Below are 57,671 nucleotides of genomic sequence, written 5' to 3'. Positions count from 1 at the left end.
TGAGGGAGCTACGCGATACCCTGCGTGGCGAGGGTATTGCCCTAGCCAGTCTCCAAGCTTACAACGAAACTGGAGGAGAGGATCCTGCTTCATGGAATCGAATGGAGATAAGCCTGCTCCGTCATATTGAGCTTGCGAACAAGCTGGGAGCAGCCTCTATGCGAATCGGTTTAGGTAAGAAACCGAAAGATGGCGTTGCAGCACTTAGGTATGTAGAGCGGCTGACTGAAGTGATCCGTAAAGTTTTAAGTGAAACTTCGAATCCGTTAACACTGTTGATTCAGAATCACTACAATAATTTAAATATCCAGGAATGCGCTCATGTCATTCAGCAATGCGGGAGTACCCAGCTAGGGCTCATCGTATCCTCCGATCATTGCTGGCTTCAAGGCGAAGATGCGAATAGCGTTCGGCACGCAGCACTAGGAATTACGAAGCAGTTCTATGTCGCTGATATCCAAATTCACGAGAATGGCTATGAAGATGTATTGCCAGGGACGGGGGAAATTCCCATGCGTGACTACGTAAGCGCCATTGGAGACACGGATTTCCAAGGTTGGGTAACATTTAAGTGGGAGAAACTGTGGCGACCTTATCTTGCTGACCCCGAGGTAGCACTTCCTGCCTTCATCTCCTATATAAGAGAGGAACTATACCTATGAATATCCTATTATCTCTACACACGGGGGAGCTGAAGAAGCAATTCTTCCCTTCTCCAATTCTCAGCCAACTGAGAGCTCTCGGCAACCTGAGAGAAAATGTACATAGCACAGTCTGTACGCCCGATGAACTTAAAGTGATGCTATACCAAATGGAGGTTTGCATTGTCATGGCATGGCAAGGTGCCCCGCGCTTTACGGAAGACGTTCTGGACCATGCGAAGCACCTCAAGCTCATCGTAACACCTGGCGGCAGCGTCGCTACCTTTCTAACTGAGGCCGTTTACGAGAGAGGCATCGAGGTCTGCAGTGCCAACCGGGTGATGGCCAAATATGTTGCCGAAGGAACACTAGCCTACATGCAAACTGGCATGCGGCAGATCGTACAGCGCCAAGCAGTAACGAAGCGCGGCATTTGGAATACCGCTCCATGTCGCAGTCTGCTGGATGCTCGAATAGGTCTGATTGGCCTCGGAACAGTAGGGCGATTTCTACTGGAGCTGTTGCAACCTTTTAACGTTAAGGTCAAGCTCTATGATCCTTATATTACCCAGGACATGCTGGAAGCCTATCCCAATGTCACTCTCTGCAGCTTAGAGGAAGCCCTGTCCGATCAAGATATCGTCTCCCTCCATGCTTCCAAAACAGATGAAACTTGGCATCTATTAAATAAAGAAAGCCTTGCGCTGTTGAAAGATGGCACTTTGCTTGTTAATACAGCAAGAGGCGCTATTATCGATGAGAAAGCGCTGATTGCAGAACTACAGACAGGTCGTATCCATGCGGTGTTGGATGTGTATGAACAAGAGCCGCTCCCCCTATCCAGCGAATTAATGGCACTAGAGAATGCCGTCCTAATGCCGCATGTTGCAGGTATGGTCGAATTGCAGCGACTAAGCCTTACTATGGTGGAAGAAATCGCCCGCTTCGGGAGGGGGGAAGAGCTGCTGTATCGCATACCTTACGAACAGTTTAGGCATATGACTAGGTAAGTACTGACAAACGAATAAGCTGTCATCGCAATCAGCAATGTCAGCTTATTCGCAGTACTTCTTTTATTGCAGGCTCATCGTCGTCATACGTCCATACTCTTCCAATGAGACGACACCTGGGAGCTCTTTTTCCCCACGTGCAAAGTGTTGTAAGTTGTCCACAACAAACTCACCCATGGATCTTTTGAATGTTCTAGCAAACCCACCGATGTGCGGCACACATAGGACATTCTCCAAACGGTGAAGGGGGTGATCCGCAGGTACAGGCTCTTCGTGAAACACATCTAAAGCTGCGAAAATACGACCGGACTGCAACTCGTCCATCATGGCGGCTTCATCTACGATTTTGGCACGTGCGGTATTGACGAACAGTGCACCGTCTTGAATGAGGGCGAGTTCTCGTTTTCCAATGAAACCTACTGTGGATGGTGTTAGTGTGCTGTGTAATGAGACAATTTGGCTCGTTTGCAACAGTTCGTCTAATGAGCACAGCTCTACGCCTAGCGCTTTTGCTTGTTCTTCCGAACAATAACGAGAGGCCAACTTAATGCGAACAGGGAATCCGCTTAGCATGCGGATGACATTTTTGGATATTTCACCCAATCCAATCAAGCCAATGACTTGGTTCGATACCCCCATAACGGTGTCTCTGCTGTTATTTCCCCACTGACCGCGCTTCAGTCTCGTACTATATCCGTATAAGTCCCAAGCCCCTGCCATCATCAAGGCAAATGCAGCTTCAGCGGTTGATTTGGCCAAAACGGTATTCGCTGTAGCCACGGTAATGCCTTGTTGAAATGCACGTTCATCGACGACAGACGTAGGCGAGCCGGCCACATGACCGATAAATTTCAGTTTACTTGCCTTCGCAAGTACTTCCTCTGTGAAAAATGGCGTCCCCCATGAAGTCAGACATGCATCATATTCGCCGATTAGGCGAGCTAATCCAGCCGTACCCCACTCTTCTCCCGTAGATTCATACCAAGTCACATCGGAGAATGCCTGTAATTTTTCGATAACCGCGTCATGGAAAAAAAGTTCTTTCAAATAGGGATCCTTAATGGCAAGTAGTGTTTTCATCCTGTAATTCTCCTCTTCAAGCGTTTATTGGTAGACTGCAAGTTGCTTCATATAAGTAACATAGTCAGCAAGAACCGATGGTACTTCTAATTCGAGTTCTTTTAATTCTGGACGCCACTTCGGTTCCCACTCGAACGAGAAGTAACCTTTATATCCACTCTCTTGTAAAAGGGTCACGATCGAGCGCAGCGGCAGCTGCCCTTCCCCCATAGGCGTGTACTTCCATTCGTGGATATTCGCATCCTCAAAGGGTACGCCATCTTTCATGTGCACATGTGCACAGCGATCCCCTAGAAGTCGAATCGTATCTTCAGGCTTTTCTCCGAATTCATAAGGATGAATGATGTCATAGATCACTTTGCAATTCGTTCGATCAACGCGTTGCAGGAATTGATTCAGAACTGCCCCCGTTGAATATTCATTATGCGTTTCGATCCATATCTCCACACCATACGCCAAGGCATAATCGCATGCTTCCTGTACGTACGCAATAATTTGCACTTCATCCTTGGGCTGTACGCGTTGCTCTACAAAGCGGAGGTACGAGCCTAAGAAAATACGCACGCCTTTGGCCCCAAGTATAGAAGCGATCTCGATAATTTGTTTAAGTTCTGTGAGCGCTTTCTCTTCATCTGCTCGAATACCGTTAAAAATAACTTTGCTTCCAATATTCGTAATTGTTATGCCTGCCTGGCGAAACTTCGCAGCAATCTGGACTAATTCATCCTTTGGCGTAGCTAAACTAACGGCATAAGAATGGTCCTCCTTCAGCTCAATTCCGTTATATCCAAAGGTTTGACAGCTATCAATGAGTAAATCGACACTCCACCCTTCACAAGGCAACGTGCTAAAGGATAAGTTCATATAAAAAAACCTCCAAGTGTAGTTGACATACGTCTACTATACCTCGAGGTTATGGGCATTACATGCAGTATCTTACGAAAAAACAGACCTTTTTTAGGATTGTACGTCCGACTGCTGACGGTATTTCAGCGGTGTCATTCCCGTCACTTTTTTAAACATTCGGTTAAAATGACTTGCATGATTAAAGCCTGTTTCAAAGCAAATTTGCAACACACTCAGTTCGGTCATTCGCAGTAAATCAATCGCTTTGCGAATGCGCACGTCATTCACGTATTGAACGAAGGGTTGACCCTTCAGCACTTTGAACATATAGCTGAAATAGGTCGGAGACATAGCCGCTCGCTGCGCGATATCTTCCAGCAGGAGATTCTCTGCGTAGTGCTCTTCAATATAACTAACAGCCTCATGGAACAACCGTCTTCCTGTTGTATCCTTCGCTTTCGCGGAAGGACCTTCCTTCGTTCCTTCTCTAAAAATGGTCACTAGCAACCGAATTAAATCGGCTTTAATTAAATAGTGGTAACCGGATTGCTTCTGCTCATTCTCCCGTCTCATGCTGGAGATCAGCCCCTCAACAACGTCTTGCGTGTGGGCAGATATTTGGATTTTCGGAAAAAACTGATTCGAGAGTGCCGATTCTGAACCTGTTTCCGTTTCATCAATAACGAGCGGCATGAAATCAATCTGTACAAGCTCGACTTTCTCATCTTTGTAAGGTTCAAAATAATGAGGTACGTACGGCGGAATCGCCAGCATGTCCCCTTTGGTCATCAAAAAGGTCTGATTATCCGTATAATGGAAACAAGTCCCACGCATGACGTAACAAATTTGGACATGCTCATGGGCATGAGCTTCCCGGTTTAAATTCGTCTCGAGACGGAAATCCACTTTGAATGGGAAGTCCTTCTCCATGAAATCACGATAATAATAGATGTGGTGAGTGCTCATTCCAGTTCCCGTCTCTCCCTCTCTAAGTTAGGCGTATCGTATAGAAATTATAACATTTCGCTTCATTTGAAAAAAGCCCGACATCCTAAAAACGGATGCCGAGCTTAAGTTAAATCAATGTGTTTAATCCTTAGGTATTACCTTGATATAATCAATGCCAAGCTGATAACCCGTTCCACTTGTTCCCGTTACATAGAATTTAAACCTACGATCACCAGCCGATAGCTGGACATCATTAGCGATAGACAATTCCGTGTACTGAGCAGTAGCCGCGTACAGATCCTGTACAGATCCTTGATTTACCCCATCAATTGAAAACTGAAATTTACCTCGGGTATTTATTTTTTTGACCCCTACTTTAATATCATATTTGCCATCATGCGGTATATTGGCATAATAGTTAATATAGTCTCCGACCCCATTGCTGTCAAAAACCACACACACACCCCCGCTACAATTGGTATCACTAGAATTCGTTACTATTTCACCTGAAGTGGTTCCGAGCGTCATCGATTCTGCTTGATAAACAGCTTGCGGCCAGCCATTCCATAGCTCGAAATTATCCCAATATAGCTGCATGATGCCGCCATTGTTACGAACATGGTCAATCAACCAATCCCCTGTATACAGTTTAAAAGGATTAAAATTAGCCAGTCCCACTGCCGAGGGGTTATTGGGATGATACGTCCAATTCTTCACATCAAAGAGCACTTGCCTGCTGCCGCCATCCGGCGTTGCCGCTACGTAGAAACGGCCATTCGTGGCATTGCCTTTTTTATAATAAAACTCCAGGGTAATCCATTGATTATACGAAATCGGAAAAGACTTGGCCTCCGCTTGCCATAATTCCACTCGGGGATTTGTATCCATTTTTTCTGCGTTTACCTCGAAGTACAACGGTTTGTTCGAACCCGCATTCGCCTCCTTATTCAACCCAAATGTCACCCGGAATGGATAACTGCTCCCATACCAAGTCCCGTCATTCCAGAATTCAGCCAATGTCAGCCATGGAATTGCATTGGCGTAGCTTTCAAGCTTCTGCATATCAGGATGGAGCTTCAAGCGAACTTTATAGTACACTTCGTTCAATGACTGTTGAGGATTGCCACTTTCATCATAGATATTGGCTTGAATGCGTCCTTTGTTAAAGCTACCGTCTGGGATTACGCCATTCTTCATCCAATAGTGGAGCACTTTATTACTTGAATAAGCTGGGTCTGCAATAATTTTGGCATAGCGATCCGTAATGGTACCGCCTTCATATTGAATTTCAAAATTGCCGATCTGAGCATTGCCTTCCAAATCTGTAACCCAATTATTTTTCGTAGAATATGAGGTATCTGTTCCTGTAATATCATCTTTCTGCGCATTAAGCTGAGAAATTGTTGAACCGCTTTCAAAACCAGTTTGGAAAATGACTGATCCCGGGGTTGCCGCAAACGCCGTTGTAACACTAATGACCAAACTTAGCATACCCAGGGCACTACATAACTTGACGACTCGTTTTCCTAGTTTTCTCATTCTTTATTCACTCCTTTTTTTTGCACTGCTTCCCAAAACGACAATGCTTCTGTGTGACTAGACGACATACGATTGGGTTATTGCCCATTTCCACCATCACCTCCTTTATAGTTTCCATCCTTTTACATAAATTGTAAGCGCATTCAAAATGTAAGATAATAACAGGGGACCGAAGTCCCCTGCAATTCCCTTAAGATTTGTTATACACTCTGTACATTAATACAGCTGCTTCCGCGCGTGTCGTTTGACCTGACGGATTAAGTAGATGACCAGCTCCTTCTACAAATCCGTTAGTAATCAATGCCATCAAACTTGCTTTGGCATAGTCGGCTACTTGCTCAGCATCTTGGAAGGAAGATAAGTCAACAACCGCTCCGCCGCTTAATTCCTTGCCCGATATGCGCAAAGCACGTTCTACCATCACCATCATATCTTGTCTTGAAATGGCTGCTGTCGGATTCAACTTATTTGCCCCTACTCCATTGCTAATCCCTAATTTCAGAGCAATACCTGCTGCTTCATAGTAGTAATCGTTCTTGGATACATCAACGAAATTCGCTTCAACTTCTGACGTGATGCCAAGTGCGCCAACTAACAATTGAAGGAAATCCGCTCTAGAAATATTGGCACTCGGACTATAGGTTGTGTCTGAGGTTCCATTCACAATCCCCTTGGAGGCTAACACTTGAATCGCTCCCACAGCCCATTGCACCTGAGTAAGATCGGTGAAAGATTTCACCTCATAACCCACAGCATACATACTGAAATGCGTCGTTTTAAATGTAATTTTACCCGTGGACACATCATACTTTGCCGGTACTTTCGTAATTTTCCCTGCACCGTCGACATACCAAATGGCAATATGCTCATGATGTTTCAGTTCATCTTCCGTTGGTGTATAAGCGATACTTACAGTAACAGGCGCATTGTTATTAGTCCAAGGCACAACTTTCCCATCCACCGTGGCATTCAACTCAATAACCGGCTTATTACCAATTTTCTCTCTAGTTTCGGCCTTTATGAGTGAAGTATCTGCCCAACCTATGGACACGCCTACTTTAGTAGACTGTTTGACATCATTTTCTGTAAACATGTTATCAGGGATGGTCACTGTTCCGATTGGCGTCTGCAAACGAATTGCCTTATCGGATTTAGCGTTACCTGGTTTTCCATCTAGGAAACCTGCCTTAGGAAGATCTAAGCTGTACGTCTTCGCACCCGTTTGTTCACTTAGTGTAACACTAATCACTTTATTCCCCTTTTTATCAGGTGTTGCTTGCTCAAATGCTTTGGAAAGCGTAGCTGTTTCAATGCCAGCTTGAGCTGTACCGTTCGTAAGAACTGGCGTTATCTCCACTTTGCCATCAACTGGCGTTGGCGGCGTTGAAGACACTGGACCTGAGCCTGAGCCTGAACCTGGATTAGGGTTAGGATCTGGAACTACAGTAGTCGGCACTTTGTAACTAAATTCCGCTGCGTTCAGACTTTCCAATAAACTGTTCGTTGCACTAGCAGTAAAGTAATAGGTCGTACCTGCTGTAAGGCCCGGAATTTCTGTACCTGCATAAGCATCTTGCGAAACAGTTAGTTGATTCGTATAAGCATGAGACTGTGTTCCATACTTAATCTTGTAGCCTTCTGCTCCCTCAACTTGATCAAATAAGGCTATCGTCTTCCCGTTGGTTGTGGAAAGAGAGAGATTCGCAGGTTGACTTAAACTGTTCAATAATTCAACCTTGAAGTCATCAAAATATACAGGCGTAATGACTGAGAAGATACCCACAGTTCCTTGTGTTAGCGTCGTATCAACAAGGTCATAAGCTAGCAAATCATCGATGTACAGTTTGATACGGTCACCTTCAAATGTTGCTTTCATTGTGTGTTCAAGCAATGACTTATTTAAAGTAAAATCATAGGTGATATCTGGTAAGAATGCTCCGTTCAATTTCCTTCTCAGCATGACTTTCTCAGTATTTGCCGTTTTATCATACTTGTAATCCGCCACATAGTACGTAGAGGACGTATTGGTTCTTCCAAGTAAGCCAATTTCCTTCGTTATGTCATCTGTAGGTAGTGTGAATTTAGCAGAAACTGCATAATTACGCCAATTCGCACCTTGCGTCAGCCACAGTCGTTCTGGATTGCCGATACCCAACTTAATTTTACCGTTTTCCATGACCGGGGAACCTGCTGACAACACCCAATCACTGACATACTCACCGTCGTTAAAATCGTCGTTGAACAACGTCGTGCTGTTCGCAATAGCCATCTTCTCCGCGGAAAGGGTGCTCGCACCATTGGCATTGCGACCTTCAAGAGCGAAATAATAAGGCGCTTGCGATACAGGTACTGTTACGACATAACCTGAAGCTGTGATGTTATCAATGGAATTTGTGTATTTACCTGAACTAATGCCATATTTCAGTGTATACGATGTGTTCTTCGGATCTGTAACAAAATTAATACGTAATTGATTGCCATCAGCAATGACGTCTGTAATTGTTGGAACAACAGCGTCTGGTACTTTCGGAGACATGGACAACTCCCTGGAGTTCACACTTTCCCCTGACGGATCAATGGATGTAACAACCATGTAATAGGTCGTATCATTCGTTAAACCCGTAATAACTGGGGCCGTGCTCGTTGTAAGGTAAGAGTTCGTATACTGGCCTGATACGGTGCCGTATTTGACTTTATAAGCACTCGCGCCCGCGATCCCCGTAAAGGTTAGAGACAGCTTACCATTACCGACACCAATGGATTGAAAATCTGGCGGTTGAACGCTGGCATTCTGCACAAGCACACCATCGAACTTTGCACTTGTTAAATCCGAGTAGAGACCGACTGCACCATTGGTAAATGTCGAATCCGTTGTCGTTAACTGTTCTACACCATCAACATGAAGCGTTAATTGATTTCCATCGAGAATAGCGCGTAGACGGTGCGCCGCTTCTGCTGATAAACTTACATCTTTCTGCACAAGTGTTGTCAGCGTACCTGCTACTTTTTTCTTAATAGCGAGCTTGCCATTCTTGTAGGAGAATAGATAGAAATTGTTCTCGTCTTGGACTCTTCCAAGCAGTCCGGTTTCGCCACCTGTCATATCTTTAATCCAAGCGAAATAACTGACATTACCGAAATTCTTCTTAGAATACATAACCCCGCTCACAGAGGCATTGCTCTGAGTTACTAGCTTTTCATTCTCGTCAACAGGTTTCGCTCCTGTCATGTGTGAAACAGGTTCCTTCGTATTATACGGAACAATACTGTCATTAACCGCCTGCCAGCTGCCGCTTTTCACTATCCAGTTGTCTGTCACATTGCTTGTAGCGCCGTCATAATTGAAGGTGTCGTTGAACAATGCCAACTTCAAATATCCCATCGAGTTCATACTGTTAATATAGAAGCTCTCTGGCAAGTAGCTCATTGCGATCTCATAGGAAGATTGCGTGAAATAGCCATTAACCACTTTGGCATAGTAGTCCGATACGCCAACTCGTTGCAGCTTCGTAATATTAGCTGCCATCGCTTCATTTCCAGGAGCATTCAAATAACCGTAATACCCCATAAGTCTCGTATTCTGCAAGCTAGGATCAATACCAAGCACCGTGTAACTTGCGCTTTGTCTGGAGCCCTTCGAATCGACAGCATCAAATTCGTGCCCCATGCCGAGCTGACCCAAGTAATCTCCTTCTTGTGCTGGATGCGTCCAAGATTTACTTTGCGTAGCATCATGAAGTTTCAATGGATTTTGGAGGAATTGCTCCAAAGACACCCCTTTGAAATACCAATTAGCAGGTTTAATCGTGCGTTGTATTTTATCTGCTTTTTCAGCCAATTTGGCTGCTTCTGTAGATGCTGTGGAGAAATTCGTTGTTTTCTCGAATGATTCCTTGATTTTGGTTAATCCCTGAGTATTCAACTCATTGATAAAGGAAATATGATCATAATTCTGTAGAATATCCTTCACATTTTCCAATCCCAAAATAAAGGAAGATGTATAGAAGATCGTGAGATTGGGCTCCCAGTAGTTAACCCCAGTGCCAATCCAGTTATTCGGATCTCCGTTCATACTAATGCGATCTCCCGCACGAAGATTCCCGGACTCATTGTATTCGTTAATTGTATAAGCAGTACTAATCAATCCAGCTTTAAACAACGTTAATAGCTTGGATTTCTCTGCCTCTGTGAACATGCTCATCACTTCTTGGTCATTCCACAAGAGTGCGATCGTGTAGAGCAAAGGTGATTGCCCTCTGCTGTCCAGTCCCCCTTGGAGATTAGGCATGTTCGCGGGCGTAGTAAGCATCTTCTTCACAGTCGACACATACCGATTGATGTAGATGGGATCCCGATCACCCGTTATAATCTCTTCTGCAATAAAACTGAGTCCCTTCGTATTTTTCAGTTCCACAGCAGAACCTACCGCTGCATCCATATTGCCAAATGTAATATTCTCCGTGTCAACCATGGCTTTCTCCAAATCCACTTTTCTTGGCGGCAGATAAGGATAGACCGTATTGGCTGCATCAAATGCTGCCGTTGTTAGATCGGTTGTCGCGACATTCCCAATGACATCCTTTATTGCGTTTGCGTTAATACGAATCTTATGGTTGCTGCCTGTCAATGCTTGAGCAAGAATAATTGTAATCGTGCTTCCACTCATGATAACCCGATCGGATTCGCCAAGCGCGTTATAGCTTGTTCCGCCATTTGAAGAAAGCATGATGGCTTGTTTGAGCTGGGCCTCATCCGCACCGTTATTGACGACATTTTCACTGAAGACAACTACAAGCTTCTTGTTAAAATTGGATGTAGACGCTGACTGAATGACCGGTGCGATTGTATCTGCAACCACTGGCTCTGACGTGTATAGGGTTGAAACCACATTACCCGCAGCATCTTTCAGCGTGTTCGCTGCTACGCGAAGTTGATTGGTACTGCCTGTTAGCTGCGCAGTGCGCGTAACTTTAAGTGTACCAGCTGTAACCGCAACAGTGTCTCCGCTTGCCAATGGCAAGAAATTCGTACCATCTGTAGAGAAGGTCACCGCTGCTTTCAAATCCGTATTATTAGCCATATTAGAAAGCAAGTTTTCGTTCGCTGACAATGTAAATTGCTTGCTTGTTGCATCGGTTTGTAACACCGAATTAAGATTTGGTGCTGTGTCATCAATGGACAGAGCATTCGTTGTGACACTGGTTGTAAGTACATTTTGCCCGTCATCTTGCAATGTATTCGCATTCATCTTGACCTTCGCACCCGTTTGACTCAACCGGTTCGCGAGTGTAATCGTTAACTTCGTTCCATTAAGTGCCACTTGATCATTGCTATCTAAAGCAACGAAAGTATTCCCGTCTCTAGCTAACGTAACAGCAGCCTTCAACGCATTGTTATTGGCTGTCGCATTATTCAGACGTTCAGTGAAATTCAGTTCAATGGTTTTATTCTCATTACTAACCGTGCTATCGGAATAAGCAGGTGGAACTGTATCATAGTTCAACAGCATTTGTGGGGCATTCGCTCCACTTTCTTTGGCATTCACCGTTCGGTTAGGAGACATATTTCCTAAGAGTACGAAAGATGCTGTGCCATCGGCTAGTTTCTGTTGCTGCACATAGGAAGTTACATCCCATTCATACCAACCGTTAGCTCCCCCTACGCTCGTTGAGCTAATTGCATTTCCATAGATAGGCTGGTTCGAATAGGTAATTCCTGATTCCGTCCAACTATCACCAACTTCATAGAGCGTTAATGTCTCCGCAGCTGTTCCCGCATCGCTAAAGTTCAAGCGTACTTTGGCCGAGTTGAAAATCCCTACAGTTCCAACCGCATATTTCAAGAAAATGCGGCGATTAAAGGTAGAACCGCCTTCTTTCAGTACCATCGTCGATTCTGTTCCGTAGTTGATTCCAACATTGGTCGCACCACTGTCTACTCTCGCATCTGCCGAAACAGTAATGGTTCTGGCATTCTCCAAACCACCCATAGTCGCTGTGACCGTGTCCACAGCAGTCAAGGTTCCACTGCTTGTTGATTTCAGTGCACTAGACGCTACTTTCACTTTATTCTGCAAACCAGTCAGAGCCTGATTAAGCGTAATAGTCAATTGGTTACCGTTAATCGCAACTTGATCTCCCGCTTGCAGTGCACCATATGTCGTTCCCCCATTGAGAGATATGGTTACGCTGTCTTTAAGTTGCGTTGCAGTACCTGACATGCTAATCGGCTTATCATAAGTCAGCGTAATGCTCTTGGCATCATTACCGACAACAGCCGTTGTATATGCAGGAGCGCTTGCATCTTGCCCTCCGATAAGCGCTTCTGTGATGACGGGAGTTCCAAGAATATTGCCAGCGGCATCCTTCAACGTTGCTCCAGCCACTTTAACTTTATTGGCTGATCCGTTCAGCGCTTGTTGCAGTTGGATCTGAATCCCGCTGCCGCTAATTGTTGCTGAATCGTTCGCTCCAAGCGGAGAGAAATCAACGCCATTTGTGGACACATACACATTATCCTTAACGGAGTTCGCAGTGTTAAGTACAAGATCTTCATTGAAATTCAGTTGAATGTCTTTGAAGTTCGCGCTGACTGCCGATGATTGGTACGCTGGTGGCGTATCATCTGTCGTAAAAACTAGCTCAGGCTTATTCGATGCATTATCTTTACTATTAATCGTTCTTTGTTCACCATTCGGCGGGTTGATGAGTACAAATGATGCCTTTCCTTCAATCACTTTACTTTTGATATAGCTGGTAAGATCTACTTCGTAATAGCCCGAAGCCGTACCTAGATTTAAACTCCCCACTAAAGCTCCAGGTGCAGGTCTATTGTTCCAATTCAGCGTCGTCTCGCTCCAAGGCGTTGCTTCGGAAACGGCATAGACTTGTGTAGTAACAGCATTACCCGATGTTGCATATATCCTCAATTTAGCAGTGGATATGGCATTGACGTTTGTAATTCCAGACAAATTAAATCGCATATACACCCTTCTTGTAAAAGGCGTTGCTGTCGTTAAATTACTGTCATCTTTGATATTCATCGTCGTGCCATTATATGTAGTAGATTGATTTGTAGTCGCGCCGCTTCCACCATCCACTTGGGCATCATCCACGGGATTCAGGGTAGGTAAAGCTGCAGCAATGGCAGGCTGAGGATAGAACATGAAAGTGCCATTTAATGCGCCTAAGATCAGGCTTATAACTAAGAATTCACTTAGCATCTTCCTCGTTTTTAGAAATAACAATGATCTTCATTCCTTCCAAATGGGAATTGATCATTTCACAATGAAATGATTGCGCTTACATTCAACCTCGTAAATAAATTCAATGGTTTTTGAGAAGGGGCAAGTGAGAAGAAATCTCCCACTTGCTACAAACATCCCTACGACTGAACTAAAACTTACTTCTTACCATTTGCATTATACCAATCTGTTGCTTGCTTAATCAGGTCGTTACCGCCACGCGTTCTCCAGTTTTTCACGAATTCATCGAAATAATCAACAGGTTGGTTCCCCAAAACAATTTTAGCTGCTGTTTCAACGAACATTGTACCTGGCTGTATGAATTCTCCGATTTCTGGTTGTGTAGATTTAAATGGTGGAGCACCTAATAAAATGTTCGGTTGACCTTCTTTTTTACCCACTGTAAAGAATTCTTCCATTTTCGCTACAGCTTCTGCACCAACTTGCACTTTCTTCAACTCTGGATTCCAACCTGCAAGATTGAACGTTAAGCTTCTCCAAAGGATGGTTTTATCGTCAGTATCTTTTTGTTTATTGTACGTAATCTGGCCAGCTGTGTCTTTGGTAAACGTATTGCCAGGTACACCGAAGTTAATAAATTCTTGACCTTCTTGTGTTACTAACCAATCAAAGAATTTAACAATCGCTGCTGGATCTTTTGCTTTTTTGGTAATAGAGAACGATTTGTTGAACGCGGAAATCCCGAATCCAGCATATTCTACACCAGGTGCTTTAGGCGATAGAAGTGGAGCAACGATTGCGCCTTTGCCTGGCAGCGCTTTATTTAATTTGTCTTGCCAATCCCACGCAAGGTTCGGATCGTGGACCCATACGCCGACTTGGTCATTTTGAATTTTTTGTTCCCACGTATTCCGTTTATTCGTCATAAATTCGCTGTCGAGCAATTTTTCATCATTTAATTGTCTCAAATAGGCAAGTGCTTGTTTCATTTGCGGGCTTGTATTGGATGGTACGACTTCCCCATTCACTAATTTCCCACCGAATGCGTTGGCTCCAAACATACCCAATACCGTGTCTAACCATGTGAAGTTTTCTCTTCCTGTTAATGGGATTTCATCCTTTTTCCCGTTACCATTCGGATCCTTATCACGGAATGCTCTCAGCATATTCAAGAACTCTTCCGGTGTTTTTGGTGCTTCTTTAATGCCGACTTTATCCATCCAATCCTTACGCACGAAGAACATCCGATTAACTGGTGAATCCCCACTAGCTGATTCAGGAATGGCATAGATTTTCCCTCCACGTGATACACCATCCCAAGCAGCTTTTGGTATGACCTTTTTCAAGTTCTGTCCGTATTTATCAATATATTCATCCAATGGAATCAACTGATTATTCGCGAATAAGTCCCCGTTAACACCATAGTCCTGAATGGCATCCGGTAATTCACCACTAGCGAATTTAACTTTCTTAAGCTGATCGGCCTGTGCATGAGGTAAGAATGTGATATCCAGGATCGTGTTGGTTTTCTCAGCCATATATTTAATCGTTGGATCATCCATTGGATTACCGCCCGGAACAGGCTGATTATTATCGGTCGTAAGCAAGCTAAATTTAACTGGTGCTTTAGGTGCCTCTGTCGCTTTCTCGCTAGCAGCTGGACTTGCTGTGGAACTGCCCTCTGATGATTTCGTGCTACATGCGCCAAGTACGCTCACCATGGAGACTGCAACAGCTAAGCTTAGCCATTTCTTTGAAGAATTCATTCGAAATTTCCTCCCTTTTTATATACATCGTTGTGTTCATTATATATGAAGACTTGCCGGAAAATGTCGAATGCGTACATAATGAAACATTTTCCAGGTGTCGACATAACGTCTTATTCTTTGACAGAGCCAAGTGTGGCTCCTTTAACGAAGTGCTTCTGTAGAAACGGATAGAGAATGACGATGGGTGCCGTAGCTAGGACAATTGTTGCCATTTCAAGTGCTTTTGGTAAAAGCTTACCACCTGCATCGCCGGATACAGCTGAAGCAATATCATTAGAGCTGCCAGCAGCAATCAAGAAGTATAGATACATTTGCAACGTCTGAAGATGCCTGTCATTGATGTACAGGAGTGGAGCAAAATAGCTATTCCAATGACCAACCGCATAGAACAAGAGCAGCGTTACCATAATAGGTTTCGACAATGGAACGACAATTTGCCAAACGATGCGATAATCACTCATGCCATCCACTTTTGCAGCATCGAAGAGCTCCTCAGGTAAATTGCGGAAGAACGTAATGCATAGAATCATGTTAAATGCGCTGATCGCACCTGGCACAATTAAAGCCCACATGGTATTAATCATATGAAGCTCCTTAACAACCAAGTAAGTTGGAATGAGCGGAGCCTGGAAAATCAAAGTGAAAATGATGAAAAGCATAATGGCCCTGCGGCCTCGCAGATACGATTTGGACAGGGGGTACGATCCGACGATGGTCAAAACCATATTGAGAATCGTCGCGATGATGACGACTTTCACCGTCATCCAGCCTGCTTTCCAGAATGCATCTGTCGCAATCACATATTTGAATTGCTGCAGTGTTGGCTCAACCGGCCAGAAGGAAACTCTGGATTGGATAAGCGCATTATTGGAGGAAAATGATCCCGCAATAACGTGTAAGAGCGGCAGTAGTGCAACAAGACTCATCACGACAAGCAAAATCAGATTGAAGGCATCGAATGCTTTCTCGCCCATGGATTGTTTGATCTTCATAAGATGCCTCCTAATATAAGCTTTCACCTGTGGTAGATTTACTAATTTGATTCGCACTCACGAGAAGCACGAAGCCAATAACAGATTTGAATAGTCCGATCGCTGTTGTTACGGAGAATTGACCATTCATGATACCTAAACGATAAGCATAAGTATCCAGGATTTCCCCAACCTCATACGTAATCGGGCTTAAGAAGATGTACACCTGTTCAAAACCGACATCCATGACATTTCCTATTTTCAAAAGCAGAAGAATGGTAATCGCAGGCAATAACCCTGGGAACGTCACATATTGGAATTGCTTCCAGCGGCCTGCTCCATCGATCTTGGCTGCCTCGTATAAGGAAGGGCTAATCCCGGATAGTGCGGCCAAGAATATGATGGTACTCCACCCCATCTCCTTCCATATGCCAGCCGATACAACAACTGAGCGGAAGGCTGAAGGCGATTGTAAGAAATCAAAGGGGGATAGTCCTAATCCTTTAAACATCTCATTCACGAGACCACTTTGCTGCGATAGCATCATGTAAGCCAATCCGTACACTAGCGCCCAAGATAAAAAGTGAGGCAAGTACAGAACCGTCTGGACAGAACGCTTGAACGCCATATTTCTGACCTCGTTCAAGAGACAGGCTAGAACAATCGGTGCCGGAAATGAAAATACGATCTGGTAAAGACTGATTAATAACGTATTCTTAATAAGTCGAGCATATTGCGGATTCGTGTACATCAGCTCAAACCATTGGAATCCAACCCATTTACTTTTGAAGAAACCGTCGAAAATATTGTAGTCCTTGAAAGCGATAATACTGCCTAACAAAGGCACATACTTGAAGGTTATGAAGTAAATGAATACTGGAATCAACATGATGTACAGCGCATTGTTTTTCTTAACAAATTGGAAAAAACTAAGTTCCCCAGATCTGTTTCTCTTCGCTGCAGCAGGTTTCGTCACTTGGACCGATGCTACATCTATGGTCTCGTTATTCATGGTCCCACTCCTTATTTCTTTGTATCTCTATTATATAAATTCATGTTTAGAGGTCCTAGTAGGGAATCTTTCGAAGTTCATGGTAATCTTCTGTTCTTATCAGAATTCGACAATATAGGTGATACGACCGTCTTCCATACGTGAAATCACCCTAGGAACAGTACCTTGTACCCAATCTGCGAATAAGAGAAGAGGAACTTGGAGGGAGCCACGGACTGGTGCAAAAGTCTTCGACCCACGAACGGCATCATAGGCAAAACCAGCTGCTGCGTCCAAATATCCGAACACTGCCACACCTCTAGGGTAGAAGCTTAAGCTGTTGCCATAGAACGTTTCGAAGAACATCGAGATGCCCTGCGTATTCGTCGTACTCTGCCAGCTCCAATAGTTCTCTGCAAGATGAAACAAATCGAGTCCCCGATAAGCTGCAGCAATGTCTCTCAGCATGTTCATTGAAATCCATCCTACCTTGCGCGAATGACTGGCAAGACCAGGAATGAAAATACTCTTATCTTGCATATCGATATAGCTCGTATGACGGCAACCGTACCGACCCAAGGTTTGGGCAGTCGCTGATGCCATATCAAGACGGAGTCTGTCATCGCCAAGACCTGTTTGATGCCCGACCATATCGAGTAAGGAAAGTCCATTTACTGTGAAAATATGATAGGCATCCCAACCTAGCAATTCACCTGTCTGCGGTTCCCCCGTCCAAGGATCCACGGTGCCATCCATCGTTCTGGATAACGTGACGGCATAATGATCCTCCAGCCAACCCTGTTCCTCAATTGTTGCGTGTGCGGCCTGCGCGAAATGCTCGTATTCCTGCAGCTCCACTTCGCCTACATACTGCAGGATTTGAATACCCGCTTGACATGCTGCCAAAGCTTTCACACCGAGATAAACCTGTTCAGAGCCATATTGAATCGCTGGAGAGGCATCATCCACCGTGTTGGCGCAACCCTTGTCAGGAATACCATTCCCCGTTGTGTCACAACGAACGATGAAATCCAATAGTTTACGAATAAACCCACTATGCTGCACGATCGTTGCGTCTCTTCCCGTTCGTCTCCAATGCGTATAGGCAAGCAAGATGTAATTCGTGCTCTCTTCGACTTCCATTTCGTGATGGTAATACTGTTTCGTACTATCCCCGAACACACCCATATCATGTGATAAAAACAGTGTCCCCTCGCCGCTTTCTCCCAAAACTCGCTTGCCGTCTTTACCAAACATCGGCCACTCGTTGAGCTCAAACTCTAACAGTTCGGGCCAAAACGCTAAGTAGAACGGACCTTGTGTGTATTCCACATCCACCGTGGAATGAAAATAACAATTGCCTTCCCACACGGTAAACCAGTCTTGACCGTTTTCGCGAACCACCCACCACGTATTCATTAACCAAGCGTGTAGTGTTTGAGCGAGTAATTTCGAGGTGGAATCACCTAACGAATGATTCGAAATGATGCGATCTACTGTGATCGTGTTTTCTTTCACCGCCTCGGCATTCTCGATCGCCCAATCGACAACCCCCTCAAGATTGGCAAACTTTTGCGTGTATTTGAAAGGACTGCGAGTTCCTAGCACATTCAGCAATGGGGCATCGTATGTACACCAAGCAAGTGAAAGTTTCGTCCCTTCCATCCCTTTATGTAAAGAGAAAGGCGAAGTTAAGCACGTGCCATCCCATGTACCTGAAAGAATAGCGAGTTGATCCGTGCATGCAATAACTTCTTCATGGGATCGAATCGCTTGGCGGTGATCATCTTCTTCATAGGGGCGTAAGATAACCGAATTGTACGCAGCCTCGATACGCCCTGATTGTGCATGTTGCTGGAAACTGAAACCTTCACCCGTGAAACCTAGGAACAACTTGCCTTCTACAATTTCATCGTACTGCGCAGTCCATCGGAATGAGGATGGCAAGCGGTCCACCTCTAAATCCAAGTACACCACAGGGACTGTACTGAATTCATTGTCCCTTGGACGGAACGGAATGCGAGCTGTTAGCTTTATATGAATTCCCGTGGACGGATCAATTCCGCTTAAAGTCATCGTGGTTGCTGTCATTTCTTGATCCATGAATTCAAATGATTGTTGATCGCCACGCAAGGGCAGTGTGAGTCTGCGATCACCGATTTCGATTCCTGCATGCAGATGAATCGGCAATCCTGGATGATTGCCATGACGAACTAAATAAGCTTGGTGCCCAGCTGGATCCCACCCGATCCCCAGCCTTGACCCTAATACGGTTAATGCATCTCCCATTAATTGCAACGTACATTCCTCCTGAATTTGCTTGCTCTTTGTTTGATATCTCTAATTATAGGACTGGGGACAGAAGGCAAACAGTGGAGGGGCTTTCGATTTACTACGACAATCTTCGGGAATTTAGAAGAATAACGCATAAACCATTGGGGGGACTACGGGGATTACTGAATGGGGATCATTCGGCAGAATAGCTATAATGGACAACATTAACTGTAGGTTATCCATCTGTTCTTCATTTGAATGGATAATCCAGAAAAATAACTGTACAAAATCCAGCTATTCGCTTGGAGTACCTTTCCATAGGGCAAAAAAAAAGACCGTACCCCGAAAGCCGCATGGTACAGTCCTTTTCCTATGTATTAAGATTTCATTCGCTTCTTATAATCGAGCGGGCTTAATCCGTAGTGCTTCTTAAACAATTGAGAGAAGTAAGTGACGTCTTCATAACCGACCTGATTAGCAATCGTATAGATTTTCTCCGACGATTCCATCAGAATATTACGCGCTTCCCGCATTCGAATGGATACCGTATAGGTACCTATGGTCATTTCTGTTTCTTGCTTAAATAAGGTGCACATGTACGTTTTGTTCATGGCAACATGATCGGCAAGCTCCTGCAAATTAATTTGCTCACCGAAGTGGAGATCAATGTATTGTTTCACTTTATCGATGACTTTCACCGATTGTTGATCACGAATTCCACGCATCGTTTCCACTAGCAGATGAGAGCCTTCTTCCAGCCTTCTCACCGCACATAGTCGATAGTAGCTTCGAACCGCTTGCAAGGACAATGTTGTATCGCCTAATCCCACATCATTCCCTTCGTCAAGCTCCAACTTGAAGCGTTCGGATGAAAGCTCTTCAATAATCGTTCGCAGCCACAAATTGCTTAATGGATTCAGTAAGTTAAAATTGCCTTCAACCCAACCTTCCAGTAATTCCAACGTTTCTACAATGAGTAGCGGCAGTGTCTCTACATGCAAGGTACGTATGTGTTCGAGCCACTTATCTACCCATTGCTTATGATGGGGAAGCTTTCTCAGCATCAATTGCGCTGCATCACGGTTACGATCTTCTTCCAATCGTTCCTTGGCCAGATCAAGGGCACTGAACAGAAGATCCTCGTCAACTGGCTTCATGATGTAATCCAAGGCGTGCAGTTGAATACTCATTTTGGCGTACTGAAAATCATCATAACTCGAGACAACCACACATCGCATCCAAGGGAAGCGCTTATTAATTTCGCCAATTAACGTTAACCCATCCATCATGGGCATCCGGATATCCGTAATGCATAAATCAGCATAATGTTCCTCCAGCCATTCCAAAGCCTTAACCCCATTAGCGGCGGTTCCTGCTACGACGGTCGTTTGCTGGTAAGCATCAATAGAAACAGAGAGACTATCTCGAATCAAGGAAGAGTCGTCCACAAGAAGTACGCGTATCATCACATCTTCACTCCTTTACCCGATTTGGAAAAATAACACTGACCCGTGTGCCGCCTTGAGCGGAAACGCGTTCAACCATAATTCCCGCATGTGCATGATGCAGATAAAAAGTTTTGAGACGATAATGCACATTTAACATACCGATTCTTAACAGCTGCAGGAATTCCTGCTGAGGTATTACCTGACTAAGCGCCTCACGAATTTCGCTTAACTTCCCTAACGATATACCAGACCCATCATCTTCAATATCGACACGAACATAATCCTTTTCCCACAAATAAGCAGAAATGCGAACTTGAAGCTTCTCGCCTGTCATTTCATATCCATGTTTAATACAGTTCTCAACAAATGGTTGAATACATGCTTTTAGACAAGCACTTTGTGCGACCTCAGGAGCGATGTCAAATTGAAACGCCAACTCGTTCGGATATAGGTTATCCATAATTTGAATGTAATCGCGAATATGACGAATTTCTTCCTCTACGGTAACTAAGGATTCCTTGTAATTCGATGTATAGCGCAGCATATTCGATAGGGCGATCGTTGACTTCCTGATCTGTTGATGCCCAGCCAGATTGGCCATCGCATTAATCGATTCTAATGCGTTATATAAGAAATGCGAATTGATTTGCGATTGCAGTGCTGATAACACGGCTTGCTGCTGAACCATTTTGGACTCGGCTAACAAATGAATGGAAGCATCGATCCGATCCAGCAACAGATTATACGACTCGGCTAAATCGGCAACTTCGTCCGTCCCTTTCACATCTGGGCGAATATCGAATCGCCCCAGTTTCGTCGTACTGATTGTTCTGCGAAGCAGCTTAATTCGCTTCGTGATGGAGTGAGAGACAAAGTACACTAACACAATGGCAACTAGCAGACTAAGCGAAGCAATCGCTACCGTCCAATTGCGAATTTCAATAATGCGTTGTGCCAAGTCCTCATAGGGGACGAATACGATAACTCGCCAATCCACTTTCGGAATCGATTGATACACAATCATCTGGGTACGATCCTGATTATACATGTAACCTGATGGCTTGCTTTTCATAGCTTCCATCATGGGATGAGCCAATTTCGTATTGATCATATGTAAATCTGGTGCAGAGATGACGTTGCCTTCGGCAGTCGTAATTAAAGCTTGTCCATTGCGTCCCAGCTCGATTTCATCCAGAATTTGTTGCGTCGGCATCAATGAAATATCTACGGCCAGATACACCGGTTGATCACTATAATACAACTTTTGTACGTAGGTTAATATCGGCAGTTGAATGAGTTGACCAAGGCTATTCTTATAATCACCACGAAGATTGACAAATGATTGAATTCTGCCTGTATCCGTTATCTTATCTTTCATGTCGGAGTTAGCAAAAGAATACGCTGTATCTAGAACCGTATCTCGTGTTTCATTTCGATATACAATCTGATTCCCGTTCTCATTGTAGAGCATGATCGAAAGCGTTTCCTTATGAAAGCTAATGTAGGGATTAATAATCCGATTTTCCATATCCTTCAGCTTGCTATAGTTCCCATAAGTATCCCCTGCGTTAATGCGTGTCCAATCTTGAAAGTCTTGACTGACAACTAGCGTTTGGAAAAATTGCTCATTATCGTTAATATACCGGGTTAGATTCAACGTCGCCTGCTTCAAAATTTGATTGCTAAATCGCTGTGCATCCGATTCAATCGCTCTTGCGCTTTTATCATAGCTAAAGCTGCCAATCGTAATTACAACCAAGATGACAATGCAAGAAATCATAAGAATGAGTTTCCACTGCAAGGAACTTTTTATATAGCTGAACAAACAAATTCGCCTCCCATGCTTACTTAGCATGCATTATACACCTTGAACCGCAATTTGTTTAGCACCGAATTAATACCAAAAAATATCCAGTCATAGAACAGCGGGTAGGCTGTTTGTGCTGGATATTGGTTTAGATGAATTATTTCTTTCTCAAAGTCACAATGACAGCATCATTCGCAGCTACGTGTACCCTCAAAGTCCCGTTCACACCCTGTGGATGCTGGCCATAGAAGCTCTCCTCAACATGCCAACCCGCCTTCAACTCGAACGAAACTTCTCTATCTGCCTCCGAGTAGTTGATCAGAACTGCAATCGTTGTGTTCTGATCCGAAGGGTGTTCTGTAATCCCGATGTGAGGCTCATTTACATGTAGAACACGAGCGTTCCGCGCCTCTTCGGAAATGGTTTCATACATTTTCCAGTAAGGGAATTGCTCCGGATTGTAGCTGACACCTGGCTGTTGGGACATCGCGAGCTCAAGTGGCAGGGCACAGAAGTACACGGTTCCTTTGCCATATGAGGCTTTCGTCAGAACGGGATTGCCATCCGCTTCTGCTGCTAATATTTCCCCACGATCATTGCGGAAATCAAGCTTAAACACACTTGGTATCGTAAGTGGAATGTTACCACGATCTGCTTGTTGGTAAGCAACTGCATCACTTGCTCGGCGACGGCGATTCTGTACAGTTAAACCTGTAAGTTCAGCGAAGTTCAGCATGTATCCGTCATTGGAGGACAGATATAAGGTGGCTCCGTCACGAACTTTATCCAGCAGCTGTTCCCAACGCTGCTTCGCTACACCAAAAACGCCGGTCACGCATGGCAGCATATAGAAGTTCGCATCTGGCAAGGATTGATCCTCAAATCGGAATTCGATATCAAAGCCAGCTTGCTTCGCTAATAGAAAAGAACCGATCGCTGTAGCCCAATGATCCTGTGTACTGTTGAGAATACAGACAGCCTCGACTTTACGTGCTGGCAGTTTCTCAAACGGCATAGCTTGAATGACTTTCTTGAGTCGTCCCATTTCTTGAAGAGCAGGCTTTACACGCCCTTCCTCGGTCATAAGACCAAGTTCGCCTTCACAAGCAACCCAATCGTACGGTGCATGATTAAGTTTCGTTTGGTCATTCGCACACCACCATAACAGGCCTGGAAGACCGTGTGCCCACTGTGAGATCATGCTCGTCCGTGCAAACGCGGCAGCTACATCCTCACTGCAAACCATAGGTCCCATCGTTCCCATTTCCTCTGCGAAGCAAGGCTTTTCTCCAATTTGTGCATATAATAGACTTTCCATCGTCGCATGTATCGTTGGTCTCATTGAAGTCAATGGATCGAAATCCATGTAAGCGGTCCAGAACGGATACGGGTGTGTTGTCAAAATATCGGTGAGCTCGCCTTGATCCTGCATGGTCCAATTCCCTTTGGGAAACAGGCTATGCATGCCTGAAATGAGCGGGCGCGTTGCATCCTTAGCTTTAATCGCATTCGCAATAGAAGCTGTCCATACGTAAGCTTCTTCTTGGGATTCAACTTTCCCCATTACGTTACACTCGTTTCCGAGATCCCACGCGATGATTGCGTCATTCTCTTTCATCTGTTTCACGAAATACTGAACGAATCGTACTTGCCAGCGAATGGCATCGGGATCAGTCAGAATCGCTTTGCCCCGCAGTGCAGGAGGAACGAACAAACGGCCACTCATCCACCCCGTAATTAATCCGACAATGAGCTTGATGTCATACTTCTTGGCGATGTCCGTAAAAGCTTGGAAGCGTGCCATCATTTCTACAGACATACCTGCTTTACCCGCTTCTGTATCTGGCAATCTTTCTTCACCGAACCTGTAGCCGAAATGCCCGCCTTCACCTGTATACATATTCTCAATCGGCTGGAAATCCGGCCACAAGGGAAATACGCGAATAACCTCAATGCCCGCCTCCGACAATCTGCGCAAATCGAGATCAACCTGCTCGGGATTCCAATCGGACCACATCGCAGTTCCTGCATGTGACGCCCAATAATTACAACCTACAAAAAATGTGCTTGGCAAATGTAATAATTGATTCAAGATACGTTCCTCCTAGAAGATACTAACTATAACGTATCTCAAGGGTACCTAATTTGGGCCGCATACACTATAATAGAAATCTCAAAAAGTATAACAATTCTACTTTTCCTAATTGGAAAATATAAACAACTATCATTAAAATCGTTTACACTAAATATTTGTCCCCTGGGATAAGAACGCCACCTCGAGGTTGTTCAACACCCTGATAACTGGCTGGCAAATTAGGATCTCCTGAGATGTAGACGGGAAGCTTCGGATAGGGGTAAATGGGTCTTTGGAAGCTAACCCCATTCGGTGCAAAACCATCGATAAACGCAGTTGCCATCAGTTCATCTGGCGCCTTTCCATACTCAACCCGTTCCACCATAGCAGATAAAATGTCATGTTCATTATTTCCTGGTAAACCATCAATGCCTCTGGTCCCTATCTCATGCAATCCAGGTCCACCCCCGCAATGCCCCATTCCTGGCACTAGGAATAACCGGAAGAAATCCTGGGTTTGATCAAGGCCGCCCTGACCTTCAATCACTCGCTCATAATAGTGGAGCGCATCTTGATAGGGAACAAGCGGATCCGCTGTCCCGGTGTATAACAGTATTTTGCCACCTAAAGCTTTCATTTCGCTAACATCCGGATTATTCGCATTCAGAATTGGCGCTAATCGTTCATTCAACGTATCCAAATCACGATCAAAATCAAATGTCGCATAATCAAAATCTGCCCCGAACACCCAATGAAAAGGATATAGCAGCGATGAGGGGAGTACTTCTGGATTTTGTTGAAGATCTAACCCACCCCCGCAATCCTCACTCCCATAGGGTAGTGGCGTATAGATACGCTCGCCTGTTCTCGGATTCGTTGGACCGGCATAAATCAGCTTCAGTGCGGATATCTGTTCGTCGGTAAGTCCTTCGCCATCATTACCACCCTGTGAAACAGCCAATGTTTGCAGATCAAATTGTAGTAGCCTTGGGTCCGTAAAGAAGTTATCACCTTGGTGAACACCGCCATCCGTCATCCGTCCATGCTCGACTACTTTGCGAGATATGCGTGCAATTTGCTCCTTCGTGAAATGCGCGCCTTTCCCTTGGTTTGTTACTTTGAAATTCCACAAGAATCCCGTATGCAAGTGAGTGCGATTGTTTGCCGGTGCCCCAGCGATGATCCCTTGATAATCAGACGGATAGCGCTGCGCTTCCATTAACGCTTGTTGACCGCCTGTTGAACAGCCCATGAAATAAGCGTAACTAGCTGACCGCTCGTAATACAATTGGATGAGTGCTTTCGCCGCTATCGTCATCTCGTGTGTTGCACGATAACCGAAATCCACCCATCGTTCCGGATGTCCTATAGCCTCATTAGCATTAGGCGAGGTGCCCATATCCGTATTCGCTGTCGCAAATCCTCGCCGCACTCCCATTGCAAGCGGTGTGTAGTTGATAGAGCCCGCACCACCTCCATTACCCGTGCCAAGGAATCTGCCATTCCATGCTAGGGGCAGCCAAAGTTCCACACGAATGTTGGATTCCGCAGTAGGCTTCAGTTGAAGTGAAACTCGGCAAAATGCTGGTAAATCGGTAAATATGCGATCTTCAGCTAATCTGAGACTCCCTTCTGTCACCATTTGAACATTCGTAATTGTACAACCTGGCATATCCGCATTTGCAAATCGTACTTCCATAACGCCGTCCTCCTCGAATTGATGTCATCAACGGTTAAGCTGCTTCATTGACATCTAATTTCAAATACGCGAGCATGATCCAATCCATTCGTGCTTATAACTTCCAAGCGAAGCTTGCATACATCCTTTAATCTTACATGTCGCGTTACTTGCCTTTGGTAATTATCTTGAATCAACATTACTTGACGAGCATCCCCATCTGGTTTCGCAACATAAGCAATGACTCGGAAATCCTTTAACGTTTCTGGCTGCGGTCCCCATTCATTTTTCTTATGCAACTGCTCCTCGTGTGTCAGTGTAAGTCTTCGGTGCATGCCTGTATCAAGTACGATAGTAATTTCGTTAATAGAAATCGGTGTTTCCCATGCTAACTCAATCCAAGGTGACTCGTCATCAGGCTGTGACATCCACCTGTGGGAACCAGGAAGAACGAGGTCCTGCCTTACACCGTTTGTGCCATGCATCGAACGGGTATAGCCATCTATTACTTGCGATGCTTGGCCTAGCGGTTGCTCGGATGAGGCTCGAACTTTCGCTTGGCTAGCCAAGTTATCGCTCGCTGGAATGCCGGGTAAGAACGCATCCTGGCTGATAAGCCGCTGTTGTGCCTCTCGAATTAATGCTTGGTTCTTATACGCCAACTCAAGGGGAATACCTGCTTCAATTGCCAATGCAGCGAATGTTCCCGCACCTTGCCCCATAACACCACAGGTTGCCATGACTCTCGTGCTTGAAAATGCAATATGTGTAGCAGATATATTCCGTCCGACAAACATTAAATTAGCCACATTAACACTGACCAACGACCTTAAAGGAATGCCATATACATGGTTTGTGTGTGGTTGATGGCAGGGATCGATCTCTTTGGCCTCAATCCCCTCTGGTGGATGTGTATCCATGGGCCACCCTCCGTACGCGATGACATCTTCAAAATGAACCAACGTTTCCAAATCCCTTTGCGTCAACACATGGTGACCAATGAATCGACGAGATTCTCGCTTGCCAGGCAGGAACCCGAACCAATCCAACGCCCAGTTCTCTGATTCTGGATGATGGCCACTATTTTTGATATGATCCCACACACCCATCATAATGGCCAGAAGTTCATCACGAATCACTTCATTATCGGAGATCGTATCCAGCATTCCGCCGAACTCTACCCACCAATACCCGTATTCCCATGACGCATGACTGCGGTATTTCAAATCCTCCTCCGAATAGGACTTCGCCCATACCGGGGGAATGAATGCCATCGGTTTCCCCATATTTCGTGCCGTAAATAACAACGAAGAACCGAGCCGATACGTATCGGCCACTGCACCAGCAAATGTCTCTCCATATTTGGCAGAAGACTCTCGACCTGTCGTGAATTGGGCTCCGGCTTCTTTGCCGAGACGGCCGTCTCCCGTACAATCTATGAAAATGTTCGCACCTATTTCAAAGCTATGCTCCGTGCTTTCCCTCGTTGCCCAAGCTGATTCAATCCGATTGCCATTCATTCGTACACCGATGATGGTCGTATTCAGCATGAGCGTTAAGTTCGGTTCCGCTCTGCACTTCTCATATAAGAGGAGATCCAGCATCGAGGCACTTCGCTGTGGATTGCGAACCGCGCACTCCAACAGAATTTCTTCCAGAATTCCGCCTTCTCTAGCTTCCGTCTCTAATGCTGTCCCTCGCTTAGAGTGTGCCGCCCCGACAATATGCATACGGATCTCCGAAGAGGCGTTGCCTCCCAGAACCGAGCGGTCCTGACACAGCGTTACCTTAGCACCGTTCCTCGCAGCCGCAATGGCTGTTACAACACCTGAAATGCCGCCTCCGGCAACCAGGATATCTGTATGAACGTGTTGTTTCTTGCTTTCTCCACTCATCATTGCTGTTCTCCTCCACGACCCGTTTTTTGGAATAACAGATAGAGATGAAATCGAATAGAAAATTACTCTGCCCATTTCGGAAGCGCATACAATTTTGCAAGGTATACATTTAGTTTCATCTTAACTCTTCTTCGACTAGTATTGTATAATTTTTTTACACATATATGGTTGTATTGTGGAATCAACCTTTTACAGTGTCTTGAAGCAGTTCGTTGAAGCATATTTGCAGAGATAGCATTATGGAATCATCTTATTTGCTTGTCTAGTAGAGAAACCGGAAGATTAGCGTTATGCCATAGCGTTATTTCAGGTTAAAAGGCCAAATTCTACTTCTTTTTATCAGATAGCGTTATGGAATCATCTTATTTGCTTGTCTAGTAGAGAAACTGGAAGATTAGCGTTATGCCATAGCGTTATTTCAGGTTAAAAGGCCAAATTCTACTTCTTTTTATCAGATAGCAGCATCCGAAACGTTATTACTTCATAAAACACCTATCTGGAGTAAATTGCGTTATGGAAAACCCTTATTTGGACTTGAACATACACCACTGCGCTCCTTCCGCACTCAAACAAACGCCGCCAGCTCCAACAATATGGAACCAGCGGCGTTTTATTTGGAGCGCGCAGCCACCCCTGCTAAGAAACTAAGCATGAACTGTACCGCTAGACGCGAGGTTACATTACGCACATCGACAGTCGGATCGATACAGACGAAGTCCAATCCTTGCACCTGCGGTAGTGTTCCTAGGCGATAGAGGGCATCCAGCGCATCCCATGGATTCACCCCGCCAGTGCCAATCGCTGGACATCCTGGCGCATAGGCCTGATCGATCACGTCAACGTCGAAACTCACATAAAGCACATCCGTGTCCTTAACAAGTTGGAGTGCTTGCGTGAGCACCTCATCCATGCCCATTCGTCGTATATCACGCGATGTATATACATGTACGCCTCTACTTATCACGTAGTCATGATACGGCTTGGCATTCATGAAACCTCGAATTCCAATCTGAACAATATGATCGCCCTGTACGGCGCCAGATTCAAGAATTCCGCGGAACGGTGTACCGTTCGTGACGCCACCATCTTCAAAATTACGGACATCATGATGCGCATCAAAATGGAGGATACCTACTTGTTGACCAGGGTGACGACTCACGAAGGCTTGAATGGAGGGGCAGCTCGTCGAGTGATCACCCCCGAAGATGATCGGAATGATATCCGGCTGAGCGTTATAAAGCGCACGTAAACTTGCTTCAATGCGTCGATGACATTCAGCGATATCCGTTACATGCATATGAATATCGCCGAGGTCGCGGACGGCTAAGTCTTGCAGGTCAACGCCATACTCCATCGAGTAGGTAGTATACGACTTGAACGCGGCACGCACAGCCGCTGGTGTCGTCGAAGCACCTGAATGCGAGATCGATGCCTTCGACAGCGGGATGCCGATGATTCCAGCAAGCAGTTGCTCTTCACCGTCCCATTGGCGAATCCAATGGGCAACTTTGGTTTCCAAATGATCTCTAAACACAGCTTGATCAGGCGGTTTGAGAAAGGGAATCCCATGGCTCATCGTCCCCCCTCCGTTCCGGCTTCGTCCGTCACAAGGGTGCGATTCCATACGATTACATGACCGTTCTTAATAACCCCATATGTGTGGTTAATCCCGAAGTGATAGGGCAAATAAGCGAGATTCGGCGCATCAAATATGGTTAAATCGGCACGTTTCCCCACTTCGATCGACCCGATATCTCCTCCTCTTCCCAGCGCATTCGCCGCATTGAGGGTGCAGGCAGTCAGAATCTCCTCCGGCGTCATTTTCAAGTTTAGCGATGCCAGCATCATGATGATCTGTATCGATTCCGTCGGACAGGATCCCGGATTATAGTCCGTTGCGAGTGCCACTGGTAATTCGTACGTATCAATCATCTCGCGTGCACGGGCATGTGTAGCCAAACCTAGGTTGAAGGATGTACCGGGTAAAAGCACTGGAATCACGCCGTGTTCAGCCATGGCAGCGAGCCCTTGATCTGTCGCAGCGAGCAAATGTTCAGCGGATATCGCACCGATTTCTCCCGCTAGCTCTGCTCCGCCTAGTGGTTCTATTTCATCTGCATGCAGTTTGGGATGCAAACCGTACTCCAACCCTTTCAACAGAATCCGGCGTGATTGTTCGATGGTAAAAACACCCAGTTCACAAAACACGTCGCAAAATTCCGCAAGACCCGCTTCAGCCACCGCGGGAATCATCTCTCTGACGAGGAGATCCACATAGGCCTCCGTGCGCCCTTTATACGCCAGCGGCACGGCATGTGCTCCCATAAACGTAGATACAATATCGAGCGGATGGGTATTCTGTAAACGTTTCGCTACTTGCAATTGTTTCAACTCGTCTACCAGGGTGAGACCGTAGCCGCTTTTCGCCTCAACCGTCGTGACCCCGTTCAACAGCATCTCATTGAGACTCCGCCACGCTTTCATAAATAGATCCTGCTCACTGGCTGCGCGTGTACTTTGCACCGTACTGTGAATGCCACCCCCTTGTGCCAGAATGTCCAAATAAGAGACGCCAGACCGCTTCAACACCAACTCATGCTCCCGAGAACCGCCGTGTACAAGATGAGTGTGCGGATCAACCAGACCTGGTGTGACCATACGTCCGCCAACGTTGATGGTCGCTGTAATTTCTACGTCGGTAAGGAAGCTCATGACTTCTTGCGCTGTACCTACGAAGACGATTCGTCCTTCATGAATCGCTATCCCTGCATCCCGGATCTCATGGACTTCCTTCATCTGCTGCCCGCAACGCGGTGCATTGCCAGGAGGAGTAATCAAACGGCCAATCCCCGTGACGAGCAAATCAATCCGACTCATCTCCTCATTCCTCCTTCACTGCCCCTGCTCACGCATGGGAATACGAATGCCATGATTCACTGCTGTCTCAATCGCTTCATCGTAGCCAGCATCCACGTGGCGAATGACTCCCATACCGGGATCAGAGGTCAATACGCTGCGGAGACGTTCCTCCGCTGCATCGGTCCCGTCAGCAACGACCACCATCCCTGCATGAAGGGAGTAGCCCATCCCGACTCCGCCGCCATGATGGATAGAAACCCATGATGCACCTGCTGACGTGTTGATCAATGCATTCAGAATGGCCCAATCGCCAACGGCATCGGAACCGTCTTTCATCGCTTCCGTTTCCCGGTTTGGTGACGCTACGGAGCCGCAATCTAAATGATCGCGACCAATCACAATCGGTGCTTTCAACTCGCCCTTTCGCACCATATCATTCAATACCAGACCGAATTTCTCCCGTTCACCATAGCCAAGCCAGCAAATTCGAGCTGGCAGACCTTGAAACGCTACGCGCTCACTCGCCATCGTAATCCAGCGACGCAGGTGATCATTGTCTGGGAACAGCTTTATCGCGAGTTCATCTGTTTTACGAATGTCTTCTGGATCGCCAGATAATGCTACCCACCGGAAAGGACCTTTACCTTCGCAAAAAAGCGGCCGAATATACGCTGGAACGAAACCAGGAATATCAAATGCGTTTATAACGCCTTGGTCAAAGGCGACTTGACGAATATTGTTGCCGTAATCGAATACAACGGAACCCATTTGTTGCAAGTCAAGCATCGCTTGCACATGGGTGGCCATGCTGCTTTTGGATAGCTTCACATAGTGCTCCGGATCATCCTCACGAAGTCGCGCAGCATCCTCCAATGAGAAGCCAACTGGGATATAACCGATCAGCGGGTCATGCGCCGATGTTTGGTCAGTAACGAAATGCGGCTTAATACCGCGACGCACGAATTCGGGGTAAATCTCAGCTGCGTTGCCTAATAGCCCGATGGCCAACGGCCTGTTCTCTTCCATCGCTCTGCCCGCAAGCAGCAATGCCTCATCCAGTGTTTCCGCTAATACGTCACAGTATCGTGTTAGGATACGACGCTCGATGCGCGTACGATCAACTTCGACTGCGATGACGACGCCCTCATTCATGGTGACGGCTAACGGCTGAGCGCCGCCCATTCCGCCAAGGCCTGCGGTCAACATTAAGGTACCTTTGAGCGAACCGCCCGTATGTTGGCGTGCCGCTTCGGCAAAGGTTTCATACGTACCTTGCAGAATGCCTTGCGTCCCGATGTAAATCCAACTGCCCGCGGTCATTTGCCCGTACATCATCAACCCCTTCTGCTCCAGCTCGCGAAAATGTTCCCAATTCGCCCACTTGGGGACGAGAACAGAGTTAGAGAGCAGTACGCGCGGTGCTCGTTCATGCGTTTTGAAAACACCGACCGGCTTACCGGATTGGATCAGCAGTGTTTCATTACTTTCTAGCCGCTGCAACTCGCGGACGATGGCATCGAAGGAAGGCCAATTGCGTGCCGCCTTGCCAATACCGCCGTAGACGACGAGATCTTCCGGTCGCTCTGCGACTTCCGGGTCTAGATTGTTCATCAGCATGCGCATAGCAGCTTCCTGCACCCATCCTTTGCAGATCAACTCTGTGCCGCGCGGGGCACGAATGACTCTTTGGGGAGAATTCGAATTCATCATAAGCGATCTCCTTCTCATGTACTCTTTTCGTCAGAATAGCTTTCCAGCTACAGCCTCTACCGCTTGCAGCCACTCACCTTCCAGCAGCGCCGTCGCCACGTTTTCGATATCACGAGACATTGATCGGTCCTCTATAACGGGAGGAACGAACGTCCGCAACTTGTCGTACAGAACCCGAGTCGCTGGTGCAAGACCCTCTGCCCCCACAAATTCAGCACCTTCTGCGGCACAAATCAACTCGATCGCCAGCACCTTGGACACGTTGTCGATCACCTGTGCGGCATGACGCGCGGCGGTTGTTCCCATCGAGACATGGTCCTCTAGGTTTCCCGAAGACGGAATCGAATCCACGCTGGATGGATGGGCAAGCACTTTATTTTCGGAAACAATAGAAGCACTTACGTATTGCGTGATCATCATGCCAGAATTCACCCCTGGATGATGGCTTAGAAAAGCTGGAAGTCCCCCGGATAGCGCTGGATTAACCAGCCGTTCGGTACGACGTTCCGAAATGTTAGCGAGCTCGCTCATGCCAATTTTCAGAAAATCCATAGCAAATGCGATCGGCTGCCCATGGAAATTGCCACCGGAGATCACGCGTCCTTTATCCAGGAATAACAACGGATTGTCCGTCGCTGCATTCATTTCTATCTTGATTTTATCCTCGACATAGGTAAGAACTTGACGCGTTGCACCGTGCACTTGTGGCAGACAGCGCAGCGAATAAGCATCCTGTACGCGAAGTTCGCCTTGACGTGTGGTCAACTTGCTGCCTTGTAACAGGTTGCATAAGTTCTTCGCTACACCAATTTGTTCAGGATAAGGTCGCACTTCTTGGATCTCATCGGCAAAAGCGTCGGGAATGCCGCGCAGGCATTCAACCGTCAGGGACGCGATCACATCGGCGATCCTCGCAAGTCTCTGTGCTTTGATAAGCGTCAGCGTACCAATGGATGTCATGATCTGCGTGCCGTTGATAAGCGCAAGCCCCTCTTTGGCTTGTAAGCTGATCGGTTTCAGCCCGGCATTGGCAAGCGCTCTCTCTCCTGACATGCGTTCACCGCGGTAAAATGCCTCCCCCTCGCCCATCAGCACTAAGGCCAAATGAGACAACGGAGCTAAGTCCCCGCTTGCTCCAAGCGAACCTTGTTCCGGCACAACTGGGTGTACGCCGCGGTTCATGCAATCGATCAACAGCTGCAGCGTTTCTGGGCGGATGCCGGAATATCCCTTGGCCAGCGCATTTGCACGCAGCAGCATCAGTGCACGAACCGTCGGTTCCGGCAGCGGTCTGCCCACTGCGCAAGCATGGCTGCGGATCAGATTTACCTGCAGCTGGACAGCGTCTTGCGGAGAAATCGTGACATCGCTGAATTTCCCGAACCCTGTCGTGATTCCGTAAACGACTTGCCCTGTTGCAACGAGTTCTTCCACCTTCTTGCGACAGGCTCTCACACGCCTCAGTGCCTGCTCATCTAGTTCAACCGGCACGAAATCATACACAACCGCTGCTACTAACTCTGGTATCAATTGCTCTCCGTCTAGGATAATCGGAGTCGCTTCTAGGCCGTTTTCCTGCTGTTTGTATACCATCGCCATGACTGCACAGACTCCTTTCCTTTCTCGCTTTACCAAAAGAAAGGGACCGTACGGAAGTTGTCAACTTCCATTCGGTCCCTTTTTGTTCAAAAAGAGGGTAGTATGCGATTGTCCGGTATCAAACTCCAGCCGATCCTTCATCGCGATCACCACTTTATCGTTTATTATGTTAGGCCTAATCTTACCTAATCCTATTTTCACACGCTGCTTCGCGAGCTGTCAAGATGGCTGAAAGCCCAGTTGTTGCTACTACTTTTGTCGAAAGCCGCATCACCGCTTAAGGATCGGTTTCAATTGTGCAATGATCTCTTCCATTTGCTTCGCGCATTGCTCGTACATGTCTTTGGCCTTTTTATTGTTGGTGGACAATCCATACAACATTAAGTCGCCTTCGCACTGTTTTAACGTTGCAAATAGTGCTGCTTTTTCCTGTGGAACAGGTACCGTAATCTTGTCATCATACAAGTCTACAAACAATTGGCCGTAGGAATCCACTTGACCTAAGAAAACATTTTCGATCGTGACACCTATTTTAACTAACTCCGTATTCAACCACGCTCGGCTAAAACCTAAGGTCGCCAAGGGTTCATCCATGACTACACCATCCATAATTACGGCCTGCGGCTCCTTCTCGGGTGCGACCTTGATACCTAGATGTTTGGGCGTCAACGGTTGATTCTCACGTGTCAGAAGAACATTAATTTCTCCACTAGGCTCCATTATGGCAAATTCCACATCGGCCACTTTAAATACCGACCTTTTGCGCAATTGCTCCATAAGTTCATCCGTGGTTAAGCGTTCTTTCTTTAAATTATCTTCCATGAGCCTGCCATCTCTAATGAGGATCGTCCCTTTGCTATCAATGAAATCCCGCGCCTTTTTACTTTTCATCTGCAGAAGTTCAATACCCAGCGTACAAGTGACCCATACCCCTATAGAGACTAACCCTAGATACCATTTCGTATCCGTGTCCAACGATATATACGCCGCGAGATTACCGATAGAAATCCCTGTAATGTATTCAAAGAAGGAAAGCTGAGTGACTTGTCTTTTACCCAATAACTTCGTCATAAGGAAAAGCACCACAATGGATAAGAATGTGCGTAATACAATTTCAACCCAATCTAACACGATAATCCCCCTCTTAATGCTGTGAAATTTCAATTGTATCCATTGTTTGTTGAATACGTGAAATTTATGCAAAAATAAGGAAATTACCCCAATCCTTTCATGGTAATGAAATCAAGTGTTGCTTATGAACGTGCGCTTACCACATTCTCCCCGAACTTCCATTGCTTCAATTCCTTTTCGATAACGAACCGAATATTATCAACAATCGAATACTCGTAGGTTCCATAGGGCCGATGTGTAATTCTTTCCATGTACGCTCCGCTAGCAATCACATTTCGTAATGCTCTACTAATCTCTGCTTGCAGTGCAAGGTGCTGTTCACCGATCCGAAGAAGCGCAATGACAGAATGAGAGAAAAATTGAAAATACGTATCGTTGTACTTTTTCGTTCTTGTTGCATCGGAACCGTCTCCATATAGAGGCGACTTGATTTCTTCAGGATCCTGAATAAGACGGATGAGCTCCGACGTTATTTCCTTATCACGCATTCTCCCCAGCAAATAGATGGCCATGTACCCGCGCATCTGGTTGTTTTTACGGCAATCTTGCAGAACCAAAAAATCCCTTTCGATAACCATAGCACGAAGATCAGGGAGCGCTGCTTCATCCTCCAACAAAGCTAGGGCAAATGCACAATGTTTGCGAAGAGACTCCTCGCCTTCCCGCTTCCATGTACGCAGATAACTCTTCATCACTTCACCGAGTCTCTTGCATGACCATATCGCAACACCTGGCTGCTCGCTCATTAAGCCCTGGCGAATTAACTTTGAATCGGTAAGCCATTCAATGGGCTGCGCTGGCTTCCTCCCGCCAGGATAGGCGAATTCATACCCTTTATCATTGTGAGGATCATAGCAACCCGTTTCAGCTAATAATGCAATCAGATCTTCGTAGGGCACATGTTTCAGTGACAGACCGTCCTTAATTGCGAGATAAGCTGCCGTTGCTGCGGCTTCACCTGATTTTTGCATGTCTCTGTTCATTCTTACGCAAGTGGATAAATCATGATCGACTGATAGGCAGCGGCCAGCAGCGAGAAGCCCATCGAATCCCTTAGGAATCAGGGCTCCGAGTGGGACGGGAACAGTAATGTTCGCTGCCCCAAGATTACTGGCAACAAACCAATCCTGCAAATGCTGGCTCTCAAAGGCATGGTCACGGCCATGCTTATCAATATCTGCATTGGCATAAAACAACGGCTTCTCCGATATCCTGTCTGCAAAGAAATCCCCGAGTGCGATCGTTTCCTCGCCTTCAATTAAACGTCCTTCCCTTACGCCTAATAATGGAGCAATATGCAGAAGCCGATTCTCGTCGGAATACGTTTCCTCCAGATGCTGCGCATGCGCAAGAACCAATGCATTGGACAAGGCATGGCCATCCGTTTGATTTGTGCAACCAGAGTCGAAATTTCTCCAGCTTACTTTATTGCCTGCGGCAAATACTTTCACACTTGTGAAAGGCTGCGTTCGGCCGTCCAGCTCGCGGCCATATTGGAACTTACCGCCGGCTATGTGAACCGCTTCGGCATCACCTGTACAATCGATTAACACTTTGCAACCCACGGACTGCAAGCCACTAGGACCAATGAAATTCAAGCCTCTGACTTGCTTATCTTCCAGATATACGCCAGTTACAGCGGATTCGTACGCAAGATCTGCTCCACTTTGGATCGCATCCTGCTCCAGAACGTATTTCTTGGCCTCCACATTGTATGCACCCGACTTCGTATAGACCGTGTCCACATAGTCAGCCACTTTCTTATCCAATTGCTCATATAATCCCCCTGGGGATCCGAAGTAATAACCGTTAACAGAACCGGCCGTGCCCATACCGCCCATGCAATTCATCCGCTCGATACCCAGCACTTTCAACCCTTTACGTGCAGCCGTAATTAAGGCAATCGCACCTGAGGTGCCAAGCCCCGCTACAACGACGTCATAGCTCTGAGCAAATGCGGGTGTCCCTATTTCTGTAGCCGTAATGGCGCCATTCACATTTTGTGATAACTGCAAGCTAGTTCCCCCTTCCCGAATGCAAGCCCAGCTTCGAATGCTTCTAATGGGTTACGGTACGCACTGGATGGATGGCTCCACCAATTTGGCTGAATAGCCACTGGTTCTTGGTTAATTTGATGCTCGAAACAGCCTGCAATAGCAGAAATCGTCCATATTTCCCAAGCATCCGGTCGATTCGCCCATATATGATGCAGTTTGGACCGAGCTGTGCGCCAATTATCCTCTACGTCAACGGGTATCTTCACGATGAGTTCATCTTTCAGCTTCCCTTTCGCGAATTGCACATCTTTCATCGTGAACGCAGGTAATTCACTCCCCTCTTCACGACAACTTAGCATCGCATTCAAACTTTTAGCCACCACAACACCCGGTAATGCACTCTCCGATCTTGTGTCCATAATGAGATCCGTCTTGAACTTGCTGAAACCTGAGGCATTATATACGGTGACTTCAAATCCATCTGCTCCACTGCGAATGTCCGTTACATCGGTGTGAAGCAAGACAGTAATGGCATCTTCAGCAATTCTGTTATAGAGCACAGGTGCTATCGCGGGAATATGGACGTTACCCTCCGCTGACAATATGCCTCTATCCAATAGCTCCTGTTTCAGCTTCTCTCCTTCTTCGGTTGTCCGTGTATCTTGCCATCCCTCGCCTAACTTGTAGCTATTAATAAATTCATGTCCGACAAGCGCTGTCCGTTCGATTATAAGTGCCTGCTTATTCGCATACGCTGCCCCTAACCCGGCGAATGTCGCTCCCACAATAATCATCGGATAGTATCGTTGCTCCGTTTGAACCACGCTGCATCACCTCTATTCAGTATTTCTTGCCTTCCCGATAAGCACTCGGTGTAACTCCTTCGTACTTCTTGAATACGCGAATAAATGTACTAATGCTATAGAAGCCTACGAGGTCACTAATATCTTTAATCAGAATGTCATCCTGCAGCAGAAGTGTTTTGGACTGATCTACTCTAAACTTGTTAATATACTCGGTTAAATTGTCACCAACTTGTTCCTTAAAGTAACGGGATAAATAGGAAGGGTGAACATTAAAATTCGCAGAAATGGTCCCGATATTGAGATCTTGATCGCGGTAGTTGTCTGCAACATAGCTAAGAACACTTTCTTTCAATCTGATTTTCTTGTTACTCTTTTTTCGTTCTTCCACATATCCACACATTTTTTGTAAAAATTGCGTCATGCGCTCCCTCATCGAGGCAACTGTACTGCCGTTCATCAACTCCCTGATTGCTACCAAATTTTCTTGGTACACTTCAGGTTGATCTAAGTTGTTCTCCATCGCCGCCTTCATCATTGTGCTGCTCATGTCAAACAGCAGACAGCGGACCATATCGACGGAAATATTTTTCCCGGCCAAATTATGATCAATGATTTCATCCAGCATCGCCTTAGCTCCCGGAAAATCACCTGCATTCACATAATTAATTAACTGATGTTCCTTCTCCATGGTGTAATCATAGGACGGCTTCTGCACTTTGATTTGATCATGCCAAATGATTGTCTGACCGCCAAGGAGCATCCGGTACTCCATCGCTTCAAGCGCCTCTAGATAAGCAACGGGAAGCTGCATAGAAGATTTATGAATCGAACTGACAGAAACCGTGAATAAAATATGAAAGCGGTTACTTATAAATCGTTGCGATTCTTCCGCTAAGCTCTTGAGATCAGCTAAAGCTGTTTCAATCGGTGTGCCCGGCTCCAAATTAACGATACAAGCAAGCATTTCGTCCACTTCAGTCATCCATCCCCGGTGCTTCTGTCCCGCAAGCTCCTCTACGATATTCGTCATAATGAGATGAACGAACTCACGCTTCTTCTCTACATCTTGCTCATCATGCCGGAAGAAGCCGCTGTAATCATCGAGATAAAACAAAACAACAGCAAAATCATCCGAACGCAGCTTGATCCCATATTCCGGAAGTACATCAGCAATTGGGAAATTATTCTCAATTCTACCTTTGAGCAGCCGTACCAGCAGATTAGATCGCAAGGTCTTATTCTGCTTCTCAATCGTCCGATTCATATCTTGATACCGGCCAAATGTGTTATCAATCACTTCTTCCAGATAGTCATATTCATTGGAATTTGCGTTCTTCAATGCCTCGTTCCCGCTGCGCTCCGCGACACTGCGCACAAGTTTCTGAAGCGGTGAATAGTTTCTTCGAGCAAGGAGTACAGCCATTATTAAACCTACAATTAAGGCAACAGACAGCATAAGCAGCGACATATTCCACACATACTCTGCCTTTTCACTATATAACCGTGCAGGAAGGACATAGACGTATTTCCATTTACTCTGTCCAGATTCGATATAGGAGAGGACGACCTGTTCCCCATCCCATACGGCGGATGTATTCCGAATGCTTTCTCCACCTTTGGGAGTTATTTCAAAAGTTCGCTCTCTCGCTTTTACACCTTCTGTTGAAGCTAACAGCTTATTCTGGGCATCAATAATGTACACATTTCCTTGATTGTAGGTTTGAATATTACGTATGGAAGACAAGAGACGCACTTCATTTAATTCAATAACGAGTGCTGCTGGATAGGAGCCGCCTTGTTGAATTGGCAGTCCTTGGGTATAAATAATGCCATCTTGGACGGAGCCACCTAGTTCGAGAAAGTTAAAGAAAGAACCCTTTTGGGTTTGCGTTAAGTAATTCCGCCACTGCTCCATAGAAATTCCTGTAGCGCTTACATGCTGTTTGTAAAATAAATCACTTTGGTAATACGAACTGTCACTGAGGACAAAATCCCCCTCGGGGAAGTAAATATAAAAGTTATTGACGTACCTTTTGGTAATGTTATAGGCTTTGAACTCCGTAAGCAGTTGTAAGATGGAAAGTCGTTCGTTAGTGCCTATCTCTTTCTGTGCACGAGCCAATGTGCTGACCCTCGGATTAAGTGAGATCACCTCAGACAAGCGATACGTGTAATCAATGTAATTGTCGATCTCTTGTTGAAGCTGTGACAATAAAGCAGAATTCGCTTTAAAGATCTCATCCTCGATAACGCGACGCGTTTGCATATGTGTGGCTGCCATCAAAATTATCGGAATCATAAGCACAATTGCGTACGAAGCTAACCATTTACTTCGAATACCACGCCATTTCCAACCGTACCCTAACTTCATCTATTTACACCTCGGATGCCAGATTTCTTATTCCTTCACCGACCCTATCATAACACCTTTCACAAAGTATTTCTGTAGGAAGGGATAGACAAATAGGATAGGCAAAGTCGCAATAATAATCGTGGCATACTTGATACTTTCCCCCACCGCTTCAACATCTTCGATCGCCGCGTTCCCCGACATATACGATGTATTATTCTGGATTAAGATCTCACGCAGTATCAATTGAAGTGGAAAAAGATCGCGATCCCGAAGATATAACATTGCACCGAACCAGGAATTCCAGTGCGCAACACCATAGAATAACAGCATCACGGCCATCACCGGCATAGAAAGGGGAATGACAAGACGAAACAGTATCGTAAAATCTTGAGCCCCATCCATCCTAGCTGACTCGATTAGGCTTTCAGGTATCGTACTGAACGAAGTACGAAGAATGATTAAATTCCACGTAGAGATGAGTCCGGGAATAATCAACGCAAGCAGACTGTTGCTTAGATGCAGCCAATTGTTGACCAACAGATACGTAGGAATCATCCCACCGGAGAAAAACATCGTGAACACGATCATCAGCATGATGGGTTTGGTCCAAACGATGCCCTTACGGGACAAAACGTAAGCCCCAAGGCTGGTCATAATCAAATTCATAAGGGTTCCTACTGTTACTATGAATAGCGTATTGATATACCCACTGATGATATTCGGATTCTTGAAAACCAATTGGTACGCTTCTAGTGTAAATCCAACGGGAGCTACAAGCAGGCCTGTCTGAGCGAGCAGCCTCCTAGAATCACTCAAGGAAGAGAACACAACAAATAGAAAGGGATACAAGGTAATGACGATCATCATAACCATGAATAAGACATTCAGTATTTGAAAAATGTTCTCTCCTGTACTTCTGCGAATCGAATTAATGACCATATGATTCCCTCCTGAATCGCTTTACCATAAGCTGTTCTCGCTCACTTTCCTGCTGATTCGGTTTGCCGTTATGAGCAAGATGAAATTGATGGCAGCTTGGAATAATCCGATTGCTGTCGCATAGCTGAATTCGAAGGAACCCTGCAATCCTTTCCGGTAAACGAATGTACTGATCATATCTGCAGTGACATACGTATTCGGATTATAGAGAAGAATAATTTTCTCGAAGCCGACATCCAGCATATGACCAACTTTTAAAATAAACAAAATAATAATAATCGGCATGATGCCCGGAATCGTCACATTCAGAATTTGCCTCCAGCGATTAGCCCCATCCATCCTCGACGCTTCATAAAGTTCTGGATTGATCCCCGTAATCGCAGCCAAGTATACAATGGAACCCCAACCCACTCCCTGCCAGATGTCAGAGATGATATAAATACTACGGAAGTATTCGGGATGAGCCAGTAACACCTGTCGCTCCATGCCTAGCCACACCAAGATATCCGTAATGAATCCGTCTCTAGCTAGAAACTGAGTAATCATCCCACAGACAACAATAAGTGAGATGAAATGTGGGAGATACGTAATTGTTTGCACTAGTTTCTTGAATCGTGTGCTAATAATTTCATTAATAAGCAAAGCGAAAATAATCGGAGCTGGGAACGAAATTAACAACATGTAGACATTGAGTAGCAGCGTATTTTTCAATAGTCGCCAGAAATAGTAACTTTGGAAGAAACTTTTGAAATGATCAAATCCTACCCATGGACTATGCAGAAAGCCATCAGCAATCCGGTAATTCTTAAAGGCAATTATCGCGCCATACATGGGAACGTAATGAAAAACAATATAAAAGAGGACCACTGGAAAAATCATGACATACAAGTATTTGTGCTTGCGGTAGTCGTTAGCCAGCCATGTCATGCCTCTTCCTCCTTTCAGGTGCGAATTAAGATAAGGCGCCTCGGATGAAGCGCCGCTTCGCATCAAAGTATTCTTGACTATTTACGACTGTTATAACGTGTGAGCGCATTTTGCTTGAGTGTAACCGCTTTCTCAATCTTCATGTTTTTGAGCTGTTGAATGTATTTATCGTAGTTCGTTAGAGGCTCTGAACCCATTACAAATTTGAGAATCATCTCATCTCTATATGTCTCTACCTCTGCCATGATCGCCGAGAGCTCTTGCACCTCGTCATTCGTTTGCGATACGCGCGGGAAACGCGTTCTATTAATATTTTTCCCATATTTATTGAAGATTTCTACCGCTTGCTTCTGTTGTTCGAACTTATAATATTGCTCGGTATAACGATCGTCACCTACAAAACCTGGTGCCGGTGTAGCTACACGCAGATATTTCGCCATGGCTTCGCCAACAGAAAGCTTCTCTGGATTATTCATAATCAAATCCGTATATTTCGGGAAGTTGTTCTCGGATTTAAACGTAACGCCTTCTACACCGAATGACTTCAAGTTATTTCCTTCCTCTGAGTATAAATAATCCAACCATTTGGCGGTTTGCACTGCATTTTTATTCGAAGGCGTAATCGCCGCACTACCATCTCCACGATACTCATAGGCAGCTACGAAAATAGTAGGCTCTTGCCCTTTCTGCAGAACGGGATGTTGCAGAGGTAATAAATCAAAGGTTTTGTCATTGGCTGGAATCGCATTGAGATACTTGCCCATTCCACTGCCGATATACGCTACGAATGCGCCCGAACCCGCGTTAGTAATTTTGCTATCTTTGGCTTTGGCATCTTGTGTCGCGAAATCCACATCCAGTAATCCTTCTTTGTACCATGCATTCAATTGTGTCAAATATTGTTTGTACGACGGTTCAACAGGCCCATATTTCACCTTACCATTATCGAGATAGAACGAGTTGCTAATGCCGTATGCGCCAATAAATCGATCGGTTTTCAATTCGTCACGCGTGATCGTTAATGGTGTTTTGACACCTTTCTTTTCTTTGAAAGCTCTAAGTACCGTCGTCCATTCATCCATCGTTTCTGGTGCTTGCAATCCGAGTTCCTTCAACCAATCCTTACGCATAACGAACCCGCTGCTCACGTCTGAATGGCCGACACCTATCGCTGGGAACGAATAGATGGCGCCTGAATCCGTGCTCACATCTTTCTTCAAATCGGGATGCTCTGCCAAATATTTCTTCAAATTAGGTGCATTCTTATCGATGAGATCATTCAGCGGAATAATTACCTTATCGGCAATCGCTTTCTCCGGACCTCCAGGATACGTGGTGAAATTGTATTCAATGACATCTGGCAGATTACCTGAAGCAATCAATAAGTTAAATTGTTCTTTCTCGCTGCCGATCGCTGGATGCTGGAAATCTACCTTCACACCTGTTTTCTTCTCTAATTCCTTATAAAACATGTTCTCACTATAGTTCTTCATCACACGTGCCGAATCTGATGGTAAGCCAACCCAATACGATAGCTTAATTGGTGCGGTTGACGCCGCAGGTGACTGTGACCCAGCCGCTGCCGTGGAACCAGATGGAGCTGCTGAGTTATCTACAGAAGATGTAGAAGAACTGCAACCTGCAACGAGACTAGCTGAAAGTGCAAAGACTGAAGCTACCTTAACCGCTGTTATACTTTTCATAAGTTTCAATGAACTGACCTCCTTATCATGTACCAAACATGCCCCACGATATTGGTGTGTGTTCCGTGGATTGACCTAAGTATACCGACGGTTTCTCTCTCATGACAATCTGTAAATCATGAGATGACTTCGCATTTGGTGACGATGTCATGAGATGCAAAGTCAGAGCATGAAATGCACATGACGGATGTTATTGGCTGTTTATGACTAGATACAACTGAATTTCGGTATTAGTCCGACTTTGCCTGCTTATTTGCAATTGTTGGAGATAAAACACCCCATTAGTTCGATTTTCCCCACTTAATAAGCAAGAAAACGGCTGCAGGGATGAAAAGAATGCTTTTAGTTCGGCGAAACCGAACTAATGCATGATCATTTACCCATTCGTTCGAATTAAGTGGGTAAATTCGGACTAAAGCTGCCTCTCCCTTCATCTAACCTAATCATGAGCATGAAGCAGCGTAACATCCTTATCACATCGTTTCATACAATCCATCAGAAGCGCATGTAGATCTGCCGGGATATTAAACTCGGTGCACAACAGGTAAAAATCCATTCCCCAATTCGTGGAAGAACATGAAATAAACGGAGCCAGCATGGCTCCGTTTCATCTAACGCATCATGATCAATTACAAAAAAACTTGGAATAGCAGCACTTGCATAGCCCCAGATGTGTCTTCCTCATATAAAACCCCGTTTTGAAAACGGAAGATACCTGCAGTATTGGAATCAGCTTTTCACAATTTACACAGTAAATATGCTCCATGTCCATCCCCCATTGCTGTCACCAAAGCAACTCCTCGTCTTGGAAATCCTTCTTATTTACATGACTTCATGCTATCTTTTTTTGACATCAAAAGATATGGACATTACTTACGTAGTTCAGCATTTTTATGTATATCCATAATAGTGTTAATCAGTTATAAAAATGCATATTCCTTAAGCTACCTAAGGCCGTCCATTTCATAGGCAATTGCAAATTCAGATGGTATAATTTATTTCTCTACAACAAACAGACGCAGTGAGGGGGAGCCGAATTGCCACAATTTGCGCACGTATGGAAAAATAAAAGTAATTCGTTATTTTTCAAATTGCTGACGAGCTTTGCCATCATTATCCTACTATTAGTCTCATTTAACTTTCTCTCTTATACCTTCTTTCGGACAAACATCCAGAGTGAAATTATTAACAATAACCGATTGAACTTAAATTCAGCCGTTAATAATTACGAGAAACAACTCGTTCTCATTAAGAATTTAGGCTTCAGTTTTTACTTCAATGAAAAAACCGAAATCATGAAGAGCACATCACCGAAACTCAACTATGAATTGATGGCACAAGTTCGCAAAGAATTACAGTCGACGTTAACATCCCCATTTCTCTATCTGCATAACATTATCTATTTCTTCAAGGACAGCTCCTATGTCATTGAAAAAGAAGGCACAAGCTCGGCTGAAATCATGTTCTCCAAATTTTATTATAATGAATCGTATAGTTTGGCCTTTTGGAAGGAACAACTTGAGAAACCAACCAGTTTCAAAACATATCCAAACGCCAATTTTATTGAAAAAAGCCCTGAGAAGCCCATTCTAAAAGGCGATTTCATGCCCATTCTGATTAAGAATATCTATAATCAAAACTTCGGCATTATAGCATTACTCGATAGCAGAAAAATGTACGAAGCGCTTCAACCTCCTGGGAGCAGCCACTTTCTTATCTTAGACGAAGATCAACAGCCGATTTTTTCTTCTATTGGTGATTTTACGAAGACTGTTCTACCGCTCGACCAACTGACAGAACAACAAGGATACCGTCAAATTGATCAGAGTTATGTCTTTTATCAGAAAGGATCCGAAACAGGCTACACGTATATTCATACGATTCCAGTAGAACGCATTGCGTCACAAATTGTTAAGCTGAACTGGATATTGATCGGGTTGCTTGTCGTTTCCGTTGTGATTGGCATTGCTGCTTCTATATTCTTTACGATTAAATTCAATCATCCCATCGCGAGAATTATTGAATCGATCAGTCAGATAAACGGCCCAACCTCGCCACGCAGTCAGATTAAGGAATTTGATTTAATCAGCGATAAGTTGAACGATTTACAACGTATGAACCGAGACATTCATGACGATTTGACGAGTAAAAACTCAGTTCTTCAACACTATATGTACATGAACAAACTAAAGATGATTCATGGCGGCGGACAACAGGTAAAGATACCCATGCGCAGCGATAAGCCTTACCAACTAGTTCTGTTCCAAATGCAAATGAAGCTGGCCTTTCATGAACAGTCCGACATGGAAAAGAATAAGGCCATGTATTATATTCGGGAATACATCCATTATCATTTTACGAGATCCCTAGAGGAATCACTCACTTTTCAAATAGAAAAAGATCAAATCCTATCCCTCCTCTTCATCGAGCCCGGCAGATCGTTTGATCTTAATGCAAGCTTACATAGTCTGAAACAGGTCTTCGACCTGGACTTGGCCTACTGCTTAATTACGATTGCTACAAGTCCCTTACAGCATGAATCAGTTGATTTAGCTGTTGCCTACGAACAAGTCATAGAGCGCGCTAACCAGCGCAGACTTGCAGATGAGACACTTATTATAAATGAAGATGAGCCTGCACCTAACAGTTTCGCACTTCGTGTAGCCGAAGAACAAGAATTTACGGCTAATCTAACTGCAGGCAACAGCGCTGCCGTCATCTCCATCGTAAACCGTATACTTATCCAAATGCACAAGAAACGAGCAACCGCCTTGCAATTTGCTGAATTCGGAAGAGACATTGCAGCTCGTGTAACCAAGCTCCTCCAGTCTTCGGGCATTGAAACAGATCAACTGCTTGGGGTGCAGCCTGTATCTGAACAACTCAGTGAATGTTATACCGTGGAACAATTTCAGCAATTGTTTGAGAAACTGCTGACTGCAGCCTCCGAGCGGAACAAACGCAAGAAATCGCAAGCCGATTACTTCACCGACTTTGTCACTGAATATGTGGCGTCACATTATGGTGAGGACATTTCGCTCGAGCTCTTGGCCGAGAAACTGAATATTACAGGCGCATACTTATCCACGTACTTCAAAGATAAGAACGGTATTAATTTCAGTGATTACATCAACAACTATCGCATGGACAGAGCAAAGGAAATGCTTGAAAACACCCAATTGAAAATCCAAGAAATTTCCGAACGTGTCGGGTATCACAATGTGAATTCATTTATCCGCATGTTTAAAAAAGTAACAGGCATACCACCTGGCGAGTTTCGCAAAGGGGATGCACAAAAGACAAAACCATCGCCATAAATTGGTGATGGTTTTGTCTTTTTCTGTAGAGCTGTCCCTTCGGCCATTGAGGCCTTATGGGACGGCTCTTTTTCTTATTTATTCATCTCTCCATAAACTTAACATTTCATCACTTATATAAATTATTGCATGTAATCCATAGAAATGTGGATTTAAATTCTCAGGGGTTATCGGTATGATGAGGGCAATCACAAGAACGAAACGAGGAATTCACGATGGAGCTTACTCTGAAGAAAATAAGTAGAAGCCGGTATTTATTACTCTTATTCTTGCCCTGCTTTATCTGGTATGTCATGTTCAAATATCTTCCCATGTTCGGTATCGTGATCTCTTTTAAGAATTACAATTTATACAAGGGCATCTGGGCAAGTGATTGGGTTGGTTTTAAATACTATCTGCAGTTCTTCAAGAATCCTGATTTTTTCATCCTCATGCGAAACACGTTTCTATTAAGCCTATACAAATTAATTGTTGGTTTCCCAGCGCCAATTATTTTAGCTCTTCTTTTAAATGAATTAACACACAAGCTGTTTAAACGGTTCGTCCAATCCGTCAGCTACCTGCCTCATTTTATCTCGAATGTCGTTGTTGCCAGTATGGTGATCATGTTCTTGTCTCCCTCCAGTGGAGTCGTCAATCGCATGATTGAATCCTTAGGATTTCAACCTATTAACTTCATGGTGCAGGCTGAACTATTTCGACCGATTTACGCATTATCCGAAATATGGCAGCACGTAGGATGGGAGACCATCATTTACCTAGCCGCACTTACAGCGATCGACCCTATGCTCTATGAAGCTGCTGAGATGGATGGCGCATCCCGATGGCAGAAAATGAAAGCCGTCACACTCCCAGGCATTATGCCCGCTATCGTCATTATTTTGATCCTGAATGTCGGCCATGTGCTCGAAGTAGGATTCGAGAAAGTGTATCTGCTCTCCAATCCAGCCACTTACGAAACAGCTGACATTATTAGTACGTATGTCTATCGCGTCGGTTTAACACAAGGAAGCTTCAGTTATGCTTCTGCCATTGATTTATTCACGGGAATTATCTCCCTGATCTTAATATTAGGTACGAATTACGTGAGCCGTAAATTTGGAGACACTAGTCTATGGTAGTAGGAGGATTACGATGAGAAAAAAAATCAGCTTGTTTCAGATAGTGAACTTCATCCTGCTTGCCGGGTTAGTCTTTAGTACACTGTACCCCTTTATCTATATGGCTGCAGTGTCGCTTAGTTCAAACAACTACGTTCTACGTGGAGAAATCACCTGGTTTCCCAAAGGTCTTACCTTAGAAGTTTATAAATTAGTATTAAGCGATCCACGTATTTTGCAGTCTTACATTAACACCATCCTATACGTCATTGTTGGTACGGCGATTGCCCTGCTTATTACATCTATGGGTGCCTATGCGATTTCCAAGAAAGAGATGGCTTTCTCCAAATCGCTGACTTTCATGATTATCTTCACCATGTTCTTTAGTGGAGGATTAATTCCTACCTTTCTTGTACTCAAATCCTACGGCATTATGGATTCCATCTGGGCTATGACATTGCCGGGAGCTGTAAGTACGTGGAACTTGTTGGTGATGCGCACTTTTTATGCGAATATTCCCACGGAAGTCGAAGAATCAGGAAGAATGGATGGTTTAACGGATCTAGGCATTTTCTTCCGTATCGTTATGCCGCTGTCCAAAGCTGCGTTTGCAACCATAGGCATGTTCTATGCCGTATCGCTCTGGAACAACTTTATGCTCCCGCTACTTTACATACGGGACGCAGATTTATTTCCTCTGCAAATTATCCTCCGGAATATCGTTCTAGCTGGACAAGTGACTAGCTTAGGCGGTGATGTGGAGATTGTAGACGAATCCTTAAAATATACAGTCATTATGGTTTCAACGGTTCCCATTCTCTTGGTTTACCCATTCCTCCAAAAGTATTTTGTACAAGGAGCAATGATTGGTGCAGTCAAGGGTTAATATATAAGGTAATATAACTTAACGGGAAAATTAATGAAAAGGGAGTGCTCGAATGAAAAGAAAAGCAATTTCGAAAGCATTGGCAATCGGCTTAATCAGCTCATTAGCAATCACCTCACTTGTGGCCTGCACGTCCAAGACAGAAACACCGTCCACAGGAGACGGTACAACGAATGCACCTGCAACAACCGCACAAACGAAGAAAACGTTCTCTATGATGGCGGAATCAGCGGCAACTTGGCCTTATTCGAAGGATTGGTTAATTTGGAAACTCATTGGAGAGAAAACGGGCGTTACCATTGATATGCAAGTACCTGCCGGAAAGTCAGAAGATACGATTAATCTCAATGTAGCTTCCGGCAACATGCCAGATATTACATTCATGATGAATCTTACACTAGCGAATAAATATGGCCAGCAAGGCGCTCTCGCCAACATCCTAGATTATAAAGATCAGATGCCTAATTTTAAAAAGTGGATGGACAAATATCCGGATATTGCAAAAGCCAATATTGCAGCGGATGGCAAAATGTACCTCTTCCCGAATGAAGGGTTCGGAGAAACAAATCGTATCATTTGGTTGTACAGAGAAGATATTTTCAAGAAAAACAATCTAACTGCCCCTAAAACGTATGATGAGCTCTATACCGTGCTTAAGAAGCTCAAGGAATTGTATCCGAAAAGTTATCCCTTAACGTTCCGTACAGGGGCTAATAGCGGTATACTCAATCACTTGAGTCCGAACTTCGCTACCAATGAAGGGTACTATATGGATGAAGCATCGAAAGAAGTGAAGTACGGCCCTATCGAAGATAACTACAAAACCATGGTGTCCTACTTATCCAAATTTTACAAAGAAGGACTCATTCCACCCGATTGGTTAACGCTTGAAACGAAACAATGGCAAGATCAGATGTCAACAGACCAAGCTTTTATCACGATTGATTATATTGGGCGCATCGATTTCTTCAATAAAGCGCTTAGAAAAGATAATCCCGCTTACAACTTAGCCTTTATGGCACCTCCAGCTGGCATTCCAGGTGGTAAACAACAAAACCCATATACACAAATTGTAGAATCAGGCATGACCGTCTCTTCGAAATCCAAAAATGTGAAAGATGTTATGCAATTCATCGATTTCTTCTATTCCGAAGAGGGCAAAAATATTGCCAGCTGGGGGAAAGAAGGCGAAACGTATACACTTGATGCGGGTAAGAAGAAAATAAAACCCGACTATATCGATGTTGCGGATCTGCGTAAGAAAACAGGCCTAGCAACGAACGGAACGTACACGTGGATTGATTATGATGCCCATCTCTCCATGGCTACGCCAGAATTGCAAGCAGCTTATGTGGAGGCAAGGAAGTATGACGGTCCATACCGACCACAACCTTCATATAACGAAAAAGAGTTCGAACTCTTGTCAACCGTCGGCACAGCTATTGATAAAAATCGCAACGAATCCATCGCTAAATTCATTCTTGGTACAACCAGCATGGATGATTGGGCTAAATATGTCGATGGCGCCAAAAAGCTAGGCGTACAACAAATCATCGATACGTATAAGGCAGCTAAAGCTCGTGCTAGCAATGTGAATTTGAAATAAGTCCTTACATGCATGCACAATTTGCACAACTTGCACAGCACAAACAACAAAAACAGAGTCCGTGACCACACGGAACTCTGTTTTTGTTATATCCATGTACTTCGTTAGCTTTATTCCATTCGCTTTGCTCGAATAACTTCCAACGCCGGCACATATTTACCAAAGCGCAGCGCATCACGTTTCACGGGTGCAGCCCATCTCAACTAGCTCGTAAATAGTAAAAAAAACAGTTACCACGTCACCGACGAGTTACTGTTTACACGAATTTGCTTGGCGGCACTTTGTAATGTTTCTTGAATGCTTTGGAGAAAGAATACGCATCAGGGTAGCCTAAGAGGGAAGCCACTTGCTGCATCGAATAACGCTGTGTGTAGACCAAGTCTCTCGCTCGGTTCATCCTTAATTGGAACATATACTGTCCCGGCGTAACGCCTAACTGACGGCGGAAGCCGTTGTTGAAGGCAGTCGCGAGAAGCTGAGACGAGCTATGCTGACAGATCCGTTGGTCAATTCAGTTGCGGATGCTTATCGAATTACCGAGGAGTTACTGGAGTTGGAGCGGGAAGTCATTTCGAGTAGTTGGTATGCGACAGCGGAGCAAGATGCATCTAGAGCGCTGGTATCCAATCCAGCAAGATAGCTTATAGAGCCAAGCGAATACAAGCGCTCGGCTCTTTTTTCCCCACTTCATTGCACAATTTACTTCCCCTCCTACTCCTACTCCCCTGCCCCTCCAACCAAACCTCACCCCGCAGCCTTAAACAAATTAGATGGATTTTCTGTAGTTATTATTGCCTATTCGCTTTGTTTCGCAGCATTAGATGGATTTCCTACAGCTAATTTCAGCTAATATCCACCAAACCGCCATTCTCGCTCGAATTAGATGTACTTTTTCCATCTAAACATTAATTTACTTATAAATCCCCAATATTAACTGTATATTTTACATGTAATCTTAGCCACTTACGCTCTTACATGGCATCCTGTCAACCTAAAGAAAAAGAGCCAAGCGCAACAACCCCGCTTAGCTCCTTCTACTTTACTGCAAAATCAACTGGGCTACTGCCGCCAAATCCTCAATATCGACGATCTGATCGCCATTGACATCCATTTGCTTGTATTGTGCCCAATTGCGATCAGCTGACGTTTTACCGTATGCAGCGGCAACTTGGGCCAAATCGCCGACAGTAAATCTGCCGTCGGTATTAATGTCACCAGGCGTTGCGGTATGCACACTGGCTAAGAATTGATTCAACGCAGATTGTAGCTCATCCACAGCTTGCGCAACACCTTCCGTCGTTGCACCTGCATCTTCAGCTACAGCCTTACCTTTATGAATCGCGGCTTGAAGCATTGCTTTGGAGCCAGTCGGATATTGACCGGTATAATTTCCTTCAACGGCCACATCATGTTTGCTTTGTGCTTGTGAAATCAGCTCATTCAATACTGCTTTATTCACTAATCCTGTAACTTGAACAGCGAAGCTCGCTTGATCCAATGTCTGTTCTTGACCAGCACCGTTCGCAAGCACGGCATTTGAAAGTAGGACTGTTGCATTCGCTGTGCTTGTCAACGGTTTAGCCTTCCAGTTCAGTTTAAACATCGCGCCATTCACATCAGCCGCACCGATATTCGCTACGATCAATAGGAGTTTACCCGGTGTCACGGCTTTATCCACAACCGTAATACCTGCATGTCGTTCTTCCACAGAATCAAATTCGAGTTGTGTTGGATTATAGGTCACGGTCAGATCTTGCGCGTACACTGCTTCTGTAACGGAATCAAGACCAAGCGTCACGCTAAATGGCTGCCCGCTGGCAACGACAGCTGGACCTGTCATTGTGAATGACGGCTCATTCAATATTGGTCCCCCCACCGTGAAGTAATCAAAATCTACGGGGATGGACGTACCATCAGTAGCTGACATCGCATAGAAGCCGACTTTGACATTCGTTAAATTGACGGTCATCGGATCAGCCGCCTGTTGCCAAGCGGTGCCATTCCAGAAGGATGTCGTGTAGACATTGCCTACTTTCGATATCATCAAGTAGACTGAATCCGTACCAGGATGCCTAGCGACATTCGTTGCTTTGGTGTACACCGCATTTTTCTCGAAGGCGCTTTCCAAATTTTTACCAGTTGCTCCCGTGGTATCCCACACATGACCTATGCGTACATAGTTATCCTCGTCTTGCCAAACGAGCAAACCACCTTGCTCATAATTCTTGTTCACCGAACCTGTGATTTTCGTGGTTATGACGAAATCTCCAGCAGGTGCATTTTGCAAAAACACATTCTTACTGGCATTGGAGTTTCCGAACATATCCCCCGCTAACGATTGCAGTCGGATACTGCCAGGATTGGCTGTTAGACTCCATTTGGTGCTGTCTGGACGGAAAATCGTCCAACTTGGCGCCAACGTTGAGGCATCAAACGTATCTGTCGTCGCTCCATTCGGAATCGGCGCATGTACGGTAGATAAGATCTGCTGATGCGCAGCTATCAAGCTATCCAATGCCCCTTGAATTTGACTTACCGTTGCGTTAGCGTCTTGATTAACAGCTTTAGCCGTATTCAGTGTCGCTGTATATACATCTACGGCAGCTTGTGGATACGTCCCTGGTTGGGATCCAATGCGAATAGCCCCGAAGAAGCTCTCTTCTACAGCAAGCTGCGCACTCAAATCAGCCTTGTTCGCTGTGCCAATCAACTCCCGGTGTGCTTTGGCAATCCTGTCAAAATCGAGTTTCTCTACTTTACGATCATACGTAAGTAGTCCATTAATTTCATACTCCACATCCGTAATTTGCGTATAGATGGCTGCATTCAAGCCATTCGCCTTTTGCTGCTTAAGGGAATCGATAAAGCTAATATATTTGTCCGTTATTTCCTGTTTGCTGTTCATTAATTGATACGAGAAAGTAAGCGGTGTCCATTCATGACCCGTCACGTGCAATCCAAGTCCACCATATTCACCAATGACCGATGCGCGATTCGCCGAAGGTGTTGGTGAAGCTGGAGCAGGGTAGCTATGTGCATCGTTCAGATCGCCTACACCTGTATCCCACCAACCGCTGCTGCCGTTAATGAGACGGGTGGAATCCCAACTTTTCACCGTATTCACAGCATCTTTGGACAGTTGCCCGCCTTGATCGAACTCACCCCAACCTTCATTAAACACTGTCCAAGTCATGATGGAAGGCGTGCTCTGCAGTTGATCGACCATTTCCTTATATTCTTTCAGCCATTGTGTTTTGGCCGCTTGTGAGATATCGTTACCTTTATTCCCTTGTCGATCCTCTAAGCTAGGCATATCCTGCCAGACCAGCAAGCCCATTTTATCTGCCCAGTAATACCAGCGTGCCGGCTCAATTTTGATATGCTTGCGCACCGTGTTCATGCCGATACGTTTAATCGTTGCCAAGTCAAATTGCAAAGCATCTTCGGTAGGTGCCGTATAAATCCCATCAGGGTAATACCCTTGATCAAGAGGGCCCATCATAAAGACCGGTTTGCCATTCAGCAACGTTCGCATCACACCGTTAACCAAACCTGTCTTGATTTCTCTCATCCCAAAATAGCTTTCTACTTGGTCAACGGATTGTGCCCCGTTCTTAATTTTCACCGTTAGATCATAGAGAAACGGATCATCAGGTGACCAAAGTCTTGCACCCGGTACAGGAATTGCAATGTCCGTACCTGGAGTTCCTGTCGCAGTCCCAACAACCTGCCCATTCATACTTGCAATCGCTTCCACGGTTTCACCTTGAACACCTGAAGCAGTTACTTTCAGCTTCAGCACATGATTGGTGATATCCGGAACCATGTCTAGCTTATCAATATGTGCTGAGGCAACTGGTTCCATCCACACCGTTTGCCAGATGCCCGAGCTTGACGTGTACCAAATGCCACCAAGCTTCTTCACGGTTTGCTTCCCTACGGCTTGGTCTTCGCCCGTATCTGTGTTGTCGAGTACCTTCACGATCAACTCATTCTGACCTGCCTGCAATTGATCTGTGATATCCAAGCTAAATGCCGTGAATCCACCCTTGTGACTGCCAACCAGCTGGCCATTGACATAGACAGTAGCCAAATAATCAACGGCTCCGAAGTTTAACTTCACACGTTGACCACTCCAGCTCTGAGGAATCGTGAAAGATCGCTTATACCACATTAAGCTTTCCGTCCGATGAATGCCGGATAGAATCGACTCTGCTGCAAATGGGACGAGAATCTTCTCTTTTAACGTTTGCCCTGTCGGAAGCACATCGCTAGCTTTGGCAGCCTGGAATTCCCATTCACCATTGAGATTCAGCCATTGCTCCCGAGCCATCTGTGGTCTTGGATACTCTGGCAGCACGTTAGCTGGATCCAGTTGTTCCGCCCATGGCGTCATGATTTGATACGTCGAGTCATTTTTCAGAAATTTGGAGAAAGCACCAACGTCACTTCCATCACCTTGTTGAAGACCGCCATTCCCGTCATAGCTAATCCCCACTTGCGAAACATCCTTAGCGTAAATCGGATTCTCAAATGTGAGGACGAGTACAGCGCTATTGCCTGCTTGTAATGCTGCATTCGCAATCGGCCAATTCATGCCAGCAACATCTACTTTCAAATGTGTGCCGAAGCCACCTGTAGGCGGAGCAGATAAGGCGTTATCGAAGGAGATCTCTGCCTTCATTCCGTCTTCCAATATCCTGCCTGCAGATTTGTACCCTGGGGGGGTGAACAACGCCTCTGTAGGAATCGCCTGTTTAGCAAGCGAAGGACTGGACCATTTTACATGTAGATTCGATCCGCCTGTTGCTTCGAAATATTCTAGTTTAAAATCAACTTTCTGACCTGCGACCAAAGCGATCGGCGTGCCCGTTTGCTCTTTATCCCAATCATTGACCCAATGATCAAGCACAAGTTGGTTATTCACCCACAGACGGAATCCATTGTCGCCAATAATGGAGAATGTATAATTTTCAGAATAGGCAGGAAGAATTGATCCCGTCCATCTCACATTCACGTTATCACTTTGCCCTGTCATCAGCTTCAACGCTGTTTCCAAAGAGCTAAAATCCAAATTAGCATCGACCGTAGTCGCTTTTAAAGTTCCAAAATTAAAGCTTGGTGAGCCTGAGCTCGTATAGTAGTCGCCTTTCAAGCCGTGAGTTTCCGCTTCAGCAGCCTGAACTTGATGTGAAATCGATAGGGAAGGAAGACACAAACTCACAACCATGACAAGCATTACAAGCAATTTCTGCACGTCTTTGAACTTCATGCTTGAACCAACCTCTCTTATTTTAGATGCATAACGTATCAAATTGGGGGAGGCCTTTCCTAGCTATGTATAGATTCATGTTGGTATATTCAGTCTCCTCGCATTGCCTCCTTCCTTTATTTGTAAGCTGCATTGCTCCTTTATTATAAAAAAGTACAGTATCGCCTGTATTTACACGAATAGGCTTTTTTATACAAAAATCCCACATATCACGATACAAGACGTATCGCAAATATGCGGGATTCCATTGCTTTGCATTTTATTGCGTAATCATTTGCGCGATGGCAGCAAGATCAACTAGATCAATTTGACCATCATGATTAAAGTCTAGATTTTTCAATTGCTCCCACGATGCACTGCTCGACAAAAAGCCGTAGAACCTAGCTAAAATGTCTAAATCATCGCTCGTATATTTGCCATCGTTATTGAGATCACCTAGTAAAGGTGTAGGCACAGTTGTATCTGTGTCATCTGTTGGATCCACGTTGACTATTGGAACTGTAAGTTTCATCGTGTGTTGGGCTGTATCTAGCGTTGTTTCTACCCCATGTTGATCAGCGATGATCACATTCGATAAGGAAATGACCGTGTTCGCTGTGCTAGGAATCGACTTGGCTTTCCATTTCAGTTTAAGTAATGAACCATCCAGGTCTACTTTACCTACTTTCGCCATTAGCAAACGCACTTGACCTGTCGACTTCGATTCACCAACCAATGCGAACCCTTCTGTCAAAGCCTCAGCACCCATGTATTCCACTTGGGTTGGATCATAAGTCACGGTGATATCTTCTGCATACACACTTTGGGTAACGTTCGCTATCCCCATCTCTAGATCGAAGGTTTGGTTTACTTGAACGGCATCCGGTCCCGATAAGCTAGCGACAGCAGGAAGCGTAGGCTGCGGTTCTTTCACTTCCAACGGCCTGACAACCACATAATCCAGTTCATAGAAGCCTTCGCTTCTCATAAACTTGATCGTGTTCGTTCCCTCCTGGAGATTCACTGTTAGTGGAATAGCCATGAAGCGCCCCCAGTTTTGTGTACCTTGAACCTTAACCAACTGCTCCTCGCCGTTAACGAGAACTTTTCCTGTAGCTGCTGTATAATCACCGCCATTAGCAAACCAAATATCCATGTTGTATGTTCCAGCAGCAGGAACTTCGATCGAGTTGAAAAGAACATAACTGTCAGGATAATCGATCTCTCCAACATAGCTGCCACCCGACGCACGATTATTATTTGTATTAATTTTCGCATGCCCAATTTCAGCTTGTTCAGCTTCATATTT

At 45.2% G+C, this 57,671-nt stretch carries 35 protein-coding genes (2 of these 35 cut by a window edge); 7 read left to right on the top strand and 28 right to left on the bottom strand.

Going from position 1 to position 57,671, the window contains the following annotated elements:
- Together AC58PV_RS07260 and AC58PV_RS07255 are read left to right on the top strand one after the other, a co-directional pair.
- A protein-coding gene (locus tag AC58PV_RS07260; protein WP_497431599.1) for a sugar phosphate isomerase/epimerase family protein crosses the window boundary here: on the top strand, positions 1 to 662 show its 3' portion. Its footprint begins 148 nt before the window's first position; only the last 662 of its 810 coding nucleotides appear in the window; the start codon falls outside the window, past its left edge; its stop codon occupies positions 660 to 662.
- Entirely contained in the window at positions 659 to 1,651 is a 993-nt protein-coding gene (locus tag AC58PV_RS07255; protein WP_497431598.1) for a hydroxyacid dehydrogenase, read from the top strand. The genes AC58PV_RS07260 and AC58PV_RS07255 overlap by 4 nt, the downstream gene beginning before the upstream one ends.
- 63 nt (positions 1,652 to 1,714) lie before the next feature.
- On the opposite strand, the gene AC58PV_RS07250 is transcribed toward AC58PV_RS07255, so the two are convergent.
- From AC58PV_RS07250 to AC58PV_RS07130, 25 genes are all read right to left on the bottom strand, one after another.
- Positions 1,715 to 2,731, bottom strand: a complete 1,017-nt coding sequence (locus AC58PV_RS07250) for a hydroxyacid dehydrogenase (RefSeq protein ID WP_497431597.1) — start codon at positions 2,729 to 2,731, stop codon at positions 1,715 to 1,717.
- Positions 2,732 to 2,755: 24 nt separating this feature from the next.
- The gene (locus AC58PV_RS07245; RefSeq protein WP_497431596.1) at positions 2,756 to 3,595 is read right to left on the bottom strand and encodes a sugar phosphate isomerase/epimerase family protein; all 840 of its coding nucleotides are present in this window, start codon (positions 3,593 to 3,595) and stop codon (positions 2,756 to 2,758) included.
- A gap of 93 nt (positions 3,596 to 3,688) precedes the next feature.
- Positions 3,689 to 4,543, bottom strand: coding sequence for an AraC family transcriptional regulator (locus AC58PV_RS07240; protein ID WP_497431595.1), 855 nt, complete (start codon positions 4,541 to 4,543; stop codon positions 3,689 to 3,691).
- 123 nt (positions 4,544 to 4,666) lie between these two features.
- The gene (locus AC58PV_RS07235; RefSeq protein WP_497431594.1) at positions 4,667 to 6,064 is read right to left on the bottom strand and encodes a carbohydrate-binding protein; all 1,398 of its coding nucleotides are present in this window, start codon (positions 6,062 to 6,064) and stop codon (positions 4,667 to 4,669) included.
- Positions 6,065 to 6,254: 190 nt separating this feature from the next.
- Positions 6,255 to 13,310, bottom strand: a complete 7,056-nt coding sequence (locus AC58PV_RS07230; protein WP_497431593.1) for a CBM96 family carbohydrate-binding protein — start codon at positions 13,308 to 13,310, stop codon at positions 6,255 to 6,257.
- A gap of 155 nt (positions 13,311 to 13,465) precedes the next feature.
- The gene (locus AC58PV_RS07225) at positions 13,466 to 15,034 is read right to left on the bottom strand and encodes a type 2 periplasmic-binding domain-containing protein (protein WP_497431592.1); all 1,569 of its coding nucleotides are present in this window, start codon (positions 15,032 to 15,034) and stop codon (positions 13,466 to 13,468) included.
- Positions 15,035 to 15,147: 113 nt separating this feature from the next.
- A complete protein-coding gene (locus AC58PV_RS07220) occupies positions 15,148 to 16,029 on the bottom strand; it encodes a carbohydrate ABC transporter permease (protein ID WP_497431591.1) in 882 nt (293 codons plus the stop codon).
- A 10-nt stretch (positions 16,030 to 16,039) separates the two neighbouring features.
- A complete protein-coding gene (locus AC58PV_RS07215) occupies positions 16,040 to 17,020 on the bottom strand; it encodes an ABC transporter permease (protein ID WP_497431590.1) in 981 nt (326 codons plus the stop codon).
- A 99-nt stretch (positions 17,021 to 17,119) separates the two neighbouring features.
- The gene (locus AC58PV_RS07210; protein ID WP_497431814.1) at positions 17,120 to 19,288 is read right to left on the bottom strand and encodes a glycoside hydrolase family 52 protein; all 2,169 of its coding nucleotides are present in this window, start codon (positions 19,286 to 19,288) and stop codon (positions 17,120 to 17,122) included.
- A gap of 362 nt (positions 19,289 to 19,650) precedes the next feature.
- On the bottom strand, positions 19,651 to 20,739 hold the full coding sequence (locus AC58PV_RS07205; RefSeq protein ID WP_497431589.1) for a response regulator transcription factor: 1,089 nt from the start codon (positions 20,737 to 20,739) through the stop codon (positions 19,651 to 19,653).
- A 7-nt stretch (positions 20,740 to 20,746) separates the two neighbouring features.
- Positions 20,747 to 22,546, bottom strand: a complete 1,800-nt coding sequence (locus AC58PV_RS07200) for a sensor histidine kinase (RefSeq protein ID WP_497431588.1) — start codon at positions 22,544 to 22,546, stop codon at positions 20,747 to 20,749.
- Positions 22,547 to 22,685: 139 nt separating this feature from the next.
- The gene (locus AC58PV_RS07195; protein ID WP_497431587.1) at positions 22,686 to 24,620 is read right to left on the bottom strand and encodes a glycoside hydrolase 5 family protein; all 1,935 of its coding nucleotides are present in this window, start codon (positions 24,618 to 24,620) and stop codon (positions 22,686 to 22,688) included.
- A 145-nt stretch (positions 24,621 to 24,765) separates the two neighbouring features.
- Positions 24,766 to 26,301 carry a tannase/feruloyl esterase family alpha/beta hydrolase gene (locus AC58PV_RS07190; protein ID WP_497431586.1) on the bottom strand — a complete coding sequence of 512 codons (1,536 nt, stop codon included), beginning with the start codon at positions 26,299 to 26,301 and terminating at the stop codon, positions 24,766 to 24,768.
- Between the two features lie 44 nt (positions 26,302 to 26,345).
- Positions 26,346 to 28,178, bottom strand: a complete 1,833-nt coding sequence (locus AC58PV_RS07185; protein WP_497431585.1) for an FAD-dependent oxidoreductase — start codon at positions 28,176 to 28,178, stop codon at positions 26,346 to 26,348.
- A 610-nt stretch (positions 28,179 to 28,788) separates the two neighbouring features.
- Entirely contained in the window at positions 28,789 to 29,754 is a 966-nt protein-coding gene (gene hutG, locus AC58PV_RS07180; RefSeq protein ID WP_497431584.1) for a formimidoylglutamase, read from the bottom strand.
- A complete protein-coding gene (gene hutI, locus AC58PV_RS07175; protein ID WP_497431583.1) occupies positions 29,751 to 31,055 on the bottom strand; it encodes an imidazolonepropionase in 1,305 nt (434 codons plus the stop codon). The genes hutG and hutI overlap by 4 nt, the downstream gene beginning before the upstream one ends.
- A gap of 15 nt (positions 31,056 to 31,070) precedes the next feature.
- A complete protein-coding gene (gene hutU, locus AC58PV_RS07170) occupies positions 31,071 to 32,747 on the bottom strand; it encodes a urocanate hydratase (protein ID WP_497431582.1) in 1,677 nt (558 codons plus the stop codon).
- A gap of 30 nt (positions 32,748 to 32,777) precedes the next feature.
- Positions 32,778 to 34,340: a histidine ammonia-lyase gene (gene hutH / locus AC58PV_RS07165; protein ID WP_497431813.1), complete on the bottom strand. Its 1,563-nt coding sequence runs from the start codon at positions 34,338 to 34,340 to the stop codon at positions 32,778 to 32,780.
- Positions 34,341 to 34,616: 276 nt separating this feature from the next.
- A complete protein-coding gene (locus AC58PV_RS07160; protein WP_497431581.1) occupies positions 34,617 to 35,477 on the bottom strand; it encodes a DUF421 domain-containing protein in 861 nt (286 codons plus the stop codon).
- 122 nt (positions 35,478 to 35,599) lie between these two features.
- Positions 35,600 to 37,492 (bottom strand): FAD-dependent oxidoreductase, encoded by a 1,893-nt coding sequence (locus AC58PV_RS07155; RefSeq protein ID WP_497431580.1) that lies wholly within the window; start codon positions 37,490 to 37,492, stop codon positions 35,600 to 35,602.
- Entirely contained in the window at positions 37,471 to 38,298 is an 828-nt protein-coding gene (locus AC58PV_RS07150) for a hypothetical protein (RefSeq protein WP_497431579.1), read from the bottom strand. The genes AC58PV_RS07155 and AC58PV_RS07150 overlap by 22 nt, the downstream gene beginning before the upstream one ends.
- Before the next feature lie 16 nt (positions 38,299 to 38,314).
- Entirely contained in the window at positions 38,315 to 40,651 is a 2,337-nt protein-coding gene (locus AC58PV_RS07145) for a helix-turn-helix domain-containing protein (protein ID WP_497431578.1), read from the bottom strand.
- Between the two features lie 27 nt (positions 40,652 to 40,678).
- Complete coding sequence (locus AC58PV_RS07140; protein ID WP_497431577.1) at positions 40,679 to 41,572, bottom strand: carbohydrate ABC transporter permease; 894 nt, start codon at positions 41,570 to 41,572, stop codon at positions 40,679 to 40,681.
- A 21-nt stretch (positions 41,573 to 41,593) separates the two neighbouring features.
- Positions 41,594 to 42,499, bottom strand: a complete 906-nt coding sequence (locus tag AC58PV_RS07135) for an ABC transporter permease (protein WP_497431576.1) — start codon at positions 42,497 to 42,499, stop codon at positions 41,594 to 41,596.
- A 77-nt stretch (positions 42,500 to 42,576) separates the two neighbouring features.
- A complete protein-coding gene (locus AC58PV_RS07130) occupies positions 42,577 to 44,202 on the bottom strand; it encodes an extracellular solute-binding protein (RefSeq protein WP_497431812.1) in 1,626 nt (541 codons plus the stop codon).
- Positions 44,203 to 45,239: 1,037 nt separating this feature from the next.
- On the opposite strand from AC58PV_RS07130, the gene AC58PV_RS07125 reads away from it, so the two are divergent.
- The 4 genes from AC58PV_RS07125 to AC58PV_RS07110 all read left to right on the top strand — a co-directional run bounded on the left by AC58PV_RS07125 (position 45,240) and on the right by AC58PV_RS07110 (position 51,111).
- On the top strand, positions 45,240 to 47,519 hold the full coding sequence (locus tag AC58PV_RS07125; protein WP_497431575.1) for a helix-turn-helix transcriptional regulator: 2,280 nt from the start codon (positions 45,240 to 45,242) through the stop codon (positions 47,517 to 47,519).
- 215 nt (positions 47,520 to 47,734) lie between these two features.
- Entirely contained in the window at positions 47,735 to 48,640 is a 906-nt protein-coding gene (locus tag AC58PV_RS07120) for an ABC transporter permease (RefSeq protein ID WP_497431574.1), read from the top strand.
- A gap of 13 nt (positions 48,641 to 48,653) precedes the next feature.
- Complete coding sequence (locus AC58PV_RS07115) at positions 48,654 to 49,505, top strand: carbohydrate ABC transporter permease (protein WP_497431573.1); 852 nt, start codon at positions 48,654 to 48,656, stop codon at positions 49,503 to 49,505.
- A gap of 52 nt (positions 49,506 to 49,557) precedes the next feature.
- Positions 49,558 to 51,111, top strand: a complete 1,554-nt coding sequence (locus AC58PV_RS07110) for an extracellular solute-binding protein (protein ID WP_497431572.1) — start codon at positions 49,558 to 49,560, stop codon at positions 51,109 to 51,111.
- A gap of 256 nt (positions 51,112 to 51,367) precedes the next feature.
- On the opposite strand, the gene AC58PV_RS07105 is transcribed toward AC58PV_RS07110, so the two are convergent.
- On the bottom strand, positions 51,368 to 51,523 hold the full coding sequence (locus tag AC58PV_RS07105) for a helix-turn-helix domain-containing protein (RefSeq protein WP_497431571.1): 156 nt from the start codon (positions 51,521 to 51,523) through the stop codon (positions 51,368 to 51,370).
- A 75-nt stretch (positions 51,524 to 51,598) separates the two neighbouring features.
- Between AC58PV_RS07105 and AC58PV_RS07100 the strand changes: the two genes are divergently transcribed.
- The gene (locus AC58PV_RS07100) at positions 51,599 to 51,751 is read left to right on the top strand and encodes a hypothetical protein (protein WP_497431570.1); all 153 of its coding nucleotides are present in this window, start codon (positions 51,599 to 51,601) and stop codon (positions 51,749 to 51,751) included.
- 399 nt (positions 51,752 to 52,150) lie between these two features.
- Here the strand turns inward: AC58PV_RS07100 and AC58PV_RS07095 are convergent, their stop codons facing one another.
- Positions 52,151 to 56,383, bottom strand: a complete 4,233-nt coding sequence (locus AC58PV_RS07095; RefSeq protein WP_497431569.1) for a PA14 domain-containing protein — start codon at positions 56,381 to 56,383, stop codon at positions 52,151 to 52,153.
- A 259-nt stretch (positions 56,384 to 56,642) separates the two neighbouring features.
- Positions 56,643 to 57,671: the 3' portion of a 3-keto-alpha-glucoside-1,2-lyase-like domain-containing protein gene (locus AC58PV_RS07090; protein WP_497431568.1), read on the bottom strand. It continues 3,129 nt past the right edge of the window; only the last 1,029 of its 4,158 coding nucleotides appear in the window; its start codon lies off the right edge, out of view; its stop codon occupies positions 56,643 to 56,645.

It is taken from the genome of Paenibacillus sp. J22FR83 (assembly GCF_059691955.1).
This window is presented reverse-complemented; position numbering and strand designations above follow the sequence as displayed.

Coding starts and splice junctions, on each gene's coding strand:
- AC58PV_RS07255 (WP_497431598.1), top strand. CDS start 659: ATGAATATCCTATTATCTCTACACACGGGGGAGCTGAAGAAGCAATTC.
- AC58PV_RS07250 (WP_497431597.1), bottom strand. CDS start 2,731: ATGAAAACACTACTTGCCATTAAGGATCCCTATTTGAAAGAACTTTTT.
- AC58PV_RS07245 (WP_497431596.1), bottom strand. CDS start 3,595: ATGAACTTATCCTTTAGCACGTTGCCTTGTGAAGGGTGGAGTGTCGAT.
- AC58PV_RS07240 (WP_497431595.1), bottom strand. CDS start 4,543: ATGAGCACTCACCACATCTATTATTATCGTGATTTCATGGAGAAGGAC.
- AC58PV_RS07235 (WP_497431594.1), bottom strand. CDS start 6,064: ATGAGAAAACTAGGAAAACGAGTCGTCAAGTTATGTAGTGCCCTGGGT.
- AC58PV_RS07225 (WP_497431592.1), bottom strand. CDS start 15,034: ATGAATTCTTCAAAGAAATGGCTAAGCTTAGCTGTTGCAGTCTCCATG.
- AC58PV_RS07220 (WP_497431591.1), bottom strand. CDS start 16,029: ATGAAGATCAAACAATCCATGGGCGAGAAAGCATTCGATGCCTTCAAT.
- AC58PV_RS07215 (WP_497431590.1), bottom strand. CDS start 17,020: ATGAATAACGAGACCATAGATGTAGCATCGGTCCAAGTGACGAAACCT.
- AC58PV_RS07210 (WP_497431814.1), bottom strand. CDS start 19,288: ATGGGAGATGCATTAACCGTATTAGGGTCAAGGCTGGGGATCGGGTGG.
- AC58PV_RS07205 (WP_497431589.1), bottom strand. CDS start 20,739: ATGATACGCGTACTTCTTGTGGACGACTCTTCCTTGATTCGAGATAGT.
- AC58PV_RS07190 (WP_497431586.1), bottom strand. CDS start 26,301: ATGGAAGTACGATTTGCAAATGCGGATATGCCAGGTTGTACAATTACG.
- AC58PV_RS07185 (WP_497431585.1), bottom strand. CDS start 28,178: ATGATGAGTGGAGAAAGCAAGAAACAACACGTTCATACAGATATCCTG.
- hutG (WP_497431584.1), bottom strand. CDS start 29,754: ATGAGCCATGGGATTCCCTTTCTCAAACCGCCTGATCAAGCTGTGTTT.
- hutI (WP_497431583.1), bottom strand. CDS start 31,055: ATGAGTCGGATTGATTTGCTCGTCACGGGGATTGGCCGTTTGATTACT.
- hutU (WP_497431582.1), bottom strand. CDS start 32,747: ATGATGAATTCGAATTCTCCCCAAAGAGTCATTCGTGCCCCGCGCGGC.
- hutH (WP_497431813.1), bottom strand. CDS start 34,340: ATGGTATACAAACAGCAGGAAAACGGCCTAGAAGCGACTCCGATTATC.
- AC58PV_RS07145 (WP_497431578.1), bottom strand. CDS start 40,651: ATGAAGTTAGGGTACGGTTGGAAATGGCGTGGTATTCGAAGTAAATGG.
- AC58PV_RS07140 (WP_497431577.1), bottom strand. CDS start 41,572: ATGGTCATTAATTCGATTCGCAGAAGTACAGGAGAGAACATTTTTCAA.
- AC58PV_RS07135 (WP_497431576.1), bottom strand. CDS start 42,499: ATGACATGGCTGGCTAACGACTACCGCAAGCACAAATACTTGTATGTC.
- AC58PV_RS07130 (WP_497431812.1), bottom strand. CDS start 44,202: ATGAAAAGTATAACAGCGGTTAAGGTAGCTTCAGTCTTTGCACTTTCA.
- AC58PV_RS07120 (WP_497431574.1), top strand. CDS start 47,735: ATGGAGCTTACTCTGAAGAAAATAAGTAGAAGCCGGTATTTATTACTC.
- AC58PV_RS07115 (WP_497431573.1), top strand. CDS start 48,654: ATGAGAAAAAAAATCAGCTTGTTTCAGATAGTGAACTTCATCCTGCTT.
- AC58PV_RS07110 (WP_497431572.1), top strand. CDS start 49,558: ATGAAAAGAAAAGCAATTTCGAAAGCATTGGCAATCGGCTTAATCAGC.
- AC58PV_RS07105 (WP_497431571.1), bottom strand. CDS start 51,523: ATGTTCCAATTAAGGATGAACCGAGCGAGAGACTTGGTCTACACACAG.
- AC58PV_RS07100 (WP_497431570.1), top strand. CDS start 51,599: ATGCTGACAGATCCGTTGGTCAATTCAGTTGCGGATGCTTATCGAATT.
- AC58PV_RS07095 (WP_497431569.1), bottom strand. CDS start 56,383: ATGAAGTTCAAAGACGTGCAGAAATTGCTTGTAATGCTTGTCATGGTT.